Origin of the sequence: Flavobacterium franklandianum (genome assembly GCF_007097365.1) — a bacterium.
GTDB classification, from domain to species: Bacteria; Bacteroidota; Bacteroidia; order Flavobacteriales; family Flavobacteriaceae; genus Flavobacterium; species Flavobacterium franklandianum.
The window spans coordinates 1-57,671 of record NZ_VJZR01000003.1 but is presented as its reverse complement, the minus strand read 5'-3'; the positions used below and the strand labels follow the sequence as shown (position 1 = coordinate 57,671).

The 57,671-nt window shown below is 32.7% G+C and carries 42 protein-coding genes; 23 read left to right on the top strand and 19 right to left on the bottom strand.

Going from position 1 to position 57,671, the window contains the following annotated elements; translation table 11 throughout:
• The first annotated feature begins 54 nt into the window (after positions 1-54).
• The 5 genes from FNW17_RS05005 (at position 55) to FNW17_RS04985 (ending at position 7,201) form a co-directional block, all read left to right on the top strand.
• Positions 55-1,272 carry a site-specific integrase gene (locus FNW17_RS05005; RefSeq protein WP_144071040.1) on the top strand — a complete coding sequence of 406 codons (1,218 nt, stop codon included), beginning with the start codon at positions 55-57 and terminating at the stop codon, positions 1,270-1,272.
• A gap of 249 nt (positions 1,273-1,521) precedes the next feature.
• The gene (locus FNW17_RS05000; protein ID WP_144071039.1) at positions 1,522-2,430 is read left to right on the top strand and encodes a hypothetical protein; all 909 of its coding nucleotides are present in this window, start codon (positions 1,522-1,524) and stop codon (positions 2,428-2,430) included.
• 144 nt (positions 2,431-2,574) lie between these two features.
• Positions 2,575-2,856, top strand: a complete 282-nt coding sequence (locus tag FNW17_RS04995; RefSeq protein WP_011964270.1) for a helix-turn-helix domain-containing protein — start codon at positions 2,575-2,577, stop codon at positions 2,854-2,856.
• A 97-nt stretch (positions 2,857-2,953) separates the two neighbouring features.
• Entirely contained in the window at positions 2,954-5,047 is a 2,094-nt protein-coding gene (locus FNW17_RS04990) for a VapE domain-containing protein (RefSeq protein WP_144071038.1), read from the top strand.
• A gap of 486 nt (positions 5,048-5,533) precedes the next feature.
• Positions 5,534-7,201, top strand: a complete 1,668-nt coding sequence (locus FNW17_RS04985) for an RNA-binding domain-containing protein (RefSeq protein ID WP_144071037.1) — start codon at positions 5,534-5,536, stop codon at positions 7,199-7,201.
• Between the two features lie 187 nt (positions 7,202-7,388).
• Here FNW17_RS04985 and FNW17_RS04980 read toward each other — a convergent pair whose 3' ends face one another.
• The 3 genes from FNW17_RS04980 to FNW17_RS04970 form a co-directional block, all read right to left on the bottom strand.
• Positions 7,389-12,230 carry an AAA domain-containing protein gene (locus FNW17_RS04980; protein ID WP_144071036.1) on the bottom strand — a complete coding sequence of 1,614 codons (4,842 nt, stop codon included), beginning with the start codon at positions 12,228-12,230 and terminating at the stop codon, positions 7,389-7,391.
• Between the two features lie 304 nt (positions 12,231-12,534).
• Complete coding sequence (locus tag FNW17_RS04975; RefSeq protein WP_144071035.1) at positions 12,535-13,329, bottom strand: hypothetical protein; 795 nt, start codon at positions 13,327-13,329, stop codon at positions 12,535-12,537.
• Between the two features lie 192 nt (positions 13,330-13,521).
• Positions 13,522-15,231: a hypothetical protein gene (locus tag FNW17_RS04970; RefSeq protein ID WP_144071034.1), complete on the bottom strand. Its 1,710-nt coding sequence runs from the start codon at positions 15,229-15,231 to the stop codon at positions 13,522-13,524.
• A 355-nt stretch (positions 15,232-15,586) separates the two neighbouring features.
• On the opposite strand from FNW17_RS04970, the gene FNW17_RS04965 reads away from it, so the two are divergent.
• Positions 15,587-17,305, top strand: coding sequence for a protein kinase domain-containing protein (locus FNW17_RS04965; protein WP_144071033.1), 1,719 nt, complete (start codon positions 15,587-15,589; stop codon positions 17,303-17,305).
• Between the two features lie 248 nt (positions 17,306-17,553).
• The gene (locus FNW17_RS04960) at positions 17,554-19,407 is read left to right on the top strand and encodes a P-loop NTPase fold protein (protein ID WP_144071032.1); all 1,854 of its coding nucleotides are present in this window, start codon (positions 17,554-17,556) and stop codon (positions 19,405-19,407) included.
• A 439-nt stretch (positions 19,408-19,846) separates the two neighbouring features.
• Here FNW17_RS04960 and FNW17_RS04955 read toward each other — a convergent pair whose 3' ends face one another.
• Positions 19,847-20,026, bottom strand: a complete 180-nt coding sequence (locus tag FNW17_RS04955; RefSeq protein ID WP_144071031.1) for a hypothetical protein — start codon at positions 20,024-20,026, stop codon at positions 19,847-19,849.
• Positions 20,027-20,306: 280 nt separating this feature from the next.
• Here FNW17_RS04955 and FNW17_RS16630 point away from each other — a divergent pair, with 280 nt between their 5' ends.
• A complete protein-coding gene (locus FNW17_RS16630) occupies positions 20,307-20,435 on the top strand; it encodes a hypothetical protein (RefSeq protein WP_262710834.1) in 129 nt (42 codons plus the stop codon).
• A 528-nt stretch (positions 20,436-20,963) separates the two neighbouring features.
• Positions 20,964-21,386: a DUF6943 family protein gene (locus tag FNW17_RS04950; protein ID WP_144071030.1), complete on the top strand. Its 423-nt coding sequence runs from the start codon at positions 20,964-20,966 to the stop codon at positions 21,384-21,386.
• A gap of 185 nt (positions 21,387-21,571) precedes the next feature.
• Here the strand turns inward: FNW17_RS04950 and FNW17_RS04945 are convergent, their stop codons facing one another.
• The 4 genes from FNW17_RS04945 to FNW17_RS04930 form a co-directional block, all read right to left on the bottom strand.
• Positions 21,572-21,814, bottom strand: coding sequence for a hypothetical protein (locus FNW17_RS04945; protein WP_235893244.1), 243 nt, complete (start codon positions 21,812-21,814; stop codon positions 21,572-21,574).
• Positions 21,804-22,067, bottom strand: coding sequence for a hypothetical protein (locus tag FNW17_RS04940; RefSeq protein ID WP_144071029.1), 264 nt, complete (start codon positions 22,065-22,067; stop codon positions 21,804-21,806). Before FNW17_RS04940 ends, FNW17_RS04945 begins: the two co-directional genes overlap by 11 nt.
• Before the next feature lie 12 nt (positions 22,068-22,079).
• On the bottom strand, positions 22,080-22,532 hold the full coding sequence (locus FNW17_RS04935; RefSeq protein ID WP_144071028.1) for a DUF5675 family protein: 453 nt from the start codon (positions 22,530-22,532) through the stop codon (positions 22,080-22,082).
• Between the two features lie 68 nt (positions 22,533-22,600).
• Positions 22,601-23,404 (bottom strand): hypothetical protein, encoded by an 804-nt coding sequence (locus tag FNW17_RS04930; protein ID WP_144071027.1) that lies wholly within the window; start codon positions 23,402-23,404, stop codon positions 22,601-22,603.
• Positions 23,405-23,501: 97 nt separating this feature from the next.
• On the opposite strand from FNW17_RS04930, the gene FNW17_RS04925 reads away from it, so the two are divergent.
• Positions 23,502-23,993, top strand: a complete 492-nt coding sequence (locus tag FNW17_RS04925) for a thermonuclease family protein (protein WP_144071026.1) — start codon at positions 23,502-23,504, stop codon at positions 23,991-23,993.
• Between the two features lie 356 nt (positions 23,994-24,349).
• On the opposite strand, the gene FNW17_RS04920 is transcribed toward FNW17_RS04925, so the two are convergent.
• Positions 24,350-24,751 carry an excinuclease ABC subunit B gene (locus tag FNW17_RS04920; protein ID WP_144071025.1) on the bottom strand — a complete coding sequence of 134 codons (402 nt, stop codon included), beginning with the start codon at positions 24,749-24,751 and terminating at the stop codon, positions 24,350-24,352.
• A 192-nt stretch (positions 24,752-24,943) separates the two neighbouring features.
• Here FNW17_RS04920 and FNW17_RS04915 point away from each other — a divergent pair, with 192 nt between their 5' ends.
• From FNW17_RS04915 to FNW17_RS04905, 3 genes are all read left to right on the top strand, one after another.
• Complete coding sequence (locus FNW17_RS04915) at positions 24,944-25,615, top strand: alpha/beta hydrolase (protein ID WP_317129765.1); 672 nt, start codon at positions 24,944-24,946, stop codon at positions 25,613-25,615.
• Positions 25,616-25,716: 101 nt separating this feature from the next.
• Positions 25,717-26,175, top strand: a complete 459-nt coding sequence (locus FNW17_RS04910) for a DUF1456 family protein (RefSeq protein ID WP_143390016.1) — start codon at positions 25,717-25,719, stop codon at positions 26,173-26,175.
• Between the two features lie 92 nt (positions 26,176-26,267).
• A complete protein-coding gene (locus FNW17_RS04905; protein WP_143390017.1) occupies positions 26,268-26,933 on the top strand; it encodes an NAD(P)H-binding protein in 666 nt (221 codons plus the stop codon).
• Between the two features lie 41 nt (positions 26,934-26,974).
• On the opposite strand, the gene sucC is transcribed toward FNW17_RS04905, so the two are convergent.
• Complete coding sequence (gene sucC / locus FNW17_RS04900) at positions 26,975-28,168, bottom strand: ADP-forming succinate--CoA ligase subunit beta (protein WP_143390018.1); 1,194 nt, start codon at positions 28,166-28,168, stop codon at positions 26,975-26,977.
• 378 nt (positions 28,169-28,546) lie between these two features.
• Between sucC and gltB the strand changes: the two genes are divergently transcribed.
• From gltB to FNW17_RS04870, 6 genes are all read left to right on the top strand, one after another.
• Positions 28,547-33,061: a glutamate synthase large subunit gene (gene gltB / locus FNW17_RS04895; RefSeq protein WP_449404053.1), complete on the top strand. Its 4,515-nt coding sequence runs from the start codon at positions 28,547-28,549 to the stop codon at positions 33,059-33,061.
• A gap of 4 nt (positions 33,062-33,065) precedes the next feature.
• Complete coding sequence (locus tag FNW17_RS04890; protein WP_144071024.1) at positions 33,066-34,520, top strand: glutamate synthase subunit beta; 1,455 nt, start codon at positions 33,066-33,068, stop codon at positions 34,518-34,520.
• 180 nt (positions 34,521-34,700) lie between these two features.
• A complete protein-coding gene (lysA, locus tag FNW17_RS04885) occupies positions 34,701-35,921 on the top strand; it encodes a diaminopimelate decarboxylase (RefSeq protein WP_144071023.1) in 1,221 nt (406 codons plus the stop codon).
• 195 nt (positions 35,922-36,116) lie between these two features.
• Positions 36,117-36,836: a hypothetical protein gene (locus tag FNW17_RS04880; RefSeq protein WP_144071022.1), complete on the top strand. Its 720-nt coding sequence runs from the start codon at positions 36,117-36,119 to the stop codon at positions 36,834-36,836.
• Between the two features lie 194 nt (positions 36,837-37,030).
• Entirely contained in the window at positions 37,031-37,249 is a 219-nt protein-coding gene (locus FNW17_RS04875; protein WP_144071021.1) for a hypothetical protein, read from the top strand.
• Positions 37,250-37,253: 4 nt separating this feature from the next.
• Positions 37,254-37,553, top strand: coding sequence for a type II toxin-antitoxin system RelE/ParE family toxin (locus FNW17_RS04870; RefSeq protein WP_144071020.1), 300 nt, complete (start codon positions 37,254-37,256; stop codon positions 37,551-37,553).
• Between the two features lie 306 nt (positions 37,554-37,859).
• On the opposite strand, the gene pafA is transcribed toward FNW17_RS04870, so the two are convergent.
• The 6 genes from pafA to FNW17_RS04840 form a co-directional block, all read right to left on the bottom strand.
• Entirely contained in the window at positions 37,860-39,473 is a 1,614-nt protein-coding gene (pafA, locus tag FNW17_RS04865; protein WP_144071019.1) for an alkaline phosphatase PafA, read from the bottom strand.
• Between the two features lie 93 nt (positions 39,474-39,566).
• Positions 39,567-39,980, bottom strand: a complete 414-nt coding sequence (locus FNW17_RS04860) for a hypothetical protein (RefSeq protein ID WP_143390023.1) — start codon at positions 39,978-39,980, stop codon at positions 39,567-39,569.
• 43 nt (positions 39,981-40,023) lie between these two features.
• Positions 40,024-40,968, bottom strand: a complete 945-nt coding sequence (locus FNW17_RS04855; RefSeq protein ID WP_143390024.1) for an NAD(P)H-dependent flavin oxidoreductase — start codon at positions 40,966-40,968, stop codon at positions 40,024-40,026.
• A gap of 15 nt (positions 40,969-40,983) precedes the next feature.
• Complete coding sequence (locus tag FNW17_RS04850) at positions 40,984-42,627, bottom strand: S8 family serine peptidase (protein WP_143390025.1); 1,644 nt, start codon at positions 42,625-42,627, stop codon at positions 40,984-40,986.
• Positions 42,628-42,653: 26 nt separating this feature from the next.
• Positions 42,654-43,841 carry a tRNA 2-thiouridine(34) synthase MnmA gene (mnmA, locus tag FNW17_RS04845; protein WP_144071018.1) on the bottom strand — a complete coding sequence of 396 codons (1,188 nt, stop codon included), beginning with the start codon at positions 43,839-43,841 and terminating at the stop codon, positions 42,654-42,656.
• Positions 43,842-44,054: 213 nt separating this feature from the next.
• Positions 44,055-44,759, bottom strand: coding sequence for a toxin-antitoxin system YwqK family antitoxin (locus FNW17_RS04840; RefSeq protein ID WP_143390027.1), 705 nt, complete (start codon positions 44,757-44,759; stop codon positions 44,055-44,057).
• Positions 44,760-45,073: 314 nt separating this feature from the next.
• Between FNW17_RS04840 and FNW17_RS04835 the strand changes: the two genes are divergently transcribed.
• Together FNW17_RS04835 and FNW17_RS04830 are read left to right on the top strand one after the other, a co-directional pair.
• The gene (locus FNW17_RS04835) at positions 45,074-46,027 is read left to right on the top strand and encodes a fasciclin domain-containing protein (RefSeq protein WP_144071017.1); all 954 of its coding nucleotides are present in this window, start codon (positions 45,074-45,076) and stop codon (positions 46,025-46,027) included.
• Between the two features lie 272 nt (positions 46,028-46,299).
• A complete protein-coding gene (locus FNW17_RS04830) occupies positions 46,300-46,539 on the top strand; it encodes a hypothetical protein (protein WP_143392095.1) in 240 nt (79 codons plus the stop codon).
• A gap of 151 nt (positions 46,540-46,690) precedes the next feature.
• On the opposite strand, the gene FNW17_RS04825 is transcribed toward FNW17_RS04830, so the two are convergent.
• Entirely contained in the window at positions 46,691-47,749 is a 1,059-nt protein-coding gene (locus FNW17_RS04825; RefSeq protein ID WP_144071016.1) for a hypothetical protein, read from the bottom strand.
• A 165-nt stretch (positions 47,750-47,914) separates the two neighbouring features.
• Here FNW17_RS04825 and FNW17_RS04820 point away from each other — a divergent pair, with 165 nt between their 5' ends.
• Complete coding sequence (locus FNW17_RS04820; RefSeq protein WP_144071015.1) at positions 47,915-50,233, top strand: T9SS type B sorting domain-containing protein; 2,319 nt, start codon at positions 47,915-47,917, stop codon at positions 50,231-50,233.
• Between the two features lie 23 nt (positions 50,234-50,256).
• On the top strand, positions 50,257-55,257 hold the full coding sequence (locus FNW17_RS04815) for a T9SS type B sorting domain-containing protein (RefSeq protein WP_144071014.1): 5,001 nt from the start codon (positions 50,257-50,259) through the stop codon (positions 55,255-55,257).
• Between the two features lie 75 nt (positions 55,258-55,332).
• Here the strand turns inward: FNW17_RS04815 and typA are convergent, their stop codons facing one another.
• Positions 55,333-57,129 (bottom strand): translational GTPase TypA, encoded by a 1,797-nt coding sequence (gene typA, locus FNW17_RS04810; protein ID WP_143392051.1) that lies wholly within the window; start codon positions 57,127-57,129, stop codon positions 55,333-55,335.
• 159 nt (positions 57,130-57,288) lie between these two features.
• Positions 57,289-57,671, bottom strand: a 383-nt coding sequence (locus FNW17_RS04805; RefSeq protein WP_144071013.1) for an IS1595 family transposase, incomplete at its 5' end; no start/stop codon positions are given.

Below are 57,671 nucleotides of genomic sequence, written 5' to 3'. Positions count from 1 at the left end.
ACTCGTTTGCATTAATTTACAAAAGTAGTATAACATTTCTAAAATCCTATTATTATGGCATCAGTAAAACTAATTTTAAGAACACATCAGGTAGACCAAACCGGACACAGCCCTTTGTATATCCGAATTATAAAAGACAGAAAAACGAAATTTATCACTGCTGGAGTGAAGCTCAAAGAGAACGAGTGGGATGAAGTAAAGCAGAAAGTAAAAAAGAACCATTCCAATAGTGCTAGGATGAATGCTGCATTATCTCAAAAGATTGCAGATGCTGAAGGTCAGGTTGCCGATATGGAACGCAAAATAAAAACGGTATCGGTTAAAAAACTAAAAGAAGCCATAAAGGGAAAAGAAGTGCCAAACTTTTTTGAATATGCCAGAAAGAGATTAGAAAAAATCAAAAGTACTGTTTCTTATTCCACTTACAGAGCATACACCTCTCAGGTTGATAAATTTGAAAAATATATGGGAACAAAGGATGTGTATTTTGATGAAATTACCGTAGCACTATTAAACGACTATAAATTTCATTTAGGAGATACGTTAGGCAACGGAGATACAACGCAACGCCTTTCCATAATTGTACTTGGAACCATATTCAGAGATGCAATTCGTGAAGAAATAATTCCCGAAACTATGTTTCCTTTTAGCAAAATAACCCTCAAAATCAGTTCTTCTAAAAGATTATTTCTTAATAAGGTACAGATTGATGCTTTAACCAATTTAAAGCTTATTGAAGGCAAAAAAGCTATGATGTGGAGAGATTTATTTCTTTTCTCTATTTATGCCGGAGGTTTGCGTTTTAGTGATGTTATCGAAATGCAATATTCTAATTACAATGAAGCAGAACATAAAATCAACAAACACATTCGTAAAACTGGAAGAGTACACCAGTTCAAAATTGGAAAAGTGGCTATCGATATTTTAGAAAAATACAAAAAAGTAAACGCCAATCACGATGATTTTATCTTTCCGATTATTATGGACAAAGAAGGCTATTTGAACAGCGAAGCAAAACGTTATTTTCAAACAGCAGCTTTCAATAAATTGGCAAACTGGCATCTTAAAAAAATGGGTACAAAAATAAATTTACCTTTCGACCTTTCTTTCCATTTATCAAGACACAGCTTTGCGACAAATGCGTTAAATAACGGAATGAGAATTGAACACGTTTCTAAATTAATGGACCACCGAGACATCAGTACAACGCAGGTATATGCCAAAATCATTAGCGAAGAACTGGACAAAGCAGTAGACAACTATATTTTTTAAAAAATCTGTCAAGGGCTTATTTAATTGACCTTAAACGATTGTTAATAACTTCAACTAAAATCCTTTAACAAGGATTTTTTTTATTTTATAACTTTACATCAGAGTAAACAAGTAATTTTTAAAGCATTCGAAACGAGTGATAAACGAACTCTAGTAGAAAACACTAGGGCTTCCAAAAAGCAACCAATTAAAAACCGCTTTTAATTACCTTTAAATACTAAATGAATACCAAAAAAAACATATTAAAATTTGAATACAAAGGATCAAAATATGCAAACCGCCGAGTTTGTAGAATTATTGGCAGTGCCTGCGGCTCTGGCCAAAAATCCTTTATTTGATATAATCGTTGAAGACAAAATCAACATTCAAAGCTATTGCAATGCCTTAATTGCAAAAATTTTAGAACTCAAACAATCTCAATTTCCTGCATTTATCGATTATCAATTCAACCAGGTGAAGAACCCGGAAATATGGATATGTAAACTTGAAAAATTATTAGCCAATAATGAAGCCTTTTTCAGCTCCAAAACAGCATTGAGTAGATACAATAAGTTGTACATTTTAATTGAGAAAAAAAGAACAGAACTGCAATCTTTGCGAGTAATTGATACCAAACCAAAAGCTACTAAAAGACAAATAAACGCAGATACTGACGATAGGTATTTTTCTTTTTTTGAAGCAAAAAGCTATATAAATTCATTAGATAATTTTAACGACAAGATTATTTTTTTAATGGATGAAATCTTTGAATATAACCAAGCGGATATCGTTTCTCTTAATAATAAGCTGCAACCTTACGACAAACAATGCAATCAATTAATTGAGCAATTACAAATAATGCGTAAAGTTAAAAACGATTTCGATAAAGAAAATCAAGAAAAACAAGCTACTGAAAACAGTTCAAATATTCCATTTCAAAAAATCAAATTAAATGGTCCAACTAACATAATTACTAATGCTTTTAAACAAATGATGGTTGATGTGAAACCAAATGGAAAACCTTATATTCAAGGAAAAATCAAAGATATTAGTCAAATTATATGCCTAATATTTGATGATGAAAAAGGCGAACCTCTTTCACAAGCCACTGTTCAAACCTATCTTTCACCAAATCGCACCGACAAAGACCCCAATAATGACATCAAAGTTAGATTTTAGTCCGATTTTGTAAAAACACACTATTTGTAATACATATAATAATCAACACCTTACAAACTATTTAGTCTTATCGGACTAAAAAGTACTTATCGGACTTTTTTTTATTTCTTCCATTTGCACCATAACAATTTAAAACTTTTAAAAATGGATGCAATTATCTTCACAAAAGACCAGTTCACAGATCTAATGAGCAAATTAGACACTATTCAAAGCCAAATCTCAATTAAGGCTGACCCAAAGAAAGAAACCTTTCTGGACAATCAAGAATTTCTTTTATTAATGAAAATTTCAAAACGTACAGCTCAAACCTGGAGAGACGAAGGCAAAATTTCATTTAGTCAAGTTGGAAACAAAATCTATTACAAACTTTCTGATGTTGAAAAACTTCTTACAGAGCATTACAACAAATCTTTCAAAGGAAGATAAAATGAAAGAGTGTAACGGAACTTGCGAAAGTTGTGATTGCAAGCCAATCACAAAGGGAAAACTTCTAATCTTGAAAATAAATTTTAAAACCTAAACAATGGTAACAGTCTTTAAAAACTTTAATGAAGTTGTAGAACACAAAACAATTTCAACAATTTTAGAAGAAATCAAAACAGGAAAATACAGACCGGGTATCATTTACTTGAGAAAATCACTTGCCGAAAACAAAACAGAAGCCTACAATAAAGCCAAAAAATCACTTCCAGCATTCACACCTTCGGGAAAGTTTGTTGGAGGTCGAAAATTGGAATTCCTAGCGGATTATTCAAATTGTATCATTTTGGATATTGACAAATTAAGTGCAAATGATTTGCAAAATGCAAAGCATTTGGCCAATCAAAATGAGTTCACTTATGCCAGTTTTATTAGTCCATCAGGCAACGGATTAAAAATTCTAGTTAAAATAAATTCAGATAAAGCCAATCACAAAGAAGCATTTCTCTTGGTTCAAGCTCATTATGAGAGTATTTTAAAATTAGAAATAGACAAATCAGGCAAAGACTTAACCAGACTATGCTTTTATTCTTATGATGAAAACCTTTATTACAATGAAAACGCAAAAATATTTAGTGTTACAGAACAAGAAAAAGAACCTAAAGCTAACATCGAGAGGGAGTTTAAAAGAACAGAGCCAACAATTGTTATTAATAGCGATGCAATCTACAACCATTGCGTAAATTTTACTGAAAAAAAAGTGCAATTCGTGAATGGTAGCCGAAACGTATTCGTTCATCAATTAGCGTGTAACCTCAATCGTAAAGGTGTATCGCTTCAAGAAGCTCTGGGATATATTCTAACCGATTTTGGGTATGATGAAAAAGAAGTAACTCAAGCCGTCAACAGTGCTTACGGAAATAGTCACGAGTTTGGCAAAAATGAGAAGTCCAAAATTGTCATCCCGAGGAACGAGGGAACTCATCAACCTACAACTAAATTTGATGATGAAGACGACGAAGACAAACCAAAACCAACCCAAATAGACCGTTTAGAGTTGTTTTTATCAAACAAATATGTATTTCGGCACAATATAGTATCTGGAAAATTAGAGTTCCAATATTTCGGTAAAAAGAAGTGGAATGTAATGAATGATTTTATTGAAAATTCTATGCTTCGAGAGTGTTTAAAAGGGAGAATTAAAACAAATCTATCATCATTAAGAAATTTATTGTATTCTGATTTTTGTGTGCTGTTCAATCCTTTTGAAGACTACTTTTTCAATTTACCTTCTTACGATGAAAAGACCGATTACATTACCGAATTAGCAAACACAATCACAACTACAAAACAAGACCTTTGGCAGCAATGTTTTAAAAAATGGTTAGTCGCAATGGTTGGTTGTGTTCTCGATGATAAAGTAATCAATCACACAGTAATTGTATTTAGTGGCAAACAAGGATTAGGTAAAACAACTTGGGTGGAGAAACTCGTTCCGAAACCTTTAAAAGAATATCTATTTTCCGGAACCATAAACCCCAATAACAAAGATACTTTGGTGCAGCTTTCAGAATGTATGTTAATCAACTTGGACGAACTAGAAAACTTAAACCGTTCCGAAATTGGATCACTCAAAGAAATCATAACAAAAACCCAAATCAGAATGAGAAAAGCCTACGGACACAACAACGAAACAATGCCCAGAAGGGCATCGTTTGCCGGAAGTGTCAATACAGCACAGTTCTTAAACGACAGTACAGGAAGCAGAAGATTTCTTTGTTTCGAATTGGAAGGCATAAAATACCAACACAATGTAGATATTAATATGGCATTTTCACAGGCTTTGTTTCTTTTCAAAAGTGGTTTTAGATATTGGTTTGACCAAGAAGAAATCAAAAACATCACCGAAAATAACGAACAATACCAACTTCACAGTCCAGAAGAAGAATTGCTTTTAACGTGGTTTGAACCTTGTCCAAAAGAAGAAGCAAATCTTTTTTTAAATGCTTCTCAAATTGCTGCTAAAATTGCCGACAGAACAAAATTAAACTTAAATGATGGCACAATAAACAAATTGGGAAAAGCGCTTAAGAAACACAATTTTACTAGATTAATGAGGCAAGGAAAACCAGTTTATGCAGTTAAAGAATTTACATACGAAGAAGTTGATGCAAAAAACAAAGAAGTCGAAGAATAAAAAATAACAAAAAAGTGGAGCTGAAAAGTTTCACTTTTTTCTTTTTACCCCAAAAAAACTTATCAATAAAGACTATTTACTTCTCACTAAAAAGCACCTTTTTACTTTAATTTTAGGGTGTAAGGTGGTGTAACCACTTTTCAACACAAACATTTTTTATTTTTTTAAAAAAAATAAATCGGGTAACATAAGAATAAATAAACGCATAATAGTAAACCGTTAAAACCCTTTTGCACCCTATATTCCCAATAAATCCGTTTTATTTCAATCATTAAAAAAATAAAATCTTTTACGCATTTTTCCCTTACACCCTACACCCTAAATTCATTTTCGCTCTTTTACATTCCGTTGCTTTTTCGTATTATTGTAGATTGTATATTAGGTTTCATAATTCAGGTTAAATCCCAAAAAACACCAAAAAAAATCGTATTCCAATAAAAATTACAATACCTTAACCGATAAAAGGATAAATAATAAAGAATAAAAATGAACAACCTTCAACTACATACTCTACTGGAAGAATTTGTGGCACTGCCTTCGGAAACAAACTGGGTAGAGTTTAAAATGGGAGCCAAAAGCACCACCAACGAACAAAAAGGCGAATACATTTCGGCTATGAGTAATGGAGCAGCCATTGCCAACAAACCTTTTGGCTATATAGTATGGGGTGTTGAAGACAATACACAAATAATAAAAGGAACAAACTTTACCTTTCAGAATGCTAAAGAAGGCAATCAGGATTTAGAATTATGGATTAGAAACTTGCTGCATCCCAAGATTAACTTCGAAATATTTGAATTTGAGTATAAGGGGAAACACATAGTACTTTTAAGAATTCCAGCGGCTAAATACGAGCCTACGCACTTCAAAAAAATGGCGTACATAAGAATTGGCAGTAACAAAACCGATTTACGCAACTTCCCGGAATACATTCGCATCATCTACAATTCCCAAGATGATTGGAGTGCGAAAGCCATTGAACAAGCAACAATCAACGATTTAGATCCCGAAGCAATACGAGTAGCTCGTGGAAAATACAAAGAAGGAAAAACAAGAGCTTCTTATTATGATAAAATTGATAATTGGACAGATGAAGAATTTCTGGATAAAGCCAAAATAAATATCAATGGAAAAATAACCAATACTTCAATTATTTTATTGGGAAAAGAAGAAGCTACACATTTCTTGTTGCCTTCATTAGCCGAGATAACTTGGAAACTAGAAACAGAAGAAAAAGCGTATGAACACTTTGGGCCACCATTGTTATTAAACACAACCACAGTTCTAAATCAAATCAGAAACGTAAAGTATAAATTCTTTCCTGACAACGAATTACTGGCCACAACTGTAAACAAATACGATACCCGTTCTATTCTTGAGGCGATGCATAACTGTATTGCACATCAGGATTATTCATTAAATAGCAGAATTATTGTAACGGAAAAAGTGGACAAACTAATCTTTTCAAATGCGGGTAGTTTTTATGCAGGTAATCCAGAAGATTATACAAAAGGAGATAAAACACCCGAAAAATATAGAAATCATTGGTTAGCGCAAGCTATGGTGTCTTTAGGAATGATAGACCGGTTAGGTTATGGTATTCATACAATGTATGTTGCACAAAGGGAACGCTTCTTTCCATTACCGGATTATCAGTTGTCGGAACCACAAAAAGTAGTACTGCAAATCTATGGTCACGCTATAGATGAAAATTATTCAAAACTATTAATTGAAAGAAAAGATCTGTCTTTGGATAAAGTAGTATTATTAGACAAGGTTCAGAAAAAGCAAGATATTAATGAAGCAGCATCAAAGATGTTGAAAAAAGAAAACCTAATTGAAGGCAGAAAACACGCCTATTATGTTGCTGCATCAGTAGCAGAAGTAACCAATGATAAGGCAACTTATATAAAAAATAAGGCTTTCGACAAAGGATATTATAAAGCATTAATTATCGAATTTATAACACAATACAAACAAGTTTCAAGGGAAGATATTGACAATCTGCTTTTAGACAAATTGTCCAATATTTTAACCGAAGAACAAAAAAGAACCAAAATCAGAAACTTGCTTTACGAAATGTCAAAGAAAGACAGTACAATATTCAATCAAAGTACTTCAACTGTAAAACCTATTTGGGTGCTTAAAAAATAAGATAGACTTTAGATAGCTTTAAGATAACAAAAAAGATAGAAATCAAGTTTTTTAAGAAATTGAAAGTCATCCTAGGCACTGATTTTATTGATGTTTTTCATTAAATAGAGTAAGATAAAAGAATAAGAATTTAAGATACAAAATAAGATAAGCCAAGATGGTATACTGTCCCCAGAAATTAATACTATTAATTCGTCACTTGGAGAATTTCAACAAAATTGTCTAAATCTCCAACTTTTACAATGTCACCGATAGAACGCCCAAGTATTGACACTCCCAAAGGTGATTTGATATTGACTTTTTGGACTCCGTTTACTACTTCTCCTTTGTTGTTAATGGCTTCAACTATTTGAACACTAATATCCTTTCCATTATTCACATATTTTACTTTTACCTTACTATTTAGCTTGATTTCGTCTTGGAATAGATAAGTTTGTATCGGTGTCTTTCGTTCAATTGCTTGAATAATTTCAACATCTTTCTCGTTATCAATGAAAGATACTTTCGAAATATATTTTTCAATTATCTCTATTTCGTCTGTAAAAGCCAATGCAGTCCTTGAATAATCTTTTAATTTTGAAATACCTGTTGATTCAACACTCTTTATGAAGTCTATTAGTTTTGTTGTTTCTCTGCTTGAATTACGCCACCAATTTGTACTCCATATTCTATGAAATACAAAACCGTGATTTTCTAATATCTTTTGTCTGTGTCTGTCGTGTAAATACGCTTCTCTACTGGAATGGTATTTTGCACCATCACATTCAATTGCAATTTTAGGAACCCCAACCATTTTGGGGTCATAAACGATATCAATCCTAAAACCAGCAAACTGTAATTGAGGAATTAATTTTTCAATTCCAAGGTTATCAGCTAAGCTTTGATACACTTCTTCTTCAAATGGTGATTCTAAATCACCTCCAACGAATGAATCAAAACTTACACTTTTAGTTGTATTTTCAGATAAGGAAGTTAAAACAGAAAGTCTTAAATCATTGTTTTTCTCGCTTATAGCTTTGCTATAAGCCAAATACGCATATAAAACGGCTCTTTTGTTATTAGAACCCTCAATGGCCAAATACTCTTTATAATTCATAAATACCTGTTCTGGTATTGATGAACATAAATAAACTTTAAACTTGGCTCGGGTAATAATTACGTTTAAAAGTTTATAGCCTTTTGAATGATTAATTGGACCAAACCTTTGAGCAAACCTTCCATCTTTACCTACTCCGTATGTTGTTGAAAGAATAATAACGTCTCTTTCATCACCTTGAATATTTTCTAAATTCTTTATGAACGATTTATTACTCTTAGGGTTGTCAAGTTCTAATTCTTGTATTTTTTCGTTAAAATCACTAAACTTTTCAAACTTTTTTCGTTCTTCTATTTTTGACTTTATAAGATTCCTTTGAGCGATATTAAATGTTGCTATTCCGACAGTTGGATATTCTCCATTTGGTAATCGGTTAATATTATTTTCAATTATTGATAAAACCATTTCTGCTTCAGCTTCATTTGTGTGTTCTGAAAACGTACCGTTTACTTGAATATATTTAATGGGTACATATTCAAAATTATTTGGTAATGGTTTTAGCCTTTGATTGTAAAAAGCATAATTAGAAAAATCAATTAAAAAGGGATGCCTTGAACGATAGTGGAAATCAAGATGCTTTCTTTGAAAATTTAATTCAGAACCGAAATCAAGCAGAGATTCACAAGACAATAAAATATTATCTTTGTCAACTACAATTTCATTTTCTTCTTCTAAATCGTCCTCATCTTCAACTATCCCATCGAACACTTTGCTGAAATAATTTGAAGGAGGCATTTGGTGTTCATCTCCTGCAATTACAATTTGCTTCCCTTTTAATATTGCTGGCAAATTATCTTCAAGTCTTAATTGACTGGCTTCATCAAACATTACTATGTCAAAATACCCATTCATTCCCTTGAATAAATTACTTGCAACATCAGGAGAAGTTAAAATTATCGGGAAAAATGTAGTGAAAAGATTAGCGTCGTATTGAACAATTTGCCTTAGTGAAAGTCTTTTAAATCTGCTACTACTTCTTTTATTATAAAGATTTTCTACCGAAAGATTTGAGTTCCTTTGTTCGAATTCTCTAGTAGAATCTATCTGTTTTGAAAACCAGAATTCTTTGATAAATTTTAACTGTACATTCTCGATACCATTTAAAGTTATATCAAGTTCTTTAAGCTCCTCATCATTTGTCGGCAAATCCATATTAGCTGAATTTACAAGCATTGAATTTAAATAATGTACCAAAAAAGATTTACGCCAATTTGATTTAGGCTTTAATTCATCCAGTAACTTTTTATTTATTTCAGATAAAACATTATAAAACTGAAACCATTTGAATTCAATTGTAAATAAATCTTTTTCAGAATTAAAATAATCAATTTTCTTTTGGATAAGAATTTCTATATCATCAATGGATTTGTAAAATTCATTGAATTTTTTCTTCTGAATATTCCAGTTATCATTTTTGATTTTCTCCGTTAAAGTATTTACTTTTTCTTGAAGTAAGGAAAGGCTTTTTACTTCAATTTCATTCGGATTTGCTTTAAGTAAACTAATCTTTTGAAACTCTGTTTGTATTTTAGAGTCAAAAACTTCTTTTACCAATTCTAAATCAGCAATTAGTCTTGACACTATGCTTTTTTTATTGTTGAATGAACCAATGAATGAATATTGTAATTCTAAGTCTTTACTTTCAGCTATTGTCTTTGAAAGAACCTTAAATATTGTATTAAGATCGTCAAAGTAAATTTCAAAATCATTTTTTATAGTTTGCAATTTTAACACAAAACTTTCAGAACATTTTAAATCGTTTATTTTGAAGTCAATTGGCTGAAATAAAATTTTAGTATCAGCAGTATCTAGTAGTGAAGTTAAATGGAATGAATTAAACTCATCTTCAATTTTGTTTTTAAAGCCATTTTTTAATTTTATCGCATCAGATTTGAATGAGTGTAAAGCATTTCTCTTTGAATCTAAATCTCCATCAAATTCTTTTGGAATATAATCTTTTGAGGATTCTATACATTCTTCGAGTCTTTTAAAATTGTTTTGTAGTTTTAAATGGTCTGAAATTGTTTGTTTCTTGCTCTTAGAGAAAATCGATGCTATTTTGAATCCAAAGCTATCAATCTTTGCTTTGTTCTTTAAATCATCATTTCCCTTATTGCTTTCAAAAATTGTATCAATTTCTGTAATAAACTTCAAAAAGCTGTTTTCTTGTTGGTCTAATTCTGATTTTCTAAAGGTGCAATATTCAACTCGGCTTTTATCAATTAATTGCTCTAATTCTTTTTCTTTTTCAAAAGCTTTTTCTATGGCAGCATTGACAAAAGCAAGTTGAGTTTTCAATTCATTCTTTCTTAAACTAATAAACTCATTTCTATTTGCTTCAAATAGTTGTTTGATTTCAAGAAGTTGTTTAACATAAATATCAAAATCTTCGTTTATTCTTTGTTCAATTAAGAATGGATTCTCTCCAATTAATTTTGAAGGGTTAATAAATGAAGTTGATACAATAGGTAAAAAGTCATCATAAAGAATTTGCCCTTTTTGTACAAGATCGAGCAAGAAGTTTAATTCTTGAGACGTATAATTATAATGATTTTTATCAATGTCAAGATTGCCATCATTGACATTTTTTTTCTTTTCAGTTAATAAATCACCAACAACATCTGTCCAAGACTTATTGCCGATAAGTTTTTGTGCAAGTTTTTGGTGCTTACCATTAATCTCAGAGATTAAGACTTTTGCCTTTGAAGTTAAGTTGTCTAAAGATTCTTTTGAGTAGTTATATCTGTATCGTTTATATTCTGAATTATCTACTCTACTTCTAACAGATTCAACAACTGTTTTTCTATCTGTAACAACATCCCTTACAATTACAAAATGATGATCAAGTCCTCTTTCTTTTAATCCCTTTTCTAATACCTCTAAGGCATTTATTTTCTCGCATACAACAATTGTTTTTTTATTATTTTCTAAAGCATTTACGAGTATAGCAGTAAGGGTTTGACTTTTCCCTGTTCCTGGAGGTCCTTGTATTAAAATATTCCTTGAGGCTTCTAATGAATGCAATATACTTTGTTGAGATGGGTCAGTTTCAACCGATGAAATGGGTTGGAATGAATGTCCTTCCATATCTTCAAGATCTATATTTAGTCCTTCAAGTTCCATTAGATTTCCATAATCATTGATTATGTTTTGTTTTTGAACTTCAAAAATGGAGAACAAACCTCCAAAATCAATAAAGGAATTAGTGGAGTTCAAAGGCAATTTCTCATAATGTGCTTTGTCTCCAATCGAAGTTATGGTATCAAGCTTCTTTTTAAAAGTATCTTCTAAATCTTCTGGTGACTTTGTATTTATTGCTTTTATTAGATTGCTGCAAATTTCAATAAGTTCTGCTTTATTTATTAAACCATCATCAAGCATTTCGCTTGGTATTTGCTCTATCTCAATTTCTGAATCACTTTGCAAATGATTTATTAAGACTTCATTTATATAAATTGGGTCGTCTTCATTCCTAAGTATTTCCCAAGTATTAAATTCTTTTGTTCGCTTAATTCGTAACGACCATATAAGAATTGGTGCAACAGTAAGCTTGTTATCTGCTTTGTCTCTCCTTGCAAGTATAGGAAACCCAAATCCAAAAGTATTAATTCCTTTTTCAGATTCAATTGCTTCCGTTTGATTTATTAGATTTTCGAATGCCTTGGTAATTCTAACTAATTGTGTTTGGTCTTCTTCAAAAAGTGAGTTTAAATCTGGCACATTGTCTTTCCAACTTATTCTAAATTTAAGAGGTAACTCTGTTAGTAGCGATTTAATGAAATTATTTGGAAGGTTTTTGTCTATATGAGAAAGTCTGTTTAAGTCGAACTTGTATCTTGAATTTGCAGGAATAGCATTTAAATGAACTCCTCTACGATTTCCTATTTTAAGTCTTCTTTGTAACTCTGTTAATAATTTCTCTGTTAGTTCCATAATTGCCTATAGATGCTTTGTCAAGTTTTTATTCCTTTTGGTTTCCAAGCAGCCTTTTGTGCATTGAAACCACAAATATGCTTGGCGTTGCTATTGGTATTTTTCGTATTTCTATTTATTTCCGGTCATTCTATTAAAATTTGCTATTACATCTCTTAACTAGAACTTCTATAAGCTGTTGTAATAAATTTTTTCTGACAAGAAAAAACGAAGTTATGGAAAAGAAACGAACAATTTCTCGAAAATTAGTGCAGAATTTAATCTTCTGTATTAAGAAGTAACTTATTTGATACTTTTATTGATTTCAAATGGTATTATAATCAATTTTTGAAAATCTTTCAGTTTCATCTTTCAGTTTTGTCCAATCGAATTCATATAATTCATCATCTTTCCAATCATCAGGAAAATCAACAATTAAGAAATTACCAAGTCCAAAACCACCGCCATAATAACAATCTGTATTAACTTCTAAACTTCTACTACCTGGCTTAAAATCTTCAGTACAAAATTGTGAAGAAAGAAGAACGCACAAGCCCGAAAACGCATCTATCAGATGTTTTAGATTTGCTTGTTCAAAATTATTAACTCTATTATGTTTAGATTGATTATAGGAATCATACCAAACTAAAGTTTGGTTTGTTTTCCATTGTTCAAATGGCTTCCTAATTTTATTGTGTCCCTTCCAAAAGGGTAATTCAATTGAATAATCATCTAAATGATGTGTTTTATTTACAATTTTAAAGTCATTAACATTCCATTCTTTTTCCAAACGCAAAACTCCCTTTTTGGGACCATTTTTATATACAGGCGTAAAAATATTTTCTCTCAAAATAGCTTTAAAGTTTGCTTCAACTTCAATACAAGTTCTCATTAGTAGTTCGTGAATTCTGAATGAATAAGTTGTATTATTAATATCTGATGGCTCAACATATTCAAATAGCTTAAGGATATCTTCTTGGATAATAGAAAAAGCACGAGTATAATATTCCGGATTTTGCGAGTAATTATGATCAACAATATATGCCCAACTACTATACCCTGAATTATGTCCTTCTTTAATTTTTCTATAATTTCTGTGGAAAGGTTTATTAAAACTCATAATAATCTTTTTGTGTTTAGTCTGTTAGTTAATATTTAAAATCTAAAAATCTGATTAAACTATTCACTGCCTTTTAATAAAAAAATAATCTATGTATTTCCCGTTAATAAAAACACATAAAAAAGTTCAGATATGAAGTTGCCGTGAAGCTAATATCTCAATTGCTTCTCCTTTTGTATGTGTGTATTTTTATTATCCTTTTGCATATTTTCTAAAAGCAGTAATAGTTTGATAAATTCCATAGCTTACAAAAATTCTTGCTACGAAAATAATTAGTTTTACTTCCCAATAATTATTTTCACAGGAATATGTTTCTAATTCTAATTTTGGGAACGATGTTATAAAAATTATATAGTCTTTAAAATGATCTTCAAAACAAAAAACTATTCCGATGAAGTGAAAGTATAATAAGAAAAAAAGAAAAGCTATTGATAATGTAAAGATTACTCCTCTGAACCAACTACGTCCATTATCATTTGATAACCAATTTAACAACAAAATAAATGTGTCAAATCCAAATTCTTTACTTAGAAGTAATTGCTTGTATTCAAGAGATTGATATTTATTTGAAACATCAATATCTCCTTTTCCCCTTGCAATATGTTTTAATTGATTGTAAATGTTTTTGAGGTTGGAGGAGCTTTTAGATTTTTCTTTAATGCCATAACCAACTATTGAATTTTTACTGTACGATAGAATTTTATTTGGATATTTATTAAAAATTATACCATTTAAACTGCTTTGAGCAATAACAATTTCTTTGAAGATATTAATGTCAAAATTAATGAAATTTAGATTTCCAGTAATTGAATCTTGAATCGTAAAATAATACCCAGATTTTATATTTGAGAAGGTTACATTTCCAACATTTTGAAATTCACATATATTTAAGGTTGAAATGTTTAAATCTTTAAATAATATATTTCCATAATTTATGTCACTTAAATTAACATCCGCATCTACACGTTCTATTATGATGTTTCCTTGGTTAGTTCCATTAATTCTTATTGTTACCTCAGAATTTTCATTGTTATTATCTGCATTATTATTAAAATTAAATATTTGTTTGAAATTATTATTCGACAAATTTAAAAACTGAATATCTTCCATACCAACACTAACATTCATATCGAAAACACAAGAATGAAATGTTAATTCTTTTATTTTTAAATCTCTTGGAATATCTTCTGTCAAATTATTATCACTTATTAACACCAAACTTTGAAAGATGCTTCTGTAAAAACTAATATATTCATATTCTCCTTCCTCAAAATCAATCCTTTTCTTAAATGTTGAGGATTCTAAATATAAATTTTCAATTTTTACTTTTTTTTTAAAATTTATAGATTCTTCAAAAACTCCTTCAAAAAATACACTTTTATAATCACCACCGACAAAAACTATATTCGATAGGGTTATATAGGACTTAATTTGTATTTTATTAATTTCATTTTCTACTAGAAATTCAATTTTAGACTCTCTATATAATCGTTCCGTATTGATATCTTTCAATATTAAGTTACCTATTTTGGATGAAACGATTTGAAGTGTTTGATATTCTCCATTTATCTCAAATTCTTTTCCTCTAACATTTCTTAATACAAAATTTGATGTACATTTATTTGAAGTTAAATTAATCTCTCCAGAAAATATACAATCAGTAAATCCTCCTATATTAAAAAAAGAACTTGATAATATAAATTTTTCTTCAAAATTACATTTGAAAAAAAATAATTCTCTTGCTTTTAAATTCTCTAGTATAAAAGTGCTTTTAAATGTGCAATTATTAAATAATATATCACCTTCTGTACTTATATTTTTTTCCAAAATAAAATTTGGAAATATTATATTTTCAAATTTTTTATCGAAATCATTTTTATTTAAAAAAATTGAGTCTCCCATTGATTATTTTTTTACTTTTAAAAGTCTTTTTTGAAATATCATTATGATTATAGTACTGTTATTCCTTGCCTAAAACTAATCGTATATCTTTAAAACAAAATCATTTCATTATACTTTTATGTAGGTAAATCAATTTGATAAAACTCAAATCTTATGTCTTTCAAATGTATAAAAAATCTACTACAAATCATCTAAAGGTATATTTTCAATCCCATAAAAGATTCTTACTTTTGGGAATAACAATAAAAATACTTTTTTGTCAAGTGTTCATTAAATCATTCATAATATAAATCGTTACTTTGTTTTTATCAACTTTCAAAAAAAACAAACAACTTTGTTTTAAAAATTTCAACTAATGATTCTATACGATAACAAATACTCTTTCATAAAAGACCTTGGAGACGGTGGTTTTGGAAAAGTCTTCTTGGCAAAAGAAAAAGTATCAAATCGGTACGTGGCAATCAAACAATTAAAAAATACAGACAAAACAGAACAGGAAGATATTATTCACGAAATTGAAATAGTATCAAAATTTGACAATTCTAATATTGTTAACTATTACCATCATTTTTGGCAAGAAGATAAATTGTTTCTGGTAATGGAATATTGTTCAGGTGGTAGTCTAAGAGATAAAATAAAAGAAGGTAAAATTGTAGCTTCGGAGGCACTGCAATGGATACAAACATTAACAGAATGCTTAAGAACTGTTCACAAAAAAGGAATTATCCATCACGATATTAAGCCAGACAACATACTTTTTTCTCAAAATGGGATCATTAAAATTTCTGATTTTGGCATAGCCAATAAAGATATTGGTACAAGATCCTATATGAGTCCCGAAGCATTTTCCTGGGATAGTGATACTAAGCAAGATCCTCGTATTGATATTTATGCTCTTGGAGTAACACTTATGGAACTTTTAACAGGTAAAAATCCATTCAGTTATTTATCAATTGAGGATATAATCGAAAAACATCAAAAAGCAGATTTCCCAATTCAAAAATTACCAAACTGGCAACAGGAAATAATTCTTAAATCCATTAATAAAGTACCAGAGTTAAGATTTCAATTTATGGTCGAATTTGAAGAAGCAATAAGGGCAAAATCTGTTCCGATAATTTTCAAAAAAGAGGGGTTAAAAGCCGCAGAATTAGTAGAACACGCAGAAAAAGCATTAAAGACAAATAAGTGGCGTAGTGCTGCCAAATATTTGGAATTAGCAAATGCCAATTATCCAAATAACGTAGCCGTACTACAAGCATTCGGTAAATATTATTTAAGAATACAACAAATCAAAAAAGCAAAAGAATATTTAGAAAAAGCATTGCGATTAAACCCTAGATTGGATGTACAAAAAGATTTAGGTTGGATTAATTTAGAAAACAAAAAGTATCCAATTGCTATGGGTTTACTTTCAGACCATTTACATAGGCATCCTTTAGACTATGAGGCATATAATTTATTAATTCGTTGTTATTATGAAACTAATAGATTTGAACCAGCAATGGAATTATCTAAAATGTTAATGGACACAAATACAAATTTACCTTGTTTTGCGAATAATTATTATATCAGTTACGTATTGCACAATCAAGGAAAAGCAATAGTCCCAAAATCAATTTTAAAAATAACTAACAATCCATTTATTGGTTATAATTATTCAGTATTATCGGAAGATAAAAAAAGTCATAGTTTTAATAGATTGCCGACATTAAAATCAAAGTTACTATTTATGGATTTTCATTTTAATACAATGAAAGAAAACACAATTACTTTCTTGGAAAGTAACAATGAAAATATAAATTCTTCATCAATAACAAATTCTATTATTAAATTTGGTCGAGAAGGCTTTAACGAAAATGACATTGAAGTTATTGATGCTAAATTGGTTAGTAGAAGACATTGTGTAATCATCAATAGCAAAGATAACGTTTGGCTTTATGATTTGGAAAGCATTGGAACCTATTTGAACGATGAAAAGATAAATGGAAAAGTTCCAATTATTGGCTTTAATAAAATAACAATTGATAAAATTAATTTCACAATCACAACAGATAAGAATAAATTATTGTAATGGATTAACTAGAAATTTATATGATAAAAACAATCATTACCTCATTCAGCTGCACAAAATCCTCGTTTAGTCCAAGTATTCCTAAACTCGCATCTTTGTTTGCTTCTTTTCGTTAATTTCAAATTTAATAAACGATAACATATTTGAGCATAATTTAAAAAACCAGTTTCATCAAAGGCAAAACTGATTTTTAAAGAACATTATTTTAATGCCTACACTAGCAGAAATCCTTAAAAAAAATAAAACTAATGCAAAATCTTAAAGAAATAGTAGAATATTACTTAAAATCAAATACTAATTACGCATTAATGATTACTGGAGAATGGGGTATTGGTAAAACGTATTATTTTAAAAACATATTGTCCAAAGATATATGTAAAATATCTACATCTAATGATGAAAGCAAAAAATATAGACCAATTCTTGTTTCACTTTTTGGATTAAAATCAGTTGAAGAAATTCAATCAGAAATTTTTCTTTGTTTATATCCAATTTTAAAAAGTAATAAATTAAAACTTGGAGCGTCAATTGGTAAAGCAGTTACAAAAGGTATTTTACATTTAAAGGGGTTAGGAGAATATATAAAATACATTGAAGAAATTAACGTAAATACAAATGAGTTAATAAACTTTGAAGAACTTGTATTATGTTTCGATGATTTAGAAAGAATTAGCGAAAATCTTAAATTAGAAGAGTTAATAGGTTATATAAACTCATTAGTTGAAAATGAAAATGTAAAAGTGATTATAATTGCTAATGAAAATAAAATCGATTCTGCCAATTATCATATTTTAAAAGAAAAAGTTGTAGGAAACAGCATTGAATTTATAGCAAATATCTTTGATACTTTTGATAGCTTAATTGAAATCAAATTTTCAGGTTTTCCTATATATCAAAGCTTCTTAAAAGAAAATAAAAACTTTATACTTGAAGTCTTTTCAAAAAAATCACGAAACATTAGAATTCTTTCATATTGTTTATCATATTTTCAAAATGTGTTTTCTGAAATCAAAGTTAATTTAACTTCTGATAATATATTAAGACAAAAGGAAAGTGAAATATTTCAAATGCTGTTAAGATTTTCTATTGCCATTTCAATTGAATATAAAGAAGGTAAAATTTCATTTACTAATCGAGAAACTTTGGATGATAGCTCATATATTATTTTAGACTCTTTTTTTGAGAAGAATAATTTACCTAAAGAAAAAGAAGAAAAAACATATAAAGAACAATTTAATATAAATTATTTTGATAATAATGGTTGGACATATTTTAAATCGATTTATGACTTTCTAACTGGAGGTAATATTTTTAGATTAACAAATATCCTTGATGAATTAAACAAATATTATAATATTGAACAAAATGTCATTTTACCGCATTATGAAGTTTTAAATAGTCTAAATTATCAAAATTGTTTTAAGCTAACAGATTTAGAATATTTAGAATTAACAAAGAAACTAATTGATTATACTGACAAAGGATTGTACGATATATCGAATTATTTAACTATTTTTCATTTCATAACTCGCTTTAATAATCCACTAAATTTTAATTTAGAAAATTTAGAAAAAAGGATAGTTAAAGGAATGAAAAAAGGAAAACCTCATTATAAACATACTGGTTCTCTAGATTTCTATCTTTCAGTAAATGAAAATTCTGAATTTAAAACTCATTTAATCAAAATCAAAGAAGAAGCATTAAAAATCAATGATGAAATTTTGATGGAAGAAAAAAAGTCAATCGCAACTGATTTAGAAGAAAAATGCTATGAAAATTTCGCAGAGTTTTATACAGAAATTTTAAGAACTGATAAAGACTATTTCTTCAATCCAATAATGAAAGATTTTAAAAGTTATAGATTTTACACTTTCTTTTTAAATGGCAATAATGAAAAAAAATGGGAAATAATTAGGTTCATTCAAAATCGTTACAAAAAATATCAAAATCATTATTTGAAACTTGATCTAGCTTTTTTTGAAGAATTAGAAAAGAGAGTTGAAAAAAAATGTAGTAAAATAAAAAAAGGAAACTTATCCGGATTTTTGTTTAATGAACTCCATAAAGTAATAAAAGAAACAATAGAAATTTTAAAAACTTAACAAAGTACAATAGCCCTTAGGCATTACGAGTGCTTCGCTTGTGCCTTCACAATAGTACAACAATCAACCATTTATGAGAGACTCTCACTTATGACTCCAGACCAAATATCCCCTAGCAACAATACTCTTCTTGCTTCATTTCGCTAATTACGTTTTCAATTGCGAGAATATCTTTTTTCGTTCGGTTGTGAAAAGAACGTTTTACATTTCAAAAGGCACTCCTTTGCCAACGCTCCAAAAAAAATTACTGGCACAGTTTTTAGAAAAAACACGTACGCTTCGCAACTTGCGCCAGTAATTTTTTTCCCCAAGCTGTGTTACATAATTGAGTATTATAGTTCATTACAAAGCTTTTATATTGTTTTTTTGGTTTTTGTGATGAAGCTATAATATCATTTATGTAAAACAGCCGCTCCACCCAACGCGCTTGCCAGTGGCTCTAGGACAGCTTTTTTAATTGCTTCCTCGCACCAGCCGGCAATAAAAAAAGCTGTCCTTCGCCACTGTCTTTAAGAACCTTCGCTATTTCATAGGAAACTTTACAGTTGTAATTACTTTCAAGAACGTTCACGGTAACTGTTTTTAGCAACTTTGTGTTTAAATCGGTAAGTATTTGCATTGCTTTTGTAAGTGTTGTAAATCGCTTATCAACTCTATTTCTAACATTCACGACAAAGGTATAAGCAATTTACAACACCCACAAAACCAAGAGAAGCCAGCAAGAGTATCATTTTTTTATTTGCCATAAAATAAGAAGTCATTGCTTCAGCGGAAAAGCCGATGCCATACCGTTACTAATAATAAGTATTACAAGCTTCAAGCATTATCTTTCTTTTAAGTCTATGGCATCAACTTTTCCACAAAAGCAATCAGAAACATCCCAGTCAGCAAATAAAAAAATGATACACTTGCACGCGCTACTGCACCGTCGCACTTGGTATTGTAATGCATTGTTTTTTGAAGATGCTTTCCATTTTCAGAACAACATTCCGTTAAAAATCAAATACCTCTTTTCAAATGACGTTTAGGCATCCTCAAAAATCAAATTCAAGAAAGAGTATCAAATTTTAGTGCCGAATAAAAAGCGTTTATATTTTTTGATGTGGATTTTTTATCCATCCCTAAAATTTGATACCCTTTCCGAAGACGACCCTCTTCCAAATCAACTCCCTTTCCTTCAAACAAATTCCGATTATACGATGATATTTAGAATTTGAAATCAAAATAAAAAATAAAAAAAAAGAGAGCAAAGGTAAGTTCCAGGTTTACAAAAAAGCAAGTTCAAGCCCTACGGGTTTTTGAAAAAATCTCCACCCTTAACGGTTCGCATCAACATTCATTTCCGCCTTCACGCCCACTCTTCCGAAGATGTATCGGGTAGTATTTTTTCAAAAAAACTTGCTTTTTTGAAACCTTCCACTTGAACGACTGGCTTTCTTTTTTTCTTTTTTTTCTTTTGAAAAATTTAATGGGCGGAGCGTAGCGAGGCACATTGGTCTTTCAAACGAAATCCTGCGGAAAATTGAAAATCTAACCAATTTTTAAAGCCGAATGTTATGCTAAATTTCATCATCAAGACCCACCGAAAGGACACTATTTACGCAAAACCCCATTTATTTGTACTTAACAAGGGGATGAACAGCGGAAAGCCCCAAAAAACGCAATTTACTAACAGTTTTGTTATCATTTTCCAAAACGAAGAGGACTGCGAAAGCCTTTTTTTCATTGCTTATAGTTTATGGCAAACAAAATTCTGGCATCAGTATTTAGTAGGTTCGGTTATTCCGTTTTTGCGTCTTCCAGATTTCAAAAAACAATTCAATCCTCAAGCTAGTTTAATGATGGTGGAGTACGAGCAGCACCAAAAAAATATTGCAGCTCTCAAACTTCTGGAGAAAAAAGAAAAACAATACAAAGAGGATATGATGCTCATAAATGACATCCGTAGAGCCATTTTATACCGTTATTGTAGAAAATAAAACAATCCTGGTCCTAGCGGACTAGGATTGATTGCACCTTATTCCCAAGCAAACCAACGCATAAGTGCAATATGATTGCACCACTTAAATAAACCGAAGAAAAGCAAAGCAATCTACTTTTATTGACTGCTATAAACAAAAAAAGCTCCAATAAATGGAGCTTTCAAGGTGGTTATTAACCAATTTTAAGGGTTTGTTTTCGGTTCTTCTTCAGATTTGACAGCAGTTTGAGAAACTACTGAAATAATACTACCACCAAGAACCAAGTAACCAGCAGCCGAAACCAATCCAACAGGTAAAGCAATAGGCGAAGTAATGATAATTCCGCCAACACTTGCCAAAGCAATTCCGACAGTGCGAAGAATTTTAAACCATTTTGGAGTTGGTGCCAAGGTTCTTTCTACTAAATTCATTTTGTTATTTTTCATAATCTTGATTTTTATAAATTGATAATTCTAAATTGTGTACTCTTTTTTCGATGTATTCTACTTTCTGGTTCAGTAAGTCGTTACCACTTTTGAACTCGGTTTTGATGATTAAAGCCATCGTTTTTACTTCAATCAAATCTTTCTCCATACTCTTGAAATCAGTGTGTAATTGCTTGATAAAATAAGCTACAATCGAGAGTAGTAAGGTGATAAGTGTTCCAAAAAGTGTAGCGATGATGTTGATATTTTCCATTTTTTGGCCTTTTTAGAATTGAAAATTATTTTCAATGATCATTGTATTGTTTTCAACTTTCGCTAGTGCTACTAATTTTGGATAAATCATTTTGTAAGCTGCAACACTTTGAGTAACTTGAAAATTGCCATCAACAAATTGGAAACCAAAACCACAAAGCGGACACCCGGCAGTTTCTTTGATAGTATTTCCGGTATGGATATAAACAAAGCTGAAGTTTGGTAAACCAGAAATTTCAATCATTCCCTGGTGCAGCTTTCCAAATGCTTTTTTGTAATCCACATTTTTAGCTCCGTGAGTGTTCAACTTCAAACTAAATACTCCTTTTGGTATGGCAGTTTGAGAAGGGATTTTCACTTCTCTAATTTTATCCTCTAACAAATAGCATTGAAATATTCCGTTAATGTACAATTGGCTCAATGTGCTTTCTTTGCCCTGGGCTACTCTTATTATTTTGCTTTCCATAGTCTTGATAGATTTGAGATTAAACAAAAAATCCCTCACTTTTGGCGAGGGATTTTCGGAAGGTTTTTCTAAAAAGCATCCTCAACTTTCAAGCAGTTCCCACTGGAAAACAAGTAGTAATTTGGTCCCACTTGTTGGTAGAACTCAATTCCGATGCACTGCAAAACAGTTGTGTTTACCGTTGGAATTGCTCCATTTGGTAATGTTGCAACAATTGTAGTGGCAGGAACTGGAGCGTACAAATCCAAGAAAGGACTGTATTGAATATCGTTTACCTCATTCAAAGCTGCATCCATTGGATCATAGCTGTTTGTGGTAGCGTTGTATTCAAAATCACTCACTACGGAAAGCGAAGTAATCAAACGAAAGTGAGTTGCACCAGATGGAGCATTAACCAAATTCGCTGGGTTAAAAGCATCAACTACAAATTCGCCACTTTCTCTACCAACGGTATGAGTTAATGAAAACGGAGCGTTGAAAATTCCATTGAATGAAGAGTTTTTGTCAAACTCAAACCCTTTTAAGTAATTTCTTTGTGTTGTGATTTCAATTTTACGGTAACCTCTGGCTTCCGTTTGGTCTTCAAGGTTGATTTTCTTCATAATAGAAGTCAATCTTCCAGTTACTTGGCTGTCCGCCATTTGTTTCATAACTTGAGATAAACCAGTTCGAACCGATTTTCCAGCTTTGGCACAAGCGCCAAATTCGTTCATATTCTCTCGAGTTCTTTCGAACTCTGGAGCTGTGAGTACTTGGTCACCAGTTGGACCACCAACCATTCCGGCAAAGTAGCCTTCTTGACCTTTAATTTTAAAATGTCGGATATCTCCAAGAGTTCCAACATACTTGATAACACCTTTCTGTCTTGCCATTTTTTTAAGTTTTAATGGATTAATAATTAGATTAAATTCATAAGACAAATTTCAATGATTATCTTTGATTATCAATAACTTAAAACACTGTAAATCAATGCAATACAACGCAAAAGCACCGTACATAGTGGAAACCCATTGGCAAATTGAAGAAGTCCTTGACGGAGATAGCGTCATCATTTGCAATCGTTTCACTCAAATGAAAAAAGAAATCCGACTTTATGGCTTGGATGCACCAGAAGTAAAACTAAATAGGAAGATGAAAGAGGACGAAGAAAAAAGCAGTTTACCTGCTCAATTATTACTCCAATTTGGTTTGCAATCCTTGCACTTCGTTTTGTCGGTTGCACCGCCTAAAACGGTTGTAACTATCATTACAGAACAGGAGAACTATTACGACTACTGGAACAGGCAATTAGGGTATGTAATTTTGCCTAGTGGATTATGTTTAAATGAATTACTTTTACAAAATGGGTATGCTAAAGCAACCCAACAATATTATTGTGGCAAGCTAGCAGAGTATCAAGCAATGAACCGCCAAGCGCAGCTTAATAATATTGGGATCTATAGTCAAATAAAAGTATTCTGATTTGTTGTACTTATGTTGTACTAAAGGATTTTAAAAATTAAAGAGTACCAATAAATACAACTCCTTACAGGCGTTAAGAAGATATATACTAGTTAGCGGCTAGTTATACAAAATTGTGCAGAAAAAATTATGAATCAAAAAGAGATAACTAAACATTTTGCCTTATTTAGAAGAACTCGTAACCAGCTCCGCAAAGTCTCCGACTTTGAGGTAGTAATTTTCGGTTTTCAACCGGCTTTACTTTAAGTTATTAAACTTCTATGTCAGTCACAGACTGATGAACACAGCCTCAAAGTCGGAGACTTTACGGAGCGAAAAAACACCAAAATTTGAGACGCTCTACAAAAAAACGACCCTTAATTATGCTGTTCTTTAAAGATTTCCAATAAAACATCGGCATCAATTATTGGGCTTTGTTTCATTTTCATCATTTTGAGAATGCGGTTGGTGACAATGGGATTTAATCCCATATTAATTCCAATTTGTAAAATGGCAACTTCTTCTTTGGGGTGCAAAACACCATCACAATGCATCAATAAAGCCAAACGATACAACTGATGAAACCGCTCAAATTCCGATTTTATAACAATATGAGGCAATTCCTGATGAAACAAATCATTGAAAACTGCTTTGCTAATGTTCAATTCATTGGCAACAATAGCCAAAAATGCATATTCTTTTTTATGCAAATTACCATCAATTGTGGCAAAAGCAATCATTTCTAAAAGTAAACTGATTTTTTCTTCTTGAGTGTGCATCAACTTTGTTATTTTTAGCTAAAATATTGTTTTTTTATCCGAAACACAAAATATAGCAATGATGCAACGATTTACATTACTTATTCTTCTTTTTATAGCCACGGATAAAACCTTTGCCCAGAAAAACACCGCTTCAAAACAGGTTTCTACTTTCAGCATTGATGTACCTCAATTGAATATCACTAAGAAAATTTGGATTTATTTGCCAAAGAATTACGATTCGACCCAAAAGAAATATCCTGTGATTTATATGCACGATGCGAAAATATTTTTGATGCTAAAACTTCTTATGTGGGCGAATGGAATGTGGACGAAAAATTGGACAGCCTCAACGCACAGGTTATTGTTGTTGGGATTGAACACGGAAACGAAAAACGGATTGCCGAATTAACACCATACAAAAACGCTAAATATGGCGGAGGAAATGCCGATAATTATCTCGATTTTATTGTAAATACACTCAAGCCGGAAATCGACAAAAAATACAGAACAAAAACCAACACCCGAAACACAAGGATTATGGGAAGTTCACTCGGTGGGTTGATTTCCTATTATTCGATTTTGAAATATCCAGAAGTATTTGGGAAGGCGGGAATTTTTTCGTCTTCATTTTGGTTAAACCCAAAGGAAATTATTGAATTGACAAATACAATTCCAAAGCTTAAAACCAAAATTTATTTCCTCTGTGGCGATAACGAAGGTGATGCTGATATGATTACTGACCTCAACAAAATAGACGATTTGGTTTCTGAAAAACGATGTGAATGCAAGAAATTAACCAAAAAGAAGATTGTAAAAGACGGTCAACATAACGAAAAATTATGGCGAGATGGATTTGCAAATGCGTATCTTTGGCTTTTTTAACAATTGATAGTTTATGGTTGGTAATTTATAGTTGCATAACCACCAACAACACACGAGCGTCAGCGAACTGGCGAAGCAAACCCTAAACAACAAACTGACTTATGACAAACAACGATATTTTCAAAAAACTGCGCGTTGCCTTAATGTTGAGAGACGACCAAATAGTTGAAATCCTAGAATTAGTAGATTTCAGAATTTCGAAAACAGAATTGAGTGCTTTTTTCCGTGCCGAAAATCACGAAAACTATGTGGAATGTGGCGACCAAGTGTTGCGTAACTTCCTAAACGGATTGGTAATTCATTTGCGAGGAACAAAAGAAAACCCAAAAAATCCAACAGCTGTTTTGGCAAAACACAAAGCTGAAATTCCTGCAAAAGAAGGAGCTTCAGAAAGACCCGAATTTAAAGCAAAGCCAAAAGACGAAGAAAGAGCAAGAGGCGACCAAAGTCCGGCTAAAACGAAGCCAGCGGCTAAAAAGAAACCTTTCAAAAAACCACCTCCAAAGGTACAAGTGGTTGAAAAAGTAAAATTTAATTTTGGGAAAAACAAAAAATCATAAGTTATGAAATGAGCATCACCTAAAGTTGGTCGCAAACACCAATGAAGATATGCGAATTACATATGACCAATAAAAAACAATAAACATAACATATGAAAACGGCTTTGATTATTGGTAGCACTGGATTAATAGGTTCCCACCTTTTAGAACTTCTTTTAGAAAGTACTGAATATGGAAAAGTCATCACTTTTGTAAAAAGAGATTCAGGCTTTCAAAATCCAAAATTAGAGCAACACATTATAGATTTTGATAAACCGGAAACCTATAAAGAGTTAGTCTTTGGTGACGATTTCTTTTGTACCATTGGCACAACAATAAAAAATGCCGGAAGTCAAGACGCATTCAGAAAAGTAGATTTTGGTTATCCCAAAGAATTTTCAACAATTGCAATGCAAAATAAAGTGAAACAATTTTTAATAATTTCTTCTCTTGGTGCTGATGCCAATTCTGGTAATTTTTATTTGAAAACAAAAGGAGAAATCCAAGATTTTCTTAAAAACTGTACGTTCGAAAGTGTTACTGTATTACAACCTTCATTACTTTTAGGCAATCGAAAAGAATTTCGTTTGGGAGAAAAAATTGGTGCTTTTTTTATGAAACTTTTTTCATTTGTATTCACGGGAAAAATAAAAAAATACAAACCCATACAAAGTGAATCGGTTGCCAAAGCTATGTTTACTATTGCACAAAAAAACTACAAAGGATTTCATATAATAGAATCCGATGAAATACAAGAAATAGCAAATAAAAAATCCTGAGTTTTTCACTCAGGATTTTCAATATATTATAATTTCTATAATTAAGAAAGTGCAGCTTTAACTTGGTCAGCAGCTTCTTGAAACTCAACAGCCGATAAAATTGGCATTCCAGAATTATCAATTAATTCTTTTGCGATCACTGCATTAGTTCCTTGTAAACGAACGATTATTGGCACTTTGATAGCGTCTCCCATATTTTTGTAGGCATCAACAACACCTTGAGCCACACGGTCACAACGAACGATTCCACCAAAAATGTTAATCAAAATTGCTTTTACATTCGGATCTTTCAAAATGATTCGGAACGCTAATTCCACACGTTTTGCATCGGCAGTTCCTCCAACGTCTAAGAAATTAGCCGGCTCATAGCCTGCATATTTTATCAAATCCATCGTTGCCATAGCCAATCCAGCTCCATTTACCATACAACCTACAGTTCCGTCAAGATCTACATAGTTTAAACCAGCTGCTTTGGCTTCTACTTCGATTGGGTTTTCCTCACGAACGTCACGCATTTCGGCTAATTTAGGATGACGAAACAAAGCGTTATCATCTAAATTTACTTTAGCATCAACAGCAATAATTTTATTATCTGAAGTTTTTAAAACTGGATTAATTTCAAACATTGAAGCATCAGAACCAATATAAGCTTTATATAAAGCATCTACAAACTGCACCATTTCTTTGAAAGCATTTCCGGAAAGACCTAGATTAAAAGCAATTCTTCTGGCTTGAAAACCTTGCAATCCAACCGTAGGATCAATTTCTTCGGTAAAGATTAAATGAGGAGTATGTTCTGCCACTTCTTCGATATCCATTCCACCTTCGGTAGAATACATAATCATGTTGCGACCTGTCCCTCTATTCAATAATACTGACACATAAAATTCAGAAGTTTCACTTTCACCAGGATAATAAACATCCTCAGCAATCAAAACTTTGTGAACTCTTTTTCCTTCGGCAGAAGTTTGTGGCGTAATTAATTGCATCCCGATGATTTGTTCTGCAATTTCCTCAACTTGCTGCAAGTTTTTGGCCAGCTTTACTCCACCACCTTTTCCACGTCCACCAGCGTGAACTTGAGCTTTGATAACATGCCATCCTGTTCCAGTTTCGGCAGTCAATTGTTTTGCAACAGCAACCGCCTCTATTGGGTTGTTGGCTACATAACCACGTTGCACTTTTACACCATAACTGGCTAAAATTTGTTTTCCTTGGTATTCGTGTATATCCATTATTGAGTTATTTTCTTTGATAAAGGTACAAACTTAGCAAAATTCAACCTAAAACAAAATCTTTTTTATTTCAATATAAAATTAGGCTGAAAATTTACTTCAAAAGCTTAAAATTATGAAACTTTTTAAAACAATAAAATTCAAAAACAATTATTGATTGAAAATTATTAATAAAAAAGCAAAAATCATAATAATCTTTCTTCAAAATCCTATTTTATATAAAAAAAGAATTGTCATTTTGTTAATTTATGTGTTCGTGAATGATTAATTGCTATTTATTGGACATTTTTTTAACATTATAGCAAAAATAAGTTAAACACAAATATAAAAATTGATGTGATAAATAGAATCTATATTTTTGCATAAAAATTAATAAGCATGAAAATTAAAGAACAAGGTCTTTATTCGCCAGAATTTGAGCATGAAAACTGTGGGGCTGGATTCATCTGCAACCTTAAAGGCGAGAAAACAAATCAAATCATTCACGACGCATTAGAAATCCTTGTAAAGTTAGAACATCGTGGCGGTGTGAGTTCCGACGGGAAAACGGGTGATGGTGCAGGTCTATTAATTGATATACCGCACGAATACTTCAATAGAGTTTGTGATTTCAAACTTCCAAATGCACGTGAATATGCAGTAGGTATGGTTTTTTTACCAAAAGCCGAAAATCAATATGTTTTTTGCAAAAAATTATTTGAAGATGAAATCAAAAATCAGGGATTAACCATTTTAGGATGGAGAGAAGTTCCTGTTGATTCCTCTCAACTGGGTCCAATTGCTTTGGCTTCTGAGCCAAAAATTGATCAAATATTCGTTGGTAAAAGCGAAGAAATTGACGACGCTACATTCAAAGCAAAATTATATGCTGCACGTAAAATTACCGAACATACGATTATAAATTCTAAGATATCCGAAAGCTCTTATTTTTATATTCCTAGTTTTTCTACAACAACCTTAATATACAAGGGTATTATTATGCCCGAAGATATTGGTCCTTATTATACCGATTTACAACAAACCGATTTAGTAACTCGTTTGGCTTTAGTTCACCAACGTTTTTCTACCAACACCATGCCTTCTTGGGAATTGGCACAACCGTTTAGATACATTTGTCAAAATGGTGAAATCAATACTTTGCGTGGAAATGTGAGTAGAATGCGTGTTCGTGAAGAAATCATGAAAAGTGAGGTTTTTGGCGCACAAATAGACAAATTATTCCCAATCATTATTCCTGGAAAATCAGATTCTGCTTCTATGGATATGGTGGTCGAATTGCTTATGCACACCGGAAGGTCATTGCCAGAAGTAATGATGATGATGATTCCAGAAGCTTGGGAAAAACACCAAACAATGTCGCCAGAACGCAAAGCATTTTACGAATACAATGCTTGTATTATGGAGCCTTGGGATGGACCTGCTTCTGTTCCGTTTTCAGATGGAGATTATGTTGGAGCCTTATTAGACCGTAATGGTTTAAGACCTTCAAGATACACTGTTACCAAAAGCGGTAAATTGATTATGGCATCAGAAATTGGTGTTGTCGATGTTGCCCCAGAAGATGTAGAAAGCCACGGAAGATTAGAACCAGGAAAAATGTTCTTGGTAGACATGAACGAAGGACGCATCATTAATGATGAAGAAATAAAAAGCAAAATCGTTTCTGAAAGACCCTATCAAGAGTGGTTAAATCAATATAGATTACACCTAAAAGATGTCCCAAGTTCATCAGAAGTTTGTTCTATTGAAACTATCGATTTAGCTACAAGAGAACGTTTGTTTAATTACACTTTAGAAGACATTCAAGATGTAATTACACCGATGGCTCAATCTGGAAAAGAAACGCTAGGCTCAATGGGTACTGATACACCGCTAGCGGTTTTATCAGACAGACCCCAATTAATTGCCAATTACTTTAAACAATTATTCGCTCAAGTTACCAATCCCCCTTTGGATGGAATTCGGGAAGAAATTGTAACCGACATTAGTTTAGCCTTAGGTCAAGACCGTAATATTTTTGATATTTCTAGCAAACAATGTAGAAAACTAAGAATTCAAAATCCGGTAATTTCTAATAAGGATTTAGAAAAAATTAGAGCTATCTCTATCGATCATTTCCACGCCGAAACTTTTGAAATTTTATATCCAAAAGCAAAAGGATTGAATGGTTTAGAAGATGCTTTAGAAGCCTTAATAGTTCAAGTTACAAAAGCTGTAGAAAGAGGCACCAATATTATCATTTTATCGGATAGAGGCGTGAATAAGGATTTAGCTCCAATTCCATCGTTATTAGCGTGTTCTTATGTTAATCATCAAATGAACCGTTTGCGTAAGCGTTCTTATTTTGATATTATAATCGAATCTGCTGAACCACGCGAACCGCACCATTTTGCTACTTTATTCGGGTATGGCGCAAGTGCTATCAATCCTTATATGGTTAACGAAATTATCCGCGTTCAAGTGCGTGAAGGATTTATTACTGGTATCGACGAAACAAAAGCTGTTCACAATTTCAATAAAGCCATTGGAAATGGAATTGTAAAAATCATGAACAAAATTGGAATCTCTACCTTACACTCTTATAGAGGTTCTCAAATTTTCGAAATTGTTGGTTTCAATTCTAAATTTGTTGAAAAATACTTCCCATACACCACATCTAGAATTCAAGGAATTGGATTGTATGAAATTGAAAAAGAAATTAGCGAAAGATATAAATATGCATATCCAGACCATTTAATACCAAACCGATTAGGATTAAATATTGGTGGAGAATACAGATGGAGACGTAACGGAGAACGACATATGTTCAATCCTACTACCATCGCCAAATTGCAACAAGCAGTAAGATTGAGTGATCAATCCAGCTACGATGAATATGCTAAAGCCGTAAATGATCAAGCACACCATTTAATGACCATTCGTGGTTTATTCGAATTTGACAATCTCAATCCAATTTCAATAGATGAAGTAGAGCCTTGGACAGAAATCGTAAAACGTTTCAAAACGGGTGCGATGTCTTACGGATCTATTTCTAGAGAAGCCCACGAAAACCTAGCTATCGCTATGAACCGTATTGGTGGAAAATCTAATTCAGGTGAAGGTGGAGAAAATAGAAAACGTTTTCAACCCGATATGAATGGAGACAGTCGTAACTCGGCTATAAAACAAGTGGCTTCGGGACGTTTTGGAGTAACTTCACACTATTTGTCTAGCGCAAAAGAAATTCAGATCAAAATGGCTCAAGGTGCAAAACCTGGAGAAGGCGGACAATTACCAGGTGAAAAAGTATTGCCTTGGATCGCTGAAGCGCGTAATTCAACTCCGTATGTAGGATTGATTTCGCCACCACCACACCACGACATCTACTCTATCGAAGATTTAGCACAATTAATTTTCGACTTGAAAAATGCCAACAGAGAAGCTCGTATCAACGTGAAATTAGTTTCAGAAGTTGGTGTAGGAACTATTGCTGCGGGTGTTGCCAAAGCAAAAGCGGATGTTGTATTGATTGCAGGTTATGATGGAGGAACTGGGGCATCTCCATTAACATCATTGAAACATGCTGGTTTACCTTGGGAACTTGGATTGGCCGAAGCACAACAAACATTGGTTTTAAACAACCTAAGAAGTAGAATTGTTTTAGAATGTGACGGACAATTAAAAACAGGTCGCGATGTAGCAATTGCTGCATTATTAGGTGCCGAAGAATTTGGTTTTGCTACTGCTCCACTTGTAGCTTCAGGCTGTATTATGATGCGTAAATGTCATTTAAATACTTGCCCAGTGGGTATTGCAACCCAAGACAAAGAATTGCGTAAAAACTTTAAAGGAACTCCAGAACACGTAATTAACTTCTTCTTCTATGTTGCCGAAGAGCTAAGAGGCATTATGGCTCAGTTAGGTTTTAGAACATTAGCGGAAATGGTGGGACAAACGCATAAAATTAATACCAATAAAGCGATAACGCACTATAAAGCGAAAGGATTAGATCTATCCGCTATTTTACATACACCAGATGGATACAGTGAAAGAATTGTTAGAAATACTGAAAAACAAGATCATAATTTAGAAAATGTTCTTGATTTCCAAATCTTGAAAGATTCTCATCGCGCGATGTACAGAAAAGAAAAAATGACTTTGAATTATCCTATAAATAACACGAACCGTTCGGTTGGAGCTATTGTAAGTAATGAAATTTCAAAAATATACGGATATCTTGGTTTGCCAGAAGACACCTTAAATATCAACTTCACCGGTTCTGCTGGTCAAAGTTTAGGTGCTTTTAGTGCTCACGGATTAACATTTACCGTCGAAGGAAACACCAATGACTATTTAGGAAAAGGACTTTCTGGAGCTAAATTAATCATCAAAAAACCTGCAAAAGCTACTTTCATTGCTGAAAATAATATTATTGTAGGTAACGTTTGCTTGTTTGGAGCTATCGAAGGGCAAGCCTATATTAATGGAATTGCTGGCGAACGTTTTGCTGTTCGTAATTCAGGCGCAATAGCAGTTGTAGAAGGAGTAGGTGATCACGGTTGCGAATATATGACAGGTGGAAAAGTAGTTGTTTTGGGTAAAACTGGAAGAAACTTTGCTGCTGGAATGAGTGGAGGAATCGCTTACATTTACGATCCAGAAAACAAATTCACAAACGGTTTATGCAACACTGAATCAATAGCATTCGAAACCATTGAAGCGGAAGAAGCTGCAGAATTGAAAGCATTGATTGCAAAACACGTTGCCTACACCAATAGTACAAGAGGTGCTGAATTATTAGCAGATTGGGACAATAGCCTAAGTAAATTTGTTAAAGTAATGCCTACTGAGTACAAAAAAGCGTTGAAACGTCTGGAAACAGAAGAACAAATTTTTGAAGAATTAACAGCATAATACAATGGGAAAAGTTACAGGTTTTAAAGAATTCGAAAGAGAAGATGAATCATATATTGCAGTAGAAGAACGTGTTGTAAATTATAATGAATTTACGGTTGCCCTGAGTGAAGCTGAAATTACAAAACAAGGATCTCGCTGCATGGATTGCGGCATACCTTTTTGTCACAGCGGTTGTCCTCTAGGAAATTTGATACCCGATTTCAATCATATGGTACACCAAGGTGAATGGCAAAAAGCCTCTTGGATACTACATTCTACAAATAATTTTCCAGAATTTACAGGACGTTTATGCCCAGCACCTTGCGAAAAAGCATGTGTATTGGGTCTTATTGAAGATCCAGTATCGATTGAAAATCTTGAAAAAAATATTGTCGAACGTGCCTTCAAAGAAGGATGGATTAAACCGCAACCACCAAAAACAAGAACAGGAAAAATTGTTGCTGTTGTAGGTTCTGGTCCAGCTGGATTAGCAGCTGCACAACAATTGAACAGAGCAGGACACTTAGTTACTGTATTTGAAAGAGATGATACTATAGGTGGGTTATTGCGTTATGGTATTCCAAATTTTAAATTAGAAAAAGGAATTATTGACCGTCGTTTGGCTATTTTAGAAGCAGAAGGAATTACATTTAAAGTAAATACTAATGTTGGAGTTAATTATGATATTAACGATCTAAAAGCATTTGATTCAATTGTACTTTGTGGTGGAGCTACAGAAAGAAGAGGTTTACCAACTCCGGGAGCAGATGCAGACGGTGTAGTTCAAGCTATGGATTTCTTAACGCAACAAACCAAAGTAGTTTTTGGTCAAAAAGTAGAAAATCAAATATTGGCAACAGGTAAAGATGTTATCGTAATTGGTGGTGGAGACACCGGTTCAGACTGCGTTGGAACTTCAAATCGTCACGGCGCAAAATCAGTAACTAATTTCGAGATTATGCCAAAACCTCCTGTAGGAAGGAGCGAAACTACTCCTTGGCCTTTTTGGCCTTTACAGTTAAAAACATCTTCTTCACATAAAGAAGGTTGCGAAAGAAACTGGTTGATTAATACCAAAGAATTCGTTAAAGATGCCAATGGTAAATTGACAGCTCTTAAAACAGTAAATGTAGAGTGGAAATTAGTTCCTGGCCAACGACCTGAATTAATTGAAGTGGAAGGTACTGAAAAAATATGGCCTTGTGATTTGGCTTTATTAGCTTTAGGATTTACAGGTCCAGAAAAAACATTAAGCAGTCAATTAGGACTTGAAACTGACTTCAGAAGCAATTACAAAGCAAATAATTACCAAACGAATGTTCCTAACATCTTTACCGCAGGTGATATGAGAAGAGGACAATCATTAATCGTTTGGGCGATCTCCGAAGGTCGTGAAGCAGCAAGAGAAGTTGATTTATATCTAATGGGGAAAACAAATTTACCTACCAAAGAAGGTGGAGATTTGCCTTCCTTATAATAAAAACATAAAATATTTTTATAAAGACCTTGAAGTGATTCAGGGTCTTTTTTTGTTTTAAAAATCCATATAATAACAACTATTGTTTATAATCAAACATTTTGTTATAATTTGTTATTTTTAAATTTAATCCTTGTGAGAATCAATAAAGAATAATAAATTTGCATAAAATTTAATATAATGCAAGCAAAAGATTTAGTACAATTAGCAGAACAATTCGGTAGTCCATTATACGTATATGATGCGGCAAAAATCCAATCACAATATAAAAGATTAACAGACGCATTTTCTAAAGTAGAAAAATTACGTATCAATTATGCGATGAAGGCATTATCAAATGTAGCCATTCTTCAATTGTTGAGAGAATGCGGTTCCTGTTTAGACGCCGTTTCTATCCAAGAAGTTCAATTAGGACTTCACGCTGGATATTCACCAGATCAAATATTTTTTACACCAAATGGAGTTTCTCTAGAAGAAATAGAAGAAGTATCAGCAATGGGTGTTCAAATCAACATTGACAATTTATCAATATTGGAACAATTTGGAACAAAACATCCAAATGTGCCTGTTTGTATCCGTATCAATCCTCATGTTATGGCTGGCGGAAACGCAAACATTTCTGTTGGACATATTGACAGTAAATTTGGTATTTCTGTACATCAGTTACCACATCTGGTTCGTATTGTTGAAAACACTAAAATGAAAATAGTGGGAATCCACATGCATACTGGTTCCGATATACTTGATATCGAAGTATTTTTGTATGCTGCAGAAATCTTGTTTGATGCTGCAAGAAGTTTCAAAGAACTTGAATTTCTTGACTTTGGAAGTGGATTTAAAGTACCTTACAAAAAAGACGATATCGAAACTGATATTGAAGAATTAGGAAATAAACTATCCAAAAGATTCAATGCCTTTTGTAAAGAATACGGAAAAGATTTGACCCTGATTTTTGAGCCAGGAAAATTCTTAGTTAGCGAAGCGGGGTATTTCTTGGCTAAAGTAAATGTAGTAAAACAAACAACATCTACTGTTTTTGCTGGAATTGACAGTGGTTTCAATCACTTAATCCGCCCAATGTTTTATGGCTCGCAACATCATATAGAAAACATATCACACCCAAAAGGAAAAGAGCGCTTTTACTCTGTTGTTGGATACATTTGTGAGACAGATACATTTGCAAACAACCGCAGAATATCCGAAATCAATGAAGGAGATATTCTTTGTTTTAAAAATGCTGGAGCTTACTGCTTTTCGATGGCATCAAATTACAATTCCCGTTACAAACCAGCAGAAGCATTATGGCTAAACGGAGAGGGACACCTGATACGTGCTCAAGAAACTTTTGAAGATTTACTAAAAAATCAAATTCCGTTGCCGTCCTTAGTTGCATCCGAATAACAAATACCAAATCCCATTTCAATTAAAAATGAAATGGGATTTTTTTGTATAATTAGTATTGGAAATCACTTGGGAATTACAAGTTTATTGGGTCAGAAATACTATTATCAATTCTTTTTTATAAAGTGAGATTTATCATATTTATTAGCTTTTAATTTAGTTATTTTTACTTCAAATTAATTAATACCTTAAAAAATGAAAAAAATGATAATTTGGAGTGTTGCAAGTGTATTAGCAATACTAGTTTTGGTACAATGTAAACCTAAAGACGAAAATACCGAAACCATAAAAGAAACGGTAGTTGAAAACACTAACTTGCATACAGTTATAATAAAAAAGGTTCTAAATGCAACAGCATACACTTATCTTTTAGTAACTGAAGGCGAAAAGGAATATTGGATTGCTGTTCCGCTATCAACTATAGAAATAGGAAAAACCTATACTTATGAAGGCGGAATGGAGATGAAAAAATTTGAGAGTAAAGATTTAAAAAGAACTTTTGATTCTGTATTCTTTGTTGAAGCTTTAGTTGATCCTAACCCACCAGCAGATACAAAACAAGCTATGGCTCCTCAAACAATAATTAATAAAACCGAGTTGTCTAAAGGAATTACTTTAGCCAAAGGTGGTATCTCTTTACACGATTTATTCTTTGGTAGAGATAAATTAGAAGGTAAAACGGTGATTCTAACTGGAAAAGTGATGAAATTTATGCCCGAAATAATGAATAAAAATTGGATTCACCTACAAGACGGATCAAGTTTTAACGGATTTAATGATATTACGATTACTACTTTAGAAAAGGTAAAAATAGATGCTATCGTTACTCTTAAAGGAACCGTCGTTCTAAACAAAGATTTAGGTTCGGGTTATAAATACGATATTCTTATTGAAGACGCAGTGCTAGTAAAATAAGTAAAACGCTGATTTTTATACCTAACAAATCCCATTTCAATAAATAGACTGCCCCCAAAAAGTTAGACACTATTTGGGGGTATTTTTTTGGAATAAATTGTGGTAGATTTGTGTCAGAAATAAAGAATTATTTCGAAACAACAAATAAACAAAACTATAAAAAATGTATCTTTGAAACTATAAAATAAAGTATTATGAATTTACAACTGACAAAAATGGAACTGATAGAAATGCTTTTGAACACCCGAAAAGAAGCAATTTTAGAAAAAGTTAGAGCGGTTTTAGAAGAAGATCAAGACCAACTTACGGCAGAAGATTATAAAATAATTGATGACCGTAGAAAAAGACATTTAAACAGTGAAAGCAAATCATTTTCTTGGAAAGAAGCTAAAGAAAGCATTCTGAAATCATAAGAAAATGAAGTATTCATTAGAAATTAAAGAAGAAGCTGTACTTGACATTAAAGAAGCTTATTTGTACTATGAAGAACAAAAGATTGGTTTAGGAAATCGCTTTTTAGAAACTTTGGAAAGTTATTTAGAACGCGTTCAAAAATATCCTGAACATTATCAAATCAAGAGAAAACCTTATAGAGAAGCTTTTATAAAAAACTTTCCATACATAATTATTTATGAAATTGAAGGGAATAAGATAATTGTATATGCTGTTTTCAATACTTGGCGAAATCCAACCAAGAAACCAATAAAACACGATTAGGAAATAGTGTTTTGTACAAAATAAAATCTTTTTTCTATTTGATGCTGCATAACATAATAAATCCCATTTCAATAAAAATGAAATGGGATTTATTTCTTGGAAATAATGAGGTCAAAAATAATAATTCTATTTGACCAATAATTCATTCTTGCTTTTTATCACACTGCCAAAAGCGTCTAAATTATATTGCGACTTGTTTGAGACGCTTCCTGCGTGACAAAAGGAGTAGAAAGTTTTATCTGCACAATAGCATTAAAAATAAAAAAATTATTAATATTCAGGGTTTCAGAAATTACAATAGTTTTACTACTCCCCCAAAATCTCCGTCAAAACCTTGCCTTCGGTACCGTTTGGCATTTCAAGTTTGAGTTTTAATGCTAGTGTTGGCGCAATTTCAGTTATTTCTTTTTTATCGAAACTTTCTCCCGGTTTTATTTTCCAACCGTAAAAAAGCAAAGGAGCGTGCGTGTCATAAGCATATGGTGTTCCGTGAGAAGTTCCTGTTGCACCATATTCTATATATCCAGGTTTGTCTAGCACCACCAAATCACCGTTTTGCGAAACATCATAACCGTTATTTATAAAATTTAGAAAATAATCATTACCAGTCGAAGCCAAAATCTCTTCCTCGCTATAAACTCGTTTTACCTGCTCCTGCGTCATCATATAATCCTTGAAAGTTTGTTTTACTTTGGCTAATTCCAAACCTTTGGATTTGATTATATCCTTATTAAAATAAATATTAAAATTTGAATATTCCACTACGAGATTTTCGCCATAAGTTGCAGTAGAAAACTCTTTAATCCCTTTAGAAATATCTTTAGACGGAACATTCTTAACATTGTATTTATGATATTTAAGATGGGTGGCGTTTTCAGCACAAGCGTGATCGGCGGTCAAGAAAAGTAAATAATTATCTTTACCCACTGTCTTATCTAAATAATCCAAGAAATCAGCAATAGTTAGGTCTAATCGCAAATACGTATCTTGTAATTCCATTGATCTTGGCCCTAAAATGTGACCTACATAATCAGTTGAAGAAAAACTAACCGTCAAAAAATCGGTGATATTGTCTTTTCCTAATTCTTCTTTCTCTATGGCTTTTTTGGCAAAATTAGCCAATAAATCATTTCCAAAAGGAGTCGAACGCATTACTTCGGCACCGTGTTTATCATACATTTCTTTTAGATTGTATGGAAAAACAGGTTTTTCGGAATTGTATAATTTACCTTCATACGGATTGTCATCAGGTAAACTTTCGTTATAGTCGGCAGCAGGTTTCAATAAACTCCAACCCTTATTGATATAGGTCATATAATTTTTATTGTTGTTGAATTCCGTTACCCAATCCGGCAATGCTGCACCATAAAATGTACTCGAAATAAACGAGCCAGTTTCACTGTACCAAAAAGCCCAATTCGCAAAATGTCCCGCTGGCAAAATGGCGCCTCGATCTTTCAAACTCATTCCGATTACTTTCCCTTTGAAATTAGTCCCCAACCGCAACTCGTCAGTAATGGTAGTGCTTAACAGGTTTTTTGGAGACATCGCTCCTTCTTTAGCTGTTCCATCGCCAACCGTTTTCACAGAAGCATCGTCTGTGCAATACATCGATTTTCCTAACTTTCTACTAAACCAATCATTACCAACAATTCCATTGACCGAAGGAGTTGTTCCGGTGTAAATTGAAGCGTGCCCGGGACCAGTATAAGTGGGCATATAATTGAAATTGGCATTATGAAAAACAAATCCTTTTTCCATCAAACGCTTGAAACCATTAGGAGAAAAATCGTCCGAAAAACGGTATAAATATTCCATTTTCATTTGATCGACTACAATTCCAACCACTAATTTGGGACGTTGTTGCGCTTGAAGGTTTAAAATGATAATAAACGACAGCAGCAAAAATAACTTTTTCATATTATATATATTATTTACACAAAAATACGGATTCGCTTAGTAGAAATAAGACTGGAGAAGGATAAATTAATCAAAAGTTAACCAACAAAACGATTATTTGTAATTGAAGATATTGTACAGTATAATTCTATCTTCATAATTGATGTAAAGTTGCTTACGGTTGTCTTGTTTTTTTCGGGTAATGATTGAAAGCGTGCAATCTTCTCCATTATTGTCCTTGCAGGTGAATGAATAAACACTGTCGTTTTCATTTTCTTCCAATGGGATGTAGTCGATAATTTCAAACAATTGAATAATCTCTGAATACACTACAATTCGGCTTTTGTCTGTATCTAATTTTACTAAAATATTGACCAAACTCAAATCCGACCATTTTCCCCAATTCCCTTTTTGATCTTTTTCCATAACGCTCAAACCCGAAGTTTTGAATTTGTATGTTTGACCGTAAGATTGGTTCATCCCCAATGCGAGAAAAGCAAAAATTGCAATTAATTTTATTTTAGTCATTATTTTTAAAATTGTAGGTTTTCAAAAGTACTAAAATTTGGAACTAGAAATCGAATTTCTCTACTTCTTTTCTAGCCAAATTATAATCGGTAATCATTTCCTCCATAATTTCAGCAGCTGGTATTATTTGATGAATCAATCCTGCAATTTGACCAATTTCGAGTTCGCCTTCGTCCATATCGCCTTCAAACATTCCGTGTTTGGCTCTTGCTCTGCCTAACAATGCTGATAATTCATCTTTCGTTGGGCATTTTGCGTATAAATCCTGAACGTCTTGGTAAAATTTATTTTTGATTAATCGGACTGGTGCCAATTCTTTCAAAGTCACTTGTGTCTCGCCTTCATTGGTTTCTAGAATTTTATTTTTGAAATTTTCGTGTGCCGAAGATTCTACAGAAGCAGCAAATCGACTTCCTACTTGCACTCCATCAGCTCCAAGAACCATAGCGGCAAGCATTCCACGACCGTTTGCAATTCCGCCAGCAGCAATAAGTGGAATTTTAATTTTTTCTTTCACCATCGGGATCAAAGTAAAAGTGGTAGTTTCTTCTCTTCCGTTGTGTCCTCCAGCTTCAAATCCTTCGGCAACAATGGCATCAACTCCAGCATCTTGTGCTTTCAATGCAAATACAGAACTGCTTACAACGTGAACTACCGTAATCCCTTTTTCCTTCAAAAAAGAAGTCCAAGTTTTGGGGTTTCCTGCCGATGTAAAAACAATTTTCACACCTTCATCAACAATAATTTTCATTATCTCGTCGATGTTCGGATACAACATCGGTACATTTACACCAAAGGGTTTATCCGTAGCTTTTTTACATTTTTGAATATGTTCCCGCAACACTTCGGGATACATCGAACCCGCCCCAATCAATCCCAAACCACCGGCATTACTCACTGCACTGGCTAATTTATAACCACTGTTCCAAATCATTCCTCCTTGAATAATTGGATATTTGATATTGAAAAGTAGGGTGATTTTGTTCATTTATTGAATTGAAAATTACTGTTTAATAATTTTTCCTGTTTTAGTATAACTTTTTGATACTATTTTATAAAAATAAACACCGCTACTCAACGATTTTAATGAAATGGTTGGCACTTGGGTTGAACTATTTTCCTCTATTACTTTTTGTCCAGAAATAGAATAAATGTAAATCTTATCCCCTTCTACATTTGATGGCAAACTAAAAGACACCAAGTCATTGGTAGGATTTGGATAGATTTTATATTCATTATTCAAAAACTCTTCAACCGATAATCCATTGGATAAAGCCAAATTAAAATCAGGAATTCCATAACCGTATTGTGGTCTTGATTTTACGGCTGGTTCGGTAAAATTATCTGATGATTGCTGAATTAATTGTTTAATTTGTTGTGCGTTTTTGCCAGGCAAGGCTTGCCATAAACAAGCGACCATTCCAGATGTTATGGGGCAAGAAAATGATGTTCCACTTCCAGTAACTAGATTTCCGGCTGGATCCGACAATACAACTGTTTGTCCTTGAGCCATTACATCTGGTTTTACTCGATCGTCATAACTTGGACCTATTGAACTAAACAAAGCATAAGTTTCATTGGCTTGAACAGCGCCAACAGCAATTACATTTTTGGCTTCGGCAGGAATTCCCACGTGTGGTTCTGTTTGCTGCCCTTCATTACCTGCACTAGCAACCACAATAATTCCTTTATCAAAAGCAATATTGGCTCCCTGAGATGCAAAAGCTAAATTCCCTGTCATGTCTGAATAGGTGTGACTGTAATTGGGATTATCATAACCAAAATAGCCTAATGATGTAGAAATAATATCCACTCCTAGCCTATCGGCTTCTTCGGCAGCTTCGACCCAATTTGACTCTTCGACAGGATTTTCAGAATAGGGAAATGCAGAAATAGCATCTTCAGTTATAAACAAATAATACATTGCGTCTGGAGCTGTTCCTACTAATTGCCCGTCAACATAACCTCCCATTGAAGACAAAACATAGGTTCCGTGATTGTTGCCAGAATAATAATTACTACTTTTATTTATAAAATCATATCCACCAAGAATTTGATTGTTGTTCCTTAATCTCTGAAAAGGCTGAGCTGTATCGACTCCAGGAAAACCTGAATCCATAACCGCTATTATTTTTCCAGAACCTGTATAATCCAATTGATGCAACAAATGTCCATTCAACATTTGAATTTGATTCGATGAAATGCCATAATTGTACGTCACTGCAGTTTCCATCGTTTTATTTACAGGTTTAAATTTTAATTTCGCAACTGTTTTATTGGTAGAACTGTTCAAAGTCTTATCGGCAAAATCTACTTTGAGGACAGAAGACAATAATATTAGAGCATTAATATCGGCCACCGAACCCCGAATATGAAGACAATTCAACCATTTGGATTTGGCTTTGATGGTAATTCCAGATGAATTAATTATCGCATTAATATAAGGTTGGTAAATAGGTACGTCTATTATATCCAAGGCAATTCCTTGAGCAGTTCTTCTGTCTAATGCTCTTTGCGAAAGCATTGTTATTGGATTATCTAAATACGTTTGAAAGTCTGGTTTGTCTTTAAAGTAAACCCAGGCCTCTTCTTGCGAAAAGCCAACAAAACTCGAAACTAAAAACAGGAAAATAATTATTTTTCTCATATATAATTTGGAATTAAAATACGAATCTAAGAAATAACTCCCGAACCAACTAATTCATCATATAAATACCAAGCTACAAATTGCCCTTCGGTAATGGCGGATTGTGGTTCTTCGAAAGCGACGTACATTCCGTTTTCGAATTGGTGTAAAGTCGCTTTTTGCAAAGGTTGACGGTAGCGAATTCGTGCCATTACTTCCATCGTTTCGCCATTGGCCAAAGCCAAATCAGTACGAATCCAATGGACTTCAAATTTTTCGATAAACAATGCTTTTTTGAACAATCCCGGATGTTGACTGCCTAAACCGGTGTAAATTGTATTTGTTTCAACATTGGTGGATATGATAAATAATGGATCTGTAGTTCCGCCAACATTTAATCCTTTTCGCTGTCCTGTGGTGAAATAATGTGCGCCTTGATGTTTGCCCACTACTTTGCCCATTGTTGGTGTGTACCCAATTTTACGCGAATCGAATAACAATTCTTCTTCAACAGAAAGTCCTTCTTGTTTTATAAAATTATATTCCGAAATCCCTTTGTCAATTTGGATTATTTGACCTTCTTTGGGTTGTAATTTTTGTTGCAAAAACTCGGGCAATCTCACTTTTCCAATGAAACACAATCCTTGTGAATCTTTCTTTTCGGCGGTAACCAAATCCAATTCCAGAGCAATTTCGCGGACTTCGGGTTTTGTTAATTCACCTATTGGAAACAAAGATTTTGCCAATTGCTCTTGCGATAATTGACATAGAAAATACGATTGGTCTTTATTATTGTCGACTCCAGCCAAAAGTTGATAGACTTTTTCGCCGTTGACTTCGATTTCACCTTTTCGGCAATAATGACCAGTTGCCACATAATCAGCACCAAGACTTAAAGCGATTTTCATAAAAACATCGAATTTTATTTCGCGATTGCAAAGTACATCAGGGTTTGGAGTTCTCCCTTTTTCGTATTCGTTGAACATATAGTCCACGATTTTTTCTTTGTATTCTTCGCTTAAATCTACGGTTTGGAACGGAATTCCTAGTTTTTCTGCAACTAATAATGCATCATTGCTATCCTCAAGCCACGGACAATCATTAGAAATAGTAACCGAGTCGTCGTGCCAATTTTTCATAAAAAGACCTATGACCTCATAGCCTTGCTGCTGCAACAAATACGCTGCAACACTCGAATCTACACCACCTGAAAGCCCTACAACTACACGTTTCATTTTGAAATAATTATAATTTTACAAGGTTGCAAAGTTACAAAGATTTACGGAAGGATTGGTGTAAGACTTTAGATTTATTCCATCGATAGGTTAGTTAAACAATTGCATGATTTTGGCTAAAACCTGTAAATGAAACATAAAAAAACCTTTGGCTAAAGCCAAAGGCAATTGAAATCATAAGAATAAATAATGTTTATTTCATCTATCTTAATACTACTTTTTAGCTTTCGAAATACTTTGCGGAAAGCTCATATTTTCTTCTTTGACCAATTTTTCTCCTTGAAAAAATTGCCAAACACCCATTTTTTTCCCATTGACGAATTTCCCTTTAGAAACAATTGTTCCGTCATCGGCATCCCTGAAAATAGCCAAACCATCAAACTGATCGTTTTTGTAATTAGATTCTTCGATGATAATTCCGGATTCAGTGTATCGTTTATAAAACCCATTTTTAAGGTTGTTTTTGTTTAGCATCTCTTCGGCAATTTTCCCGTTGGAATAAAAAACAGACCGCAAACCTTCGAGTTTTCCTTTACTATAATTTTCGGTAGTCATTATCGCTTTAGAAGCTTTGTGGTAATATTTCCATTGGCCTTCATATAATTTGTTGACGACTTTGCCCTCGCTTACTTTATTTTTGAGTTGATCATAAAAAATCGTGTAGGCAGAATTATCTTTACTATTAAATTCTCTAGTAGCAACCACTCTTTTCGATTTGGTATTATCATAGAAAGTAAAAATACCAATTTCTTTGCCGTGTTCGAATGCCCCTTCGTATTTTGGGTTTTTGGTATCGAAATAAAATCCTTTCCAAGGTCCGTTTTTGTTTCCCTTATCGTCTAATTTATTGTAAACCACTTGGGCAAACATGGCCATGTTTACAAAAAATAAAAATCCAAAAAAAAGTTTATTTGTCATGTCTAGGCGATTCTAATAAATGATTTATATACATAACTGAATTTGATTAATAATATTACGCTGCCTTAATTACTGGTAGAAAACAAATTTACATAATAACACATTTAAAACAATTTTGTTTACACTAACATTTGTTTAGTATTATTATGACAAACACAAACATACAAATTATATTTTCCTGAAATACAACGCATTAGTTATAGTAAATTCTGTAAAACAAATATTAAAATTTTCACAAAGAAATATTTTGTTTAATCTTTTTTAGATAAATTTGAACAGAATTTAAAAACTAATACAAACATAAAAAAAACATTATGAAAAATTTATTTAAAATTAAAATTATCATTGCGCTTATTGCAATAACATTTTTCGCAATTTCTTGTAACAATGATGATGAATCTATGGCTGACAATACTATAACTGGGATTGCTCAGACTAATGCTAACTTATCAATTCTTGTTCAAGCATTAGTAAAAGCAGACTTAGCTTCGACTCTTCAGGGAGTTGGGCCTTTCACTGTATTTGCTCCAACAGATGCAGCTTTTGTAGCTTTCTTGAAAACTACACCTTATGCTACATTAAATGATGTTCCAAAAGACGTTTTGACACAAATTTTGTTAAATCATGTAGTTAGCGGAAAGAAAGTGTCAACAGATTTGACTACAGGTTATGTAAAAACTTTGGCCAAAAGTGCGACTTCTGGAACTAATACAATGAGTATGTATGTAAACACTGCGTCAGGTGTAAAATTAAATGGAGTTGCAATGGTTACTTCGGCTGATATTATGGCTTCGAATGGTGTCATCCATGTAGTAGATAAAGTAATAGGATTGCCTACGATTGTAACACACGCTACAGCAAACGCAAATTTCACTTCATTAGTTGGCGCATTGACTAGTGCTGGACAACCTAATTTTGTTAGTATTCTTTCTGGAACAGGACCGTTCACAGTTATGGCTCCAACAAATGCAGCATTTACAGATCTAAATACTGAATTAGCACCAGGTGGAACTGCATCAGTATCTGTTGCAAATTTGACAAAAGTTTTAACTTATCATGTAGCTAATGGAAATGTTTTAGCAGCTAGCCTGATGGAAGGTCAAGAGATTGCTACACTTCAATTACCACAAAAATATACTATACAATTGACAGGCAGAGCAAAAATTAAAGACGTAAGAAATAGAATTTCAACGATTGTTGCAACTGATGTACAATGTTCGAATGGAGTAATTCACGTTATAAATAAAGTGCTTTTACCAACATTTTAATATCCTTAAAAATAAATTTTAGTTGTTAAATACCTACTACTAAAGTTTTATTCGAATTTTACTTTACCTAAAAAAATGCCTCCAAAAAGATAATTCTTAATGGAGGCATTTTTATTTGCAGCATTCAAAAAAAAACTCAAACATAATATTAAAAACCTTAAAATTGTAATATTTTATTTAAATATTTTGAAAATAATTGCTTTTAATCAGTTTTATTTGTGTTTTTATCGTTGTTATTATATATTTATAATTCCAACTCTAACTCTCTAACCATGAACACATTTACCCAAAAAGAATTTGCTTTCTCCAGAAAAATACTGTGCTCGTTTTTTGGGCATAAAATGATAACAACCAGAAATGTGACCAATCATTTTAAAGAATATAAATGTTCCAGCTGCGGTTTAGAAATGACCAATGACATTCATGGTCAGACAATATATCTCACCCAAGAGCTAAAAGATATTAATGAAATATTAAACCGATTGTATATAAAAAGAAATTATTCCATTTAAAACCCCATAAAGATGCTACTACTTCTTCTCATAAAAAGTCTGCTATTACTAAGACAATTAGCAATAAAAAAACGCTTAGCTCGGATTTCTGTAATCGAAATTCATTCCTAGCAATATCAAAAACTATAATTTTTAGTATTTGATTGCAAGATTAATTCACAATATATATGTTTTTGTAATTTCGAGTTATGAAATCAAAGGCTGAGTTAAGCACATTTCCCATAGTTTTTGCTCTCTTAAAATTGATGTCGTGAGTTAATCGGTACAATTCCAACTTTAATTGTTCGACCTGACTATCCGGTGCAATCATGTCATTACCCATAATATGCAATAATTTATTAACTCGGGTTTCATTAGAAAAAATTCTTTTGGCCAAAGCGGCTCTCTCCTCGTTTTTATACTGTTCTATTGAACTATTCTCCAATTTTTCTTTAACCAATTTTACCATTGGATAATTTTCTTTAAAAAACTGTGGACGATACACTTTCAAATTTCCTTCATAGCATTGCTGGTCAAAATCTATAGGGCGAATTTTAAAAACTACTTGATCAAAATCGTGAATGGGCACAATAACATAATTATACGCTCTCATGTCGCCCAAAAGCCGAATCATACAACGCTCGTTAAATTTAACGAACTCTTTTGCGATTTGTGATTTTTCGACCTCAGAGCAATGTTGTAAAAGTGTTTCCATAAATACATCTCCAGGAATTCCCATAATATGCTCTTCGATCAAAGTGTCTTTGTACACCAAAAAATGGATTTTGTCTGGCGAAAGAATATGCTCTAATTCTAACCCATAAACCCGAGAAGCATCGGCTTTTTTTACATAAAAATAGGTGTAATTGTCGTTGAGAATATTTCTTACTTTAACTCGAAAGGGTTTCGAGTTGCCAAAAGTGCAATAATCAATAGCATCAACATTCAAGAACTTTATGATATCAATATTCCCATCTGAATGAAGATACGAATATATTTTTTTTAAATTCAAATCAATTTCAGCTCTCTCAAACTCACTATAATAAACTCGAATCCATAATGTATCGACATCATTTTTATCAAAAACATTTATAGAACCTGTGAATCGCAATAAATCATTATAATATAATGAAACTTTTGATACCCGATCAAATCGTTCCAAATAGTCTAAAAAGGAAGAATTTATGGGGTAAGAAGGTTTTTTGAAAACCATTAATTGCTTTTGACTCATTTTGAAATAATTTTAAACAAATTTACATTAATATCACAAGTTAATTCAAAATTGAATACATAAATAGATTTCTTTTTATGTTGAAAATGACTGAATTGATTGTTTTTTTAAGCCTAATATTTGATAGTTTAAAAAAATATAGTTTTGTAGTATCTTTGAACAACTATGAAATGGCAACAAACAATTCTATTTTTTTCCTTGATTTACTGCAATACTTTGATTGTATCGGCACAAAATATTACTGTTGATGACACTTACACAGCCCAACAACTTGTCGAAAATGTATTAGTTAATAGCTCCTGTGCTACGGTTTACAATGTTGCTGCAAAAGGAGACACTTTTCCTGTTGGAGAAAATAGTCATGGCTATTTTACTAATGCTGGCGGTAGTTTTCCTTTTGCAGAAGGAGTTGTATTAAGTACGCAATATGCAAAAAAGTCAATTGGGCCTTATAATTGGGTATTGGGTAACGACAATGATGGTGGCTGGCTCGGGGATGCAGATTTGAATCAAATATTGGGAATTAACTCAGTAACTGCAACTGTTTTGGAATTTGATTTTATTCCATTAACCAATTTCTTAAGCTTTGATTATATTTTTGCTTCTACTGAATATGCAGATACAGGTTCTTGCCGCTTTACCGATGGGTTTGCATTTTTAATTAAGGAAAACACCCTAGGTTCCGTTTACGAAAATCTAGCTGTAATTCCAGGAACACAAACACCGGTTTCTTCTACAAATATTCACCCAACTATACTTCCATCGGGAATTTATAATGGTTGCGCTGCTGTAAATGAGAATTATTTTAATGGTTTTAATACTGCTTCAAGTCCAATAAATTTTGCGGGACAAACCGCCATTATGAATGCTCAAACACCAGTAATTGCTGGAAAAAGCTATCATATTAAATTAGTGATTGCAAATGATTTTAATGAATATTACGATTCTGCTGTGTTTTTTAAAGCGGGGAGTTTTTCTCCAAAATTTGACTTAGGATCAGATCGATTAGCAACAAGCAATCCGATTTGTTTTGGCGAAAGCTACACAATTGACACTCAACTACCAGCAACTTATGACTATAAATGGTACAAAGATGGAGTTTTACTTCCAACCGAAAAAAGCCCAATTTTGACTATTAGCGATAACGGAACTTACAAAGTAGAAGTGGTTTTTACACCTGCAACCTGTTTGGCGATAGACGAAATAAAATTAGAATATGCTCCAGAAATAATAGTATCAAACACCACTCTAGCACAATGTGATGACAATGCCGATGGAATTTCTATTTTCAATCTAACAAGAGTGGATAACATTATTAAAAATAATGACACTACTTTAAGTCCAGTGGTATATTACGAATCCTTAGCAGATGCACAAGGAAAATTAAATCCAATTCTGACTCCTACAACTTATACAAACAAACTAACAGTTCCAACCCTTTTTGCCAGAGTTACTAATATTTTTGGCTGTGCCAATTACGCTCAATTGAATTTAAAAATTGCAAACAATTTAATTTCTCCACAAAGTCCAGTTTCAAATTGTGATGATGATGGGGTACAAGATGGATTCTATCAATTCGATTTAAACACCCAAATCACACCACAAGTTTTGAATGGTTTACCTTCCGGAATGATTGTCGAATATTATTTAAGCACGACCGATGCCATTGCTCAAAAAAATTCTTTGACCAATATTTTCAAAAACACTACTCCAAACCAACAAATCATTCAAGCTCGAATTGTAAATGGCCCAGATTGTTTTGGTATTGTTCCAGTAAGACTAGTCGTAAACACATTTAATCCAGTAAATTTTCAGGAGGAAATGGGTTTTGTTTGTGTAGATTCGACCACCGATTTAAGTGTTGCTTCTGGTTTCTCGAGTTATTTATGGAATACTGGTGCAACTTCAAATAGTATTCCAATAAATGTAGCCGGCAATTATTCGGTTACGGTTACTAATGCTGAGGGTTGTAAGGCTGTGAAAAAATTCAACCTTACAAGCTCCGAAATTGCTACAATTACTGGTGCTACCGTTACTGATTTTGCAGGAAACAATAATTCCGTTTTATTGCAATATACTGGCATTGGTGACAACTATGAATTTTCGATTGATGGCTCCTATTTTCAAGACAATCCACTATTTACAGGAATTGCTCCCGGAAAATATCTGGCATATGCAAACGATAAAAATGCATGTGGATTATCAATTCCTTTTACGATTTATGTTTTAGATTATCCTCGATTTTTTACTCCAAATGGAGATGGTTATAATGATATTTGGAAAATAAAAAATCTAGATTTATTTCCAAATTCAACCCTAACGATCTATAACCGATATGGAAAAATACTAACTGAAATTAATACTGTAAATCCCTATTGGACGGGCAAATACAATGGGAAAGAATTACCTTCAGATGATTATTGGTTTCAATTAAACCTTGGCGAAGGCAAAATAATAAAAGGCCATTTTACATTAAAAAGATAACAAATATTTGTTATTTTTATCCGATGAAAAAAATTAGTCTACTTCTTTTTATATTTTTATCCATAAGTTGTTTTGCACAATTTAGCAAAACACATTATATTCCACCGTTGTCAGGTTCAAATTCAGTAGCTGCACAAGATCAATATTTATACATTTCCACACCAAGCTTAACTCCTGTAAAAGTTAAAATTAATGCTATTGGGATTAAAATCACCAATATATCTGTTTCACAAAACAACCCTTATGTTTATAACGTAGGCTCTGGAACAGACACTCAACTTATGGCGAGTAGCGGTTTTTTAAATACAACTCTATCCGATAAAGGATTTATAATTGAAGCTGAAAGTTTGGTTTATGTTGCTGCAAGGGTTAGCGCTGGAAACTACAACCAAGCGGGTTCATTAGTTTCAAAAGGATTATCTGCGTTAGGAAAAGAATTCAGAGTTGGTGCTTTTACAAATACTGAAACAACAAATTCAAGTCCTGCTCGCTATACGTTTTTATCCATTTTAGCAACTGAAAACAATACTTTGGTTGAATTCAAAGACATTAAACCTGGGGTGAGTTTAATGAATAATCCGACAGCCGGAAACACTCCCGCAAGTGTTACTTTAAACAAAGGACAAAGTTATATTTTGGCTACCGAAGATAATAGAATTGCAAACAAAGACGGATTAATTGGCGCATTAGTCCAATCGAATAAACCAATAGCTTTGAACTGTGGTTCTTTTGGAGGAACAAATGGCGATGCCAATAATAATTTAGATTTAGGATTTGACCAAATTGTTCCAATAGAAAATATTAGGAATAAAGATACTGACGAAACAAAGTATATTTTTGTGAGAGGTTACGGAATAGACCTCACAGAAAGACCTTTACTTGTAGCTCACGAAGACAATACTGAAGTATTTATTAACGAGATAAGTACAACAACACTAAATTCCGGGCAATATTTAGCCATAGACGGCTCTTTATATGGGAGTAATGGAAATATGTATGTGAGAACTACAAAGCCAGCATTTGCATACCAAAGCGTGGGTGGACAATCTCAAGCGAATCAAAACTTATTTTTTGTTCCTCCATTAAACTGTTCTACTCCAAGTATAGTAAACAACATTCCAATGATTGAACAAATTGGTTCCATAAGTTTTACAACAAATAGCGGATTAAATATCGTCACCGAAACTGGATCAACTTTACAAATAGGAATTGATGGAACAAACTACCCTATTTCCAGTCTTCCTTCTGGAGTTTCAGTAACTCTCCAAGCAGTAATCGCCAATCCTGCTTTTGAAGTGTACAGCATCACAGGATTGAGAGGTAATATCGCTGTGTTTTCGAATAAACAAGTCTATGTCTCTTATTTTGGCTCAAGTGGTTTTGCTACTTATGGTGGTTATTATTCAGGTTTTGACGTGAAACCAGAAATTATTTCCGAAATAAAAGTTGGTGCCACTTCTTCTTGTATCCCAGATGTGATATTAAAAATTAGTTCTTTGACCTCCTATGATTCTTTTGAATGGTATAAAAATGATGAAATAATACCCGGGGAAATAAGCAATTCATACACTCCAACTGAGCCCGGATTTTATCAAGTAAAAGGTACAAATTCAAACTGTGGTACCTTTGTCTTTTCAGATAAAATACCTGTAAGTGACTGCCCTACTGACCTTGACAATGACAAAGTTTATGATAATATCGATTTAGACAATGATAATGATGGAATCCTAAACTGCACTGAATCTTACGGAAATCAAAACATTGATATTTCGAATTCAAATGCAGGAAATATTATTCTGAATACTTACTCTAATTCTTTTACAGGAGAAACTACAACAACAGGTAAGGATTTATTTAAGGGAACATTTTCAGGCAGTTCAGGTGGTAGTTTTATTTCTGAAATTCAAGCAGGCAAAGAGAATAGCGTTACTTACACAATGACTTTTGCTCAACCCATAAGCATAGGAATCGAATATGTTTCTACAGCAAATGTTTCCGATTTGTTGAATGATAATGCTGAATATGTAATTAATTCAGATATCAACAAAACAATAACGGTTCTCAATCCTGATAATCAATTATTGATAGATATTAACTATGATGGAATTTACGAAACTGGCATTACAGAATATTCCTCTTTTGAAATCCGATTTCGAATTAACAGTTCAACTCCTTTAGCAGCAGGAACGGGCACTTTTAAATTCTTAACTTATTTAGCCAATACTATCCGTTTTACGCATAAAAATCTATCCGAAACTGAGCCAAACAAATCTACTTTAAAATTCTTTGCAACTTGTATTCCAAAAGATTCCGAAGGAGATGGCATTCCTGATCAATTGGATATCGACAGTGACAATGATGGAATTCAGGATACAATAGAAGCCCAAGTAAGTGCTACTGTAGCAATTTCTAATACCGATACCAATAATGATGGTTTAGACAATGCTTTTGGACTCGGTTTTACGCCCGTTGATTCTGATAATGATGGCATTTTAGATTATCTAGATTTAGACAGCGATAATGATGGAATACGAGATTCTGTAGAAACCGAAAATGATTTGGATACTGACGGAATTCGAAATTATCGCGATTTAGACAGTGATAAAGATGTCTGTTCGGATGTAATAGAAGCAGGATTTACTGATGCTGATGGAGATGGAAAATTCGGAAATTCACCCATAACTGTTGACGTGAATGGACTTGTTAGTGGCGCTCCATACACAGTTCCGAATCCTAACTATTTAATCTCGGCACCCATTGTAATAACACAACAACCAGCAGTTGCTCCAACTTGTGAGTTGCAAAATGTTACAATTACCTTAATTGACAATGGAGGAAACACCTATCAATGGCAACTTTCGAATGATGGAACAACCTGGAATGATGTTTTAGACAATGCAACTTATTCTGGATCAAAAACAAACACATTAACCATAACTAATGTTTCAAACGCTATGAATGGTTATAAATACCGTGTCCTATTAAGTAAAACTGGAAATTCTTGCGGCCTAACTTCGGAGGAAGCCACTTTGACAGTTTACGTTTTGCCTGTTGTAAATAATATCACAATTATTCAATGTGGTGCTGATTTATTGGGATATTCGACATTTAATCTAACAGTAAAAAACAATGAAATTTCAACGGATTTTACCAATGAGACTTTTACTTATTACAAAACTTCAGCTGGAGCCAATACTGCCGATCCAGCAGAACTAATCAACACACCACTAGCCTTTACAAACACAACTCCATTCACAATGCCAGTTTGGACAAGAGTTGTAAATTCAAATGGCTGTTTTAGAACTGCACAAATAACATTGAAAGTTTTAGTAACTCAAATTCCGATTATTTTTAATAGAGCTTTCGAAGTTTGTGACGATTTGTTAGATAGTAATGGCGCAAATAATGATAATAATGATAAAAGAGACGGTGTTTCATCCTTTGATTTTAGCAGTGTTACGACCGATATTAAAACGATGCTTCCCGCTACAGGAAATTACTCCATTACCTATTATAGAAACCAAGCCGATGCATTGGCAGAACTCAATGCCATAACTGATATTTCAAATTACAGAAACATTGGTTATCCAAATACTCAGATAATTTGGGGTAGAGTCGATAGCGATATTGACAATGCTTGCTTTGGATTAGGTCCCTATGTGAATCTAACAGTTGAAAAGCTACCTTTTGCAAATCCAATTTCAATTCCAAGACAATGCGATGACAATCAAGATGGAATTTTTACTTTTAATACTGCTACTTTAGAAACCACTTTATTAGGAACGAACCAAACGTTTCCTGTTACTGTGGCTTATTTTGATGCCGCTAATAATCCTTTGAAAGATGCTAATGGAGTAATGATAACTAGTCCTTTCCCAGCGACTTTTACCTCTACTTCACAAATTATAAAAGCAGTGGTTTCCAATACTACTTTATTAAAATGTTTTGATGAAACTACGATTCAATTTATCGTAGATGATTTGCCGGAAGCTTTCCCTATACCTGTTTCTTTGACAACTATTTGTGATGATGAATCAGATCCATTAACTCAAGATGGAAAATTAGGATTTGATACTTCAACATTTCTATCCACAATTTTGAAAGGACAAACTAGCATGACGGTAAAATATTTTGACCAAAATGGAAATGCATTACCAAGTCCGTTGCCAAATCCATTTATAACTAGTTCTCAAAATGTAAAAGCCATTGTCGAAAACTCAATAAATACCTCTTGTTTCGCCGAATTAATAATTTCTTTTGTAATAGATCCACTACCGAATATTAGTTTAAATACCGATGGAAGCGAAGACGAATTAGTTTGTACAAACGACCCAACCTTTTATGTACAACTCGATGCGGGAATTCAAGATGGCTCACCAATATCGGATTACACTTATATTTGGTCGAAAGATGGAGCTATTTTAATAGGCAAAACGGATTACACATTAGATGTAAATGAAGCAGGATTATATACTGTTGAAGTACTAAATAGTGAAGGTTGTGGCAGAATTCGAACTATAAAAGTTACCCCTTCAGATGTGGCACATATTCAATCGATTGCTATCGTTGATATGACTGACATCAATACAGTTACGGTGAATGTAACAGGAACTGGCATTTATGAATACAGTTTAGACGACCTTTATGGGCCGTATCAAGATTCCAATTTCTTTGATAATGTGCCAGCCGGAATTCACGATGTTTTTATTAATGATAAAAATGGTTGTAGGCCTGTAACTACAACAACTATTGCCGTTGTTGGAATGCCAAAATTCTTTACTCCAAATAACGATGGATACAATGATTATTGGAGTGTAAAAGGTGTAACTGCGAATTTCAATGCCAATTCTATAATATATATTTTTAACCGATATGGGAAACTACTCAAACAATGGATTCCATCAAGGAGCGAAGGATGGGATGGCACTTTCAACGGAACTCTTTTACCAGCGGATGATTATTGGTACACTATAAAACTTGAGGATGGACGTGAGGCAAAAGGTCATTTTAGTTTGAAACGTTAATAATAAGAATGAATTAGAAAAAGTATATAAAAAAAGCCATTCTTTCGAATGGCTTTTTTGTTATAATAATTAGGACTAGATTTTAAATCTTTTTCTATCCGTTTCTGTCAAATATATTTTTCTCAAACGAATCGATTTTGGAGTAACCTCAACGTACTCATCTTTTTGAATGTACTCTAAAGCTTCTTCTAGAGAGAAAATAATTGGAGGAATAATTCTAGCTTTATCATCATTTCCAGAAGAACGAACGTTAGATTGTTTTTTCTCTTTAGTCACGTTCACACACATATCATCGGCACGGGAGTTTTCACCAATTACTTGACCTTCATAAATTTCGTCATTAGGATTAACGAAGAATTTACCACGATCTTGTAATTTATCGATAGAATAAGGAATAGCTTTTCCTTTTTCCATAGAAATTAATGAACCTTTATTACGTCCAGAAATCTCTCCTTTGTAAGGCTCATATCCTATAAAACGATGTGCCATAATAGCCTCACCAGCAGTAGCAGTAAGCAATTGGTTACGCAATCCGATAATTCCACGTGATGGAATATTGAATTTTATTATCATACGTTCCCCTTTAGTTTCCATACTCAACATTTCTCCTTTACGGAAAGAAACAAACTCTACAGCTCTTCCCGAAAGAGTTTCTGGTAAATCGATTGTTAATTCCTCAATAGGTTCACATTTTTTACCATCAATTTCTTTGATAATAACTTGTGGTTGACCGATTTGCATTTCATAACCTTCTCTTCTCATAGTTTCAATAAGAACAGATAAGTGAAGTACACCACGACCAAAAACCATAAATTTATCAGCAGAATCAGTTTCGCCTAACTTCATAGCTAGGTTTTTTTCCAACTCTTTTGTCAATCTATCTCTAATATGTCTAGAAGTAACAAATTTTCCTTCTTTACCAAAGAAAGGAGAGTCATTGATTGTAAACAACATACTCATTGTTGGCTCGTCAATAGCAATAGCTTGTAATGCTTCTGGATTATCAAAACAAGCGATAGTATCACCAATTTCAAAACCTTCAACACCTATAATAGCACAAATATCACCCGCAATTACTTCTTGCACTTTTTTACGACCAAGTCCTTCAAAAGTATGCAATTCTTTAATTCTTGATTTAGTAATTGTTCCGTCTCTTTTTACTAAAGAAATTGGCAATCCTTCTTTCAAAACACCTCTTTCAAGACGACCAATCGCAATACGACCAGTAAAAGCAGAAAAATCTAAAGAAGTGATTAACATTTGTGGGGTTCCCTCAGAAACTTTAGGAGCAGGAACGTGAGCCAAGACCATATCCAATAACGGTTCTATGTTTTCTGTGATAACATTAAAATCATCAGACATCCAGTTATTTTTAGCAGAACCATAAACTGTTGGAAAATCCAACTGCCATTCTTCTGCACCCAATTCGAACATTAAATCGAAAACTTTTTCGTGAACTTCTTCAGGAGTACAGTTTTCTTTATCGACTTTATTGATAACCACACAAGGCTTTAATCCTAAGTCAATAGCTTTTTGTAACACAAAACGAGTTTGTGGCATTGGTCCTTCAAAAGCATCTACAAGAAGGCAAACTCCGTCGGCCATATTAAGAACTCGCTCCACTTCTCCACCAAAATCGGCGTGACCAGGAGTGTCAATAATGTTAATTTTTGTACCTTTATAGACTACAGAAACATTTTTGGAAGTAATGGTAATACCTCTTTCGCGTTCTAAATCATTACTGTCAAGTATTAAGTCTCCTGTATTCTGATTGTCTCGAAATAAGTGACAATGATACATGATTTTATCAACCAGAGTAGTTTTACCGTGATCGACGTGGGCAATAATTGCAATGTTTCTAATAGCTTCCATCTAATTTTTTTTTCAGGTTGCAAAGGTACACTTTATTTTCATATAAAAAATCTTTATCTTATAGTTTGCAATTTGTTAACGTATTATTCTAAAATGCATCGCTTTTAAAATAAGTTTTGAATGATTATAAATAATAACATAAATTTTTATGACTATCCGTTACTTGTACCAAGTTGTTTCTAATGCTGCAATCAATAACCTATCCGATAGTCTGTCCCCGAAATACCTTCTGTTGAACTTATAACAGAACTCATCTAAATAGTTTTGTACATATTGCTGATTTACGCAATTATGATGGATCCCTAACAGAACTTTTTTAGCATTACTAATACTCCTATTTACCCACGGAAATACTTTTTCTGATTTTGTTTTGTTTGGTTCTACCACTATTTCGTGATGGGCTATTTTTTCTTTTAATTTTGCATAACCTGTGTAGCCGTCTGTAATTACTGACGCTGTATTTTTAACCGATTTTCCTACTTCTTTATTGATGCTTTGAGCCGTTAAATCTTCCATCACAACCATTTTTAGAAAACCTACTT

Excerpts from the sequence above, each read along its gene's own strand:
- FNW17_RS05005 (WP_144071040.1), top strand. The coding sequence starts at position 55 with ATGGCATCAGTAAAACTAATTTTAAGAACACATCAGGTAGACCAAACC.
- FNW17_RS04995 (WP_011964270.1), top strand. The coding sequence starts at position 2,575 with ATGGATGCAATTATCTTCACAAAAGACCAGTTCACAGATCTAATGAGC.
- FNW17_RS04990 (WP_144071038.1), top strand. The coding sequence starts at position 2,954 with ATGGTAACAGTCTTTAAAAACTTTAATGAAGTTGTAGAACACAAAACA.
- FNW17_RS04985 (WP_144071037.1), top strand. The coding sequence starts at position 5,534 with ATGAACAACCTTCAACTACATACTCTACTGGAAGAATTTGTGGCACTG.
- FNW17_RS04980 (WP_144071036.1), bottom strand. The coding sequence starts at position 12,230 with ATGGAACTAACAGAGAAATTATTAACAGAGTTACAAAGAAGACTTAAA.
- FNW17_RS04975 (WP_144071035.1), bottom strand. The coding sequence starts at position 13,329 with ATGAGTTTTAATAAACCTTTCCACAGAAATTATAGAAAAATTAAAGAA.
- FNW17_RS04970 (WP_144071034.1), bottom strand. The coding sequence starts at position 15,231 with ATGGGAGACTCAATTTTTTTAAATAAAAATGATTTCGATAAAAAATTT.
- FNW17_RS04965 (WP_144071033.1), top strand. The coding sequence starts at position 15,587 with ATGATTCTATACGATAACAAATACTCTTTCATAAAAGACCTTGGAGAC.
- FNW17_RS04960 (WP_144071032.1), top strand. The coding sequence starts at position 17,554 with ATGCAAAATCTTAAAGAAATAGTAGAATATTACTTAAAATCAAATACT.
- FNW17_RS04955 (WP_144071031.1), bottom strand. The coding sequence starts at position 20,026 with ATGCAAATACTTACCGATTTAAACACAAAGTTGCTAAAAACAGTTACC.
- FNW17_RS16630 (WP_262710834.1), top strand. The coding sequence starts at position 20,307 with ATGATACACTTGCACGCGCTACTGCACCGTCGCACTTGGTATTGTAAT.
- FNW17_RS04950 (WP_144071030.1), top strand. The coding sequence starts at position 20,964 with ATGCTAAATTTCATCATCAAGACCCACCGAAAGGACACTATTTACGCA.
- FNW17_RS04945 (WP_235893244.1), bottom strand. The coding sequence starts at position 21,814 with ATGAAAAATAACAAAATGAATTTAGTAGAAAGAACCTTGGCACCAACT.
- FNW17_RS04940 (WP_144071029.1), bottom strand. The coding sequence starts at position 22,067 with ATGGAAAATATCAACATCATCGCTACACTTTTTGGAACACTTATCACC.
- FNW17_RS04935 (WP_144071028.1), bottom strand. The coding sequence starts at position 22,532 with ATGGAAAGCAAAATAATAAGAGTAGCCCAGGGCAAAGAAAGCACATTG.
- FNW17_RS04930 (WP_144071027.1), bottom strand. The coding sequence starts at position 23,404 with ATGGCAAGACAGAAAGGTGTTATCAAGTATGTTGGAACTCTTGGAGAT.
- FNW17_RS04925 (WP_144071026.1), top strand. The coding sequence starts at position 23,502 with ATGCAATACAACGCAAAAGCACCGTACATAGTGGAAACCCATTGGCAA.
- FNW17_RS04920 (WP_144071025.1), bottom strand. The coding sequence starts at position 24,751 with ATGCACACTCAAGAAGAAAAAATCAGTTTACTTTTAGAAATGATTGCT.
- FNW17_RS04910 (WP_143390016.1), top strand. The coding sequence starts at position 25,717 with ATGACAAACAACGATATTTTCAAAAAACTGCGCGTTGCCTTAATGTTG.
- FNW17_RS04905 (WP_143390017.1), top strand. The coding sequence starts at position 26,268 with ATGAAAACGGCTTTGATTATTGGTAGCACTGGATTAATAGGTTCCCAC.
- sucC (WP_143390018.1), bottom strand. The coding sequence starts at position 28,168 with ATGGATATACACGAATACCAAGGAAAACAAATTTTAGCCAGTTATGGT.
- gltB (WP_449404053.1), top strand. The coding sequence starts at position 28,547 with ATGAAAATTAAAGAACAAGGTCTTTATTCGCCAGAATTTGAGCATGAA.
- FNW17_RS04890 (WP_144071024.1), top strand. The coding sequence starts at position 33,066 with ATGGGAAAAGTTACAGGTTTTAAAGAATTCGAAAGAGAAGATGAATCA.
- lysA (WP_144071023.1), top strand. The coding sequence starts at position 34,701 with ATGCAAGCAAAAGATTTAGTACAATTAGCAGAACAATTCGGTAGTCCA.
- FNW17_RS04880 (WP_144071022.1), top strand. The coding sequence starts at position 36,117 with ATGAAAAAAATGATAATTTGGAGTGTTGCAAGTGTATTAGCAATACTA.
- FNW17_RS04875 (WP_144071021.1), top strand. The coding sequence starts at position 37,031 with ATGAATTTACAACTGACAAAAATGGAACTGATAGAAATGCTTTTGAAC.
- FNW17_RS04870 (WP_144071020.1), top strand. The coding sequence starts at position 37,254 with ATGAAGTATTCATTAGAAATTAAAGAAGAAGCTGTACTTGACATTAAA.
- pafA (WP_144071019.1), bottom strand. The coding sequence starts at position 39,473 with ATGAAAAAGTTATTTTTGCTGCTGTCGTTTATTATCATTTTAAACCTT.
- FNW17_RS04860 (WP_143390023.1), bottom strand. The coding sequence starts at position 39,980 with ATGACTAAAATAAAATTAATTGCAATTTTTGCTTTTCTCGCATTGGGG.
- FNW17_RS04855 (WP_143390024.1), bottom strand. The coding sequence starts at position 40,968 with ATGAACAAAATCACCCTACTTTTCAATATCAAATATCCAATTATTCAA.
- FNW17_RS04850 (WP_143390025.1), bottom strand. The coding sequence starts at position 42,627 with ATGAGAAAAATAATTATTTTCCTGTTTTTAGTTTCGAGTTTTGTTGGC.
- mnmA (WP_144071018.1), bottom strand. The coding sequence starts at position 43,841 with ATGAAACGTGTAGTTGTAGGGCTTTCAGGTGGTGTAGATTCGAGTGTT.
- FNW17_RS04840 (WP_143390027.1), bottom strand. The coding sequence starts at position 44,759 with ATGACAAATAAACTTTTTTTTGGATTTTTATTTTTTGTAAACATGGCC.
- FNW17_RS04835 (WP_144071017.1), top strand. The coding sequence starts at position 45,074 with ATGAAAAATTTATTTAAAATTAAAATTATCATTGCGCTTATTGCAATA.
- FNW17_RS04830 (WP_143392095.1), top strand. The coding sequence starts at position 46,300 with ATGAACACATTTACCCAAAAAGAATTTGCTTTCTCCAGAAAAATACTG.
- FNW17_RS04825 (WP_144071016.1), bottom strand. The coding sequence starts at position 47,749 with ATGAGTCAAAAGCAATTAATGGTTTTCAAAAAACCTTCTTACCCCATA.
- FNW17_RS04820 (WP_144071015.1), top strand. The coding sequence starts at position 47,915 with ATGAAATGGCAACAAACAATTCTATTTTTTTCCTTGATTTACTGCAAT.
- FNW17_RS04815 (WP_144071014.1), top strand. The coding sequence starts at position 50,257 with ATGAAAAAAATTAGTCTACTTCTTTTTATATTTTTATCCATAAGTTGT.
- typA (WP_143392051.1), bottom strand. The coding sequence starts at position 57,129 with ATGGAAGCTATTAGAAACATTGCAATTATTGCCCACGTCGATCACGGT.